Below are 57671 nucleotides of genomic sequence, written 5' to 3'. Positions count from 1 at the left end.
GGCAACCTGATCTGCGAGCGCTTCCCCGAGCTGCGCGGCGTGGTCAGCCTGGCCGCCGCGCCACCGCCGGGCTTCCTCGCCTGGCACGACCTGCAAGCCCGAGCGCACGCCGTCAGCCGTGAAGCCTTGGCCGAGCGCCAGGCACAATTGCGCGGCGACGACCCGATCAACATCCAGTACACCTCGGGCACCACCGGTTTCCCCAAAGGCGCCATCCTCAGCCACAGCAACATCCTCAACAACGGCTACATGGTCGGTGAAAGCCTGGGCCTTACCGAGCATGACCGGCTGGTGGTACCGGTGCCGTTGTACCACTGCTTCGGCATGGTCATGGCCAATCTCGGCTGCATGACCCACGGCACTACCCTCATCTACCCCAACGACGCCTTCGACCCGCTGGCCACCCTGCGTGCGGTGGCGGAAGAAAAGGCCACTGCGTTGTATGGCGTGCCGACCATGTTCATCGCCGAACTGGACCACCCGCAGCGTGGCGAGTTCGACCTGTCGAGCCTGCGCACCGGGATCATGGCCGGTGCCACCTGCCCGATCGAAGTGATGCGCCGGGTTATCGGCGAGATGCACATGGCCGAGGTGCAGATTGCCTACGGCATGACCGAGACCAGCCCGGTGTCGTTACAGACCGGCGCCAGCGACGACCTGGAGCGCCGCGTGACCAGCGTCGGGCGTACCCAGCCGCGGCTGGAGAACAAGGTGATCGATGCTGACGGCAACACCGTGCCGCGTGGCGAGATCGGCGAGCTGTGCACGCGGGGTTACAGCGTGATGCTGGGCTACTGGAACAACCCCAAGGCCACGGCCGAAAGCATCGATGAAGAAGGCTGGATGCACACCGGCGACCTGGCGGTGATGGATGAGCAGGGCTATGTGCGTATTGTCGGGCGCAGCAAGGACATGATCATTCGTGGCGGCGAGAACATCTACCCGCGCGAACTGGAAGAGTTCTTCTTCACCCACCCGGCGGTGGCCGATGTGCAGGTGATTGGCGTGCCGTGCAGCAAGTATGGCGAAGAGATCGTGGCCTGGGTGCGGCTGCACCCGGGGCATACGGCCAGCGCGGAGGAACTGCGCGAGTGGGCGAAGGCGCGGATTGCGCACTTCAAGGTGCCCCGGTACTTCCGCTTTGTCGATGAGTTCCCGATGACGGTGACCGGCAAGGTGCAGAAGTTCCGCATGCGCGAGATCAGTGTCGAGGAGCTGTCTGCCGGGTGATGTGTTGCCTGTACCGACCTCTTCGCGGGTAAACCCGCTCCCACAGGTACTGCACAGGCCTCAAGAGCAGTGGAGAACCTGTGGGAGCGGGCGTGCCCGCGAAGAGGCCAACACAGGCAGTAGATGACCTCAGCCTTGCAACAACTCCGGGCTGTTGAAGTTGCTCAACCTGCGATCATCGTCGGCACATGCCAGCCCCTGCACGGCCTCACGCAGCAAGGCCTTCTGCAAACTCCGCTCACCCGCCGCCCAGGCCTGCTCCAGCACCGGCAATACCCGGCGTGGCAGCACACTGAACATTGGCTGCCAGTACCCACCCTGGCGCACCATGGCCGCACTGTCACTGGCCACCGCCAAGCGCAGCAGGTCCTCGATCAACTCCCGGTCAACCAGCGGCGCATCACAGGCCAGCAGCACCACCCATTCATGCCGCGCCACCTTGAGCCCGGCAATCACCCCCGCCAGCGGCCCGGGGTAGTCAGCCTCGGCATCGCCCACCAACTGGTCGGCATACGCCCGGTAGGCCTCCTGATTACGGTTGCAGGAAATCACCAGATCATCGCTGAGTGGCCGTACCACGCGTTGCACATGCGCCACCAGCGGTTCGCCCTGCCAGTCGAGCAGGCCCTTGTCACGGCCGCCCATGCGCTGGCCGCGGCCACCGGCGAGAATGAGGATGGAGCAGGAGGGCAGGGCATCAGGCATGAAAAAGGGTTCCGGGCAGTCATTGCCGGGAACCCTCCCATTTCACGCGGGGCTTGTCCAGTCAGCTTTCGCGGGTCACGGCCTGCGTGTCGGCATTACCCGCCTGGTATCGCTTGGCAAGGCGCATCACCACCACGAAGAACACCGGCACGAACACCACCGCCAGGGTGGCGCTGAGCATGCCGCCGATCACGCCGGTGCCGATCGCCTGCTGGCTGGCCGAACTGGCGCCGCTGGCGATGGCCAATGGCACTACGCCCAGAATGAACGCCAGCGAGGTCATCACGATCGGCCGCAGGCGCAGGCGCGCGGCCTGCACGGCGGCATCGACGGCATCGACACCCTGGTCGGTCAGGCTCTTGGCGAACTCGATGATCAGGATGGCGTTCTTCGCCGACAGGCCGATCAGGGTGATCAGGCCGACCTTGAAGAACACGTCGTTGGGCATGCCGCGCAGGGTCACCGCCAGCACCGCACCGAGCACGCCGAGCGGCACTACCAGCAGTACTGCCGTGGGGATCGACCAGCTTTCGTACAGCGCTGCCAGGCACAGGAACACCACCAGCAACGACAGCGCCATCAGCATCGGTGCCTGGCTGCCGGACAGCCGTTCCTGCAGCGACAGGCCAGTCCATTCCAGGCCGGCGCCGGCCGGCAGCTGAGCCACCAGGCGCTCGATTTCGGCCATGGCTTCGCCCGAACTGTAGCCGGCTGCCGGCTCGCCGGAAATCGACACCGCCGGGTAGCCGTTGTAGCGGGTCAGCTGTACCGGGCCGCTGACCCACCTGGCCTGGACGAATGCGCCCAGTGGCACCATCTTGCCGCTGTCGTTGCGCACGTGAATCTTCAGCAGGTCTTCGACCTGACTGCGCTGGTCGCCTTCGGCCTGCACCACCACCCGCTGCATACGGCCCTGGTTGGGGAAGTCGTTGACGTAGCTGGAACCTACGGCCACGTCCAGCACCGTGCCGATATCGGCAAACGACACGCCCAGGGCATTGGCCTGGCGGCGGTCGATTTCCAGCTGCACCTGCGGGCTTTCCGCCAGCGAGGCTTCGCGCACGTTGGTCAGCACCTTGCTCTTGGTGGCATTGGCCAGCAGCTCGTCGCGGGCGGCCATCAGCTCGGCATGGCCCATGCCGCCGCGGTCCTGCAGGCGGAACTCGAAGCCGGTCGACTCGCCAAGGCCATCGATCGGCGGCGGCAGCACAGCGTAGGCCACGGCGTCCTTGAGCTGGGTGAAGGCCATGGTTGCGCGGTCGGCGATCGACTGGGCGCTGTCGTCGGCACCGCGTTCGGACCAGTCCTTGAGCGTGGTGAAGGCCAGTGCCGCATTCTGCCCGCTACCGGAGAAGCTGAAACCCAGGATCAAGGTGGTGTTGCCCACGCCCGGTTCCTCGGCGTTGTGCGCCTCGATCTGTGCCGCCACCTGTTCGGTGCGCATGCGGCTGGCACCTGGCGGCAGCTGGATGTCGGTGATGGTGTAGCCCTGGTCTTCGGTGGGCAGGAACGCCGTGGGCAGCTGGCTGAAGCCATAGCCCAGCACCGCCAGCAGCAGCGCGTATACCAGCAGGTAGCGGCCGCTGCGCTTGAGCGCCTGCATCACCCAGCGCTGGTAGCCGTTGCTCATGCCTTCGAAGCGGCGGTTGAACCAGCCGAAGAAGCCCTTGCGTTCATGGTGCTCGCCCTTGGCCACGGGTTTGAGCAGGGTGGCGCATAGCGCCGGGGTCAGGCTGAGCGCCAGGAACGCAGAGAACAGGATCGACACGGCCATTGACAGCGAGAACTGCTGGTAGATCACCCCCACCGAGCCTTGCATGAAGGCCATGGGCAGGAACACCGCCACCAGCACCAGGGTAATACCGACGATCGCGCCGCTGATCTGGCCCATGGCCTTGCGCGTGGCCTGCTTGGGCGGCAGGCCTTCCTCGGCCATGATCCGCTCGACGTTTTCCACCACCACGATGGCATCGTCGACCAGGATGCCGATGGCCAGCACCATGCCGAACAGGGTCAGCACGTTGACCGAGAAGCCCATGGCGAGCATCACGGCGAAGGTCCCCATCAGCGCCACCGGCACCACCAGCGTCGGGATCAGGGTGTAGCGCAGGTTCTGCAGGAACAGGAACATCACCGCGAACACCAGCAGCATGGCTTCGAACAAGGTGTTGATGACCTGCTCGATCGACACTTTGACGAATGGCGAGGTGTCGTAGGGAATGTCGTACTTGACGCCTTCCGGGAAGTAGCGCGCCAGGTCCTGCATCTTCGCCCGCACCAGGGTGGCGGTTTCCATGGCGTTGGCGCCCGGCGACAGCTGCACGCTGAAGGCGGTGGCCGGCTTGCCGTTCAGGCGCGTGCCGTACTGGTATTCCTGGGCACCGATCTCGACCCGGGCGACATCGCCGATGGTCACCGTGGAACCGTCCGGGTTGGCGCGCAGGACAATCGCAGCGAACTCCTCGGGGCTGCTCAGCTGGCCCTTGACCACCACGTTGGCGGTGATTTCCTGGGTGCTACGGCTGGGCAGGTCACCAATGCTGCCGGGGGCCACCTGGGCGTTCTGCGCGGCGATGGCCTCGGCCACGTCGTTGGGCGTAAGGTTGAAGCCGATCAGCTTGCGCGGGTCGATCCAGATGCGCATGGCACGTTCCGAACCGTACAGCTGGGCCTTGCCGACGCCCTTGAGGCGGCGGATCTCGTCCATCACGTTGCGCGCGAGGATATCCGACAGGGCGGTTTCGTCGAGCTTGCCGTCTTCGGAGGTGAGGGTGGCCAGCAGCAGGAAGCCGGTGGAGACCTTTTCCACCTGCAGGCCCTGCTGGGTCACCGGGCGTGGCAGGCGCGACTCGACCACCTTCAGGCGGTTCTGCACGTCAACCTGGGCCAGGTCCGGGTTGGTGCCCGGGGCAAAGGTGGCGGTGATGGTGGCGCTGCCCAGGCTGCTCTGCGACTCGAAGTACAGCAGGTTGTCGGCACCGTTGAGCTCCTGCTCGATCAGGCTGACCACGCTCTCGTCCATGGTCGCCGCCGAAGCGCCCGGGTACACGGCGTAGATCTCCACCTGCGGCGGTGCCACGTTGGGGTACTGGGCCACCGGCAGCTGCGGGATGGCCAGGGCACCGGCCAGCAGGATGAACAGGGCGACCACCCAGGCGAATACCGGGCGGTCGATGAAGAATTGCGGCATGAGTCAGGCCCTCACTGGCCAGTGTGCTGTGCGATGGGCGGTGCCCCTGATGCGTTGTCGACCTGCACCTGGTCACCGGCCTTGACGTGTTGCAGGCCCTCGACCACTACCTGCTCGCCGGGGGCCAGGCCTTCGCTGACGATCCAGCGGTCGCCCTGGGCGCTGCCCAGTACGACCTGGCGGTCGCTGACCCGGGCCTGCGGGTCGACCACCAGCACCTTGGGCACGCCGGCGCTGTCGCGCAGGATGGCGCGCTGCGGCACGCTCAGGCCCTTGGGCTGAACAGCCTGCTCCAGGCGCACGCGCACGTAGCTGCCGGGCAGCAGGTCGAGGTCCGGGTTGGGGAACTCGCTGCGCAGGGTGATCTGGTTGGTGCTGGGGTCGACGCTGATGTCGGAGAACAGCAGCTTGCCCGGCAGCGGGTAGGTGCTGCCGTCGTCCTGGATCAGCGTGGCACGGGCCTGGCCGTCACCGACCTGCTGCAGCTCGCCTGCACGCAAGGCGCGGCGCAGGGCGTTGAGTTCGCGAGTCGACTGGGTGACATCGGCGTGGATCGGGTCCAGTTGCTGGATGGTCGCCAGCGGCGTGGTCTCGTTCTGCCCGACCAGCGCACCTTCGGTGACCTGGGCGCGGCCGATACGGCCGGAAATCGGCGCGGTCACGGTGGCGTAGCCGAGGTTGAGGCGGGCGCGCTCCAGGGCGGCCTTGGCCTCGGCCACTGCGGCATCGGCCTGCAGGTAGCTGGCCTTGGCGTTGTCGTATTCCTGGCGGCTGACGGCCTTGTCGTCGACCAGCTCGCGGTAGCGCTGCTCTTGCAGGCGCGCCTGGTACAGGGTGGCCTCGGCCTTGGCCAGGGTGGCGCGGGCACTGTCATGGTCGGCCTTGAACGGTGCCGGGTCGATCAGGAACAGCACATCGCCCTGCTTGACGTCGCTGCCTTCGCGGTATACCCGCTTGAGCACCACGCCCGCGACCCGCGCGCGCACTTCGGCGGTGCGCGGCGCGAGGATGCGACCGCTCAGCTCACTGCTGATGGCCAGTGGCTGCAGTTGCAGGGTTTCCACCCGCACTTGCGGGGTGGGGGCTTGCTCATCCTGTTCGGCGCTGTCGTCGCAGCCGGCCAGGGACAGGCTCAGAAACGCCAGAAGCGCCAATGGGCGCAGGCGTGGGGGGAGGGTAGTAGACATACGGATCTTCCGATGATGACCGCCTGTATGCTACGGCAGGCGTTCCTTGGGTGGCTGTTAATACCTGTAGGACGAGTGTGAAAAAGTGTGAAGAACAATCCTGTCTACCTGTAGTGTTCTATATCCTGAGTATTCCTGTGCCGGCCTCTTCGCGGGTAAACCCGCTCCCACAGGGACCGCACAGCATCTGGAACCTGTGTGGTCCCTGTGGGAGCGGGTTTACCCGCGAAGAGGCCGGCAAGGCCTACCTCAACCCAGATTCCCAAGCGCCTATGCCGAATATTTTCCTGGTCGAAGACGACAGCGCCCTGTCCGAGCTGATCGCCAGTTACCTGCAACGCAACGACTTCCATGTTCAGGTGATCGCCCGTGGCGATCATGTGCTGGACGAGTATCGTCGGCAAAAGCCTGACCTGGTCATCCTCGACCTGATGCTGCCGGGCATCGATGGCTTGCAGCTGTGCCGCCTGCTGCGCCAGGAGTCGCAGGGCCTGCCGATCCTGATGCTGACCGCCCGCGATGACAGCCACGACCAGGTCCTGGGCCTGGAAATGGGCGCTGACGACTACGTGACCAAGCCCTGCGAGCCGCGTGTGCTGCTGGCCCGCGTGCGCACCCTGCTGCGCCGCAGCAGCGTCAACGAGCCGCGCCTGGACAACGACCTGATCCTGATCGGTGGCCTGCGCATCGACCTGGCCGAGCGCACCGTGAGCTGGCGCGGCGAAGAGGTGGAGCTGTCCAGCGGCGAGTACAACCTGCTGGTGGTACTGGCGCGCAATGCTGGCGAAGTGCTGAACCGCGACCGCATCCTGCAGCAGCTGCGTGGTATCGAGTTCAACGGCACTGACCGCTCGGTGGATGTAGCCATCTCCAAGCTGCGGCGCAAGTTCGACGATAACGCCGGCGAAGCGCGCAAGATCAAGACCGTGTGGGGCAAGGGCTACCTGTTCAGCCGCGTCGAGTGGGAGTGCTGACCGCCCATGCTGAAGATACTGGTGCGGCTGTACCTGGTGATCATCGTCGCCTATGCCGGTGCGCTGTTGTTCATCCCTGACACCATCGTCGGCCTGTTCCAGGACCGCTTCATGGCTTACAACCTGGACCAGGCCAAGGGCGTGCAGTCGTTGATCGTGCGCCAGTTCCGCCAGGCCCCGCGCGAGCAGTGGCCGGCAGTGGAGCAGGAGCTGGCCAGTGATTTCGCGCCGCTGGAACTGCAGCTGCTGCGCATGGACCAGGCCGACTTGAGCGAGGATGAGCAGGCGCGCCTGGAGCACGGCCTGTACGCCGTGCGCATTGCCGAATGGGGTTATTACGAGACGGTGCTGGCGCCGCTGGACAAGGAATGGCTGGTGCGCCTGCACTCACCGCCAGACCCGCTGGACATCAACGTGCTGTCGTGGGGCGTGACCGTACTGATCGGTGCGGCCATGCTCGGCTGCCTGCTGCTGTGGGTATGGCCGCACTGGCGCGACCTGGAGCGCCTCAAGGAAACCGCCCGGCGCCTGGGCCAGGGGCAGATGGCCGAGCGTACGCACATTTCACCGCACTCCAACATCGGTGAGCTGGCCGGGGTGTTCGACACCATGGCCAGTGACCTGGAGCGCCACGTCAACCAGCAGCGCGAGCTGCTCAATGCAGTGTCGCACGAGCTGCGCACGCCGCTGACCCGGCTGGATTTCGGCCTGGTGCTGCTGTTCGACGAAGTGCCGCCGGCCAGCCGCAAACGCCTGCTGGGGCTGGTGGGGCATGTGCGGGAGCTGGATGAGCTGGTGCTGGAGCTGTTGTCCTACAGCCGGCTGTACAACGCCGACCAGGCCCGCGAGCGGGTCGAGGTGTCGTTGCTGGAGCTGGTCGACAGCGTGCTCGGTGGCTTTGCCGAGGAACTCGATGGCCGGGGTATCCAGTGGGAGGTGCGGGCCGAGGGTGATTTGCCGCGTTTTGTGCTGGACCCGCGGCTGACGGCACGGGCGGTGCAGAACCTGGTGCGCAATGCCATGCGTTACTGCGACGAGAGCCTGTTGCTGCGCTTGCGCCTGGAAGAGGATGGTGCCTGCCTGGTGACGGTCGAGGATGACGGGATTGGTATTCCGGTGGAGGAGCGCGAACGGATTTTCCAGCCGTTCTACCGCCTGGACCGTAGCCGCGACCGCAATACCGGCGGGTTTGGCTTGGGGTTGGCGATCAGCCGGCGGGCGATCGAGGGGCAAGGCGGCACCTTGACCGTGGCGCAGTCGGCGCTGGGTGGGGCACAGTTCCGGATTCGCTTGCCTGCCGGGTGATGGGTTGCCTGTGCCGGCCCTTTCGCGGGTAAACCCGCTCCCACAAGGACCGCACAGATTTCAACCACTGTGGCGCACTTGTGGGAGCGGGTTTACCCGCGAAAGGGCCGGGCCTGCTAACCCTGCTCTGCCAGCTGGCTGGACCACAGCACAAAGCGGTCCTTGCCACTGTGCTTGGCCTCGTACAGCGCCTGGTCGGCGCGCACCAGCGCCGTTGTCAGGCTGTCGCCCTGGTCCACCCGGGCCAGGCCGATGCTGATAGTCACCGGGTGCTCGCCAACGTCCTCGCGCACCCGTTGGCACAACGCCGCCACCCGTTGCTCGGCGCCTTGCTGGTCCAGCCCGTGGAAAAAGATCGCGAACTCCTCACCGCCCAGTCGGGCAAACTCGTAACCGGCCATGCTCACTTTGATATGCAGGGCCACGCGCTTGAGCACTTCATCGCCCACGTCATGGCCGAAACGATCATTTACCCGTTTGAAGTTGTCGATGTCGATCATCGCCAGGTACTGCTCGGCCGTTGCCAGGCGCAGCTGTCGGCCCGCCTGGGCCATGAACGAGCGGCGGTTGGGGATTTCGGTCAGGGCGTCGACATAGGCCTGTTCCAGCAGCACCTTGGACAGATAGAAGTTGTGCAGCTTGGCCTTGCGCATCTGCAGGTAGCTGTAGATGACCAGGCCGCTGAGGAACACCGCGTAGCTGAACAGCATGGCGCCTTCGAGCGCGTCCGCTTCGATACGGGTGTGGTAGAACGGGTTAAGCACCAACCAGGTGATGGCCATGGCACAGAAGAACGACCAGCGCCGAACCGGGAGCACCGACACCGCATACAGCACGGTGGAGACCCCGAGTACCAGCCACACCGGGCGCAGGGTCACCGGGATGCCATCGATCACCAGGCGCATGCCCACAGTGATGGTGGCGATGAACAGCAGGTTGAGCACGTCGAAGTGATGGCTGCGACGGGTAAAGCGCAACACCACGGTGAGGCTGATGAGCAGGGTGATGAACAGATAGGACAGCCAGGTGAAACCCTGGCCGCCGAGGAAGCTGACGATCAGGTCGAACACCAGCCAGATCAGGATGCTGACGCAGAACACCAGCAGGCAGAACGGGCGCATGGCTTCGAATTCGTGCTGGCGGAATTCGGCGCGCAGGGCGGCGGGGGCGACCTGTTTGCGAACGTGGGCTTCGATGGTCTTGAACATCGCTGGGCTCCTGAGAGTACTGCTTTACCAGGCCTGGCCCTTTCGCGGGTAAACCCGCTCCCACAGGCCTCCCACAGCACTGGAAATCTGTGCGGTCCCTGTGGGAGCGGGTTTACCCGCGAAGAGGCCGGGCCTGGAGACTCAATTGGTGGGCAGAACACCCCGGGCCCATGGCCGGTAACGCAGGTCGAACACCGCCTCGGCATGGCACCCGCCACCCGTCTTTGGCTGGGCCGGCTCAGCCCTGAACGCCTGCCCTGGCTTGCTCACCTGGCGGAACGCCTCGCGTACCACGCCCACCCGGCACGGCAAGGCCTGTTCGTAACCCTGACTTACCAGCACGGGCAGGCGCCTGGTCCCGGCGCCATCCTGCCACCACACAGTCAAGCCCAGCCCGGCCAGTTGATCCAGCCAGGCGGCATTGACTCGCGGCGACAGTTTGCCGGCGCTGAAGGCACTGATGTGCAATGGCTTGTCCAGCTGCCGGTTGAAGGCCTGCAACTGGCTGTGCAGGGCATCACGGCGTTCGGCCTCGCGAAAATGATGGTCGTCCAGCTCCATGGGCAGGTACCAGCCGTCCACCGGCAACTGCCACCCCTGGCGCAGTTGCTGGTACTGGCTGAGCGAGCGCCCCAGCTGCGCTTTCCAGTAGCTGTTCAGGCCTTCGCCATCCAGCTCGTCGAGGCGCTGGTAGTAGGCCGGGTCCATGTACAGCCCCAGCACCAGTTGCAGCCCCTGGGCACGCGCGCTGCGCAGGCTGTTGGCCAGCCAGCCCTGGGCGCCGCCGAAATCGCTGTCGCCATAGGCGCTCCATTGCACGATCAAGGTCTTGCCGCCCTGGGCCACGGTGGCGTGCCACAGTTGCTGCCACTGGGCGGGGGTGACATTGGCATCGCGGTTGAGGGGTTGGTAGAACAGGCGCTGATCGGCGCTGGCCGGCAGGCACAGAGCAAGCAGGCAGAGGGCCAGGAACGTACGCATCAGAAGGTCATCTCCGCACCGACCAGCACGCCGTTGGCGCGCTCGTATAGATTGCCGCCCAGCGATTGCTGGTACTCGGCACGCACTTTCAGCGAACCGCGGTAGGCGTTGTAGCGATCGTCATCGAACCACCATTGCCAGCGCACACCAACCCCGGCCCTGGTGTCCTGGCGCCAGTCGTTGCTCGGGTCCTGGCTGGAAAACTCGACAAAGCCATAGGGCATGATGGTTTGCGGTGAGCTGCCCGGCAGCTTCCAGGCGTGGCCCTGTTGGTAGCGCGACAGCCAGGCGTGGTCGCCGGCACGGGTCCACCAGGCGGCGTCGAGGTAGAGGAAGCGCTCGTTCCAGTCGTCTTCATCGACGCGCCAGTCGTTGCGCCAGTCGCCCTGGTCGAGAAACGAGGCGGTGGCACGCAACAGCAGGTCGTTGCTCGATTCGGCGTGGTGACGCAAATCGCCCCAGTTGCCACCGACCTTGGCCGGGCTCAGCAGCTGGCCCAGGCTCAGGCCGCGGTAGTGCTCTTCGTCGATCTGTCGCTGGTGGTACAGCTCGGCATACAGGTTGAGGTTGGCCTGGCCGAGTGGCTTGTAGCGCAGGCCGACGCCGGTACCCATGCTTTGCGCATAGTCGGTGCGGCTTTGCCCACCGAACAGCACCCGGCCATACACCGACAGGGTGCTGCCGTTGCGGCTGGGCTCTTCGCCCAGGGCGTGGTCCCACATGGCCAGTTGCACGTTCTGCGATTGCGCGCGGCGCGAAGTGCCGCTGCGCTGGCCATTGTCGAGGAACTTGTCGTTGGTCGAGGTGCCGGCCGGCGACCAGGTGCTGGCCAGGGTGATGGTGTCGCGTCGCGACAGGCTTTCGTGGGCGCGGCGCTGGCGATACTTGCGGGCCTCCAGGCTGCCGTATTCGTCGTCGCCGTCGACCAGGTCCTGCTCCACATCGAGGATGCGGCGCAGTTCCCGGCGCGCCGAAGCGCTGTCTTCGGCTTCGTCATAGCGCAGGGCCAGCGTTTCGCCAAGGCGGTAGTCCTCGGGGAAGTCGTGGGTGGCGCGTTCCAGGTAGGGGATCGACTGGCGGCGCTGGACCTTGTCCGTCGAGCCGGCCAGGCGCATGCCGTAGTCGGCGCGGTAGCGTGGCTGGTCGGGTGCCAGGCGCACGGCTTCGGCCAGCCAGGCGCTGCTCTGGGCACTGTCGCCGGCCAGTAGCGCGGTGCTGGAGGCGGCGTAGTAGTGGTCAGCCCGCGGGTTGTGCGCCAGGGCCTGGCGCTGGAAGCCCAGCGCGGCCTGGTAATCGCCCTGGCGCTGGGCGATGGCGGCACCCAGGGCCCAGTCGTCGGCGCCATTGTGCGCGGCAGCGTCCCAATAGCGCCGGGCCGCTTGCGCGTCGCCAGCGTTCAGCGCGCCACGGGCGGCGGTGAGGCGGGCGTTGTCGGTCCAGGCGCTGTCGGGCAGGCTGCGCCAGATGGGCAGGGCGGCCTCGGAATCCCCGGCTGCCTCGAGGGCGTACGCCAGTGGCAGGCGGTTGCCGCTGTCGCCCAGGCGCTCGGCGGCCTGGTAGTAGACCACCGCTTCGCCGGGCTGGTCGGGCATGGCGCAGCGGCCCAGGGCGCGGTACTGGCCAGGTTCGCTCGGGGTAGCCGGTACGGCCTGGCGCACGGCATCGCACTGGCCAGCCTCGGCCAGGCGGCCGAGCAGCTGGGCACGAGTACCGGCGTCGACCCGAGGGATCAGGCTGAGCATGCGGCGGCTGTCCAGCGGCCCGTCGTTACGCGCATACAGGTTGCCCAGGCGCTGCAGCAGTGACGGCGCAAGGCGGCCCTGGTGACGGTCGTAGGCTTGCTCCAGCAGTTGCCGGGCGCGTTCGCCGTGGCCCTGTTGCGTCAGCAGGAAGGTGGCCTGCTCCAGCGCGGCCAGGTCGCCGCTCTGCCGATAGCGTTGCTCCCATTCGGCGGCGGTGCGTGGTTGAGGGGGCTGTGGCGGGTCGCCGTACAGGCGTTGCCTGAGCACGGCGTAGGCCCTTGGGTCGGTGCTGGCGGTGCAGCCCTTGAACTGCTCGCGCGCCAGCTCCGGGTCGCGGCGCGACAGCCAGTCGACGGTTTCCAGGCAGGGGCGTTGCAGTTGGTTGCTCAGGCGCTGTACCAAGGGGGCGTCGTGGCCTTCGCGGGCCAGCTCCCACAGTTGCTGGCGCTGCTCTGGCTGGTTCAGCTGCGCGGCCGGCAGTGCTTGCAGCCAACGCTGGGCCTGCTGGTTCTGGCCGACAGCGATGGCGCGGTTGGCCATGGCCAGGCGGGCCTGGTTGGCTGCTTCAGGGGAAGGGGCGCTGGGCAGCAGCGCGTTCAGCCCTTTTTCATCCACCTGCTGGATATAGGCATTGGCCAGGCGCTGCCAGTCCTGCGCGGGCAACTGGCCTTGGTCGGCCAGCGGCTGCAGCTGTTCGATGGTTTCCTTCCAGTTGCGCAGTTGTTCGGCGAAGTTGGCCCGGGCCAGGCGCAGCACCTGGCCGTCCCTCTGTGGTGGCAACTGGTTGAGCCAGTCCAGCGCCTTGGCGGCGCCACCGAATTTCGCCAGGCTCAGGCTGTAGGCCTGCCACAGGCGCACCCGATTGGTGCCATCGCTGGTGGCCAGCCATTGTTCCACCTGGCTGGCCGGCGGCGGGTCCTGTTCGATCCAGGTCAGGCGCAGTTCAAGCAGGGCGTTGGCGTATTCGGGGCTGCCGTCCAGCTGTTCGGCCAGGGCTTCGGCCTCCTTGTAGCGGCGCTGGTGAGCCAGGGCCTCCACCAGCAGCGTGCGGGCTTCGTCGTTGTTCGGTACCCGGCCCAGCACGTGGCGGGTCAGGCGTTCGACCTCGGCCCAGTTGTCCTTCTTCGCTTCGCGGTAGCTGCGCTCCATGAACGGGTAGCTGGTGAACCGCTGGAAGTCGGTCATCGGCGCCGAAGCCGAGGCGGGCAGGGCGGCGGAGCATAGCAACAGGCCAGTGAAGGTGAGGGAAAAGCGCGGCTTCATGCCACCTCCCGGGTCAGGTCAAAGGCGGCCTGCTGTTCGCTGGCCTGTTCGGTCAGGGCCTGCTGCAGCACCTGCTCGGTGATGATGCCGCGGGCGATCAGGTGCTCGCCGAGGCTCTGGTGTTCCGGGTCGAAGTCGATCAGCGCCTGGTTGAACAGGGTGACCGGGACCATGCCGCGCACCTGCAGCAGCGCGCCGAGCATTACCTGGTGGTGGCTGACCCGCTCCAGCAGCGCTTCGTCATCCTGGTGGCGTGCGAGGATGGCCAGCATCTCGCGGGTTTCCGGCTTCTGCCAAGGGCTTGGGTAGTGGTAGCGCAGGCCCAGGGTCACCCGGCCCTGGGGCGCCAGGCGGGCGCTGACCGGGCGCTTCAGGTGGCGGCTGATTACCCCCAGCGACACCTGGCTCACCGGGCTTTCGCTGGCCAGCAGCAGCGTGTCGCCGTCTTCGGCCACTGGCAGCACGCCATAGTGCGTCGCCAGCTTGCGCGGCAGTTTGGCGATCAGTTGCGGGTCGAGCTTGAACGGGTTGAGCGGTGCCCAGGGCAGGTCCAGTTGCTCGGCCAGGGTGGCCACCAACTGTTCGCTGTTCAGCCAGCCGCGCAGCAGCAGCTCGCGGCCCAGGCGCCGGCGTACCGGGCTGGTGATCGCCTGTTGCAGCTGTTCGTCGCTGATCAGACCCTTGGCCACCAGGCGCTGGCCCAGCGGCGTGCGAGCGGGGGCGGCGATGGCGGGGAATTCGTGGGTGGTCTTGTCCCAGGCCACACGCCGCGAGTCGCCCATTTCCATCACCTGGCGCAGGGCACGCAGGTTGGCGAAGAAGTTGACGAAGTTGCTCCACATCATCCGCGGCGCCGACAGCAAGCCTTCGCCGATGCCATAGAAGCGGGTGACGAACCAGGCGCGCTGGAACAGGCGGTTGAACAGCATCAGCCCGTTCAGCCACAGCAAAGTGGTCAGCAGCCAGCTGTCGCTGAGGATCGACATGAAGCGCCACGACTCTGGCGCAATCACCGTGACCAGCCACATGGCCAGCAACACCAGCAGCAACAGGTTGACCAGGAAACTCAGCAGGTAGGCGAACAGGCCGCGGCGGTCACGCCAGAGGAAGTAGTTGAGCGCGCCCTTGCGGCTCCAGCCCAGGTTGCTGGTGCCCTGGAAGACGATGCCGACAATCCACCGCGACTTCTGCCGTATGGCATGCTGCCAGTCGCGCGGGAAGTGCTCGCGCACGCAGATCACCTGGGCGAATTCACGGCTCATGCCCGGGCGCCATTCCTGCTTCAGGGTCAGCGCCGGGTCGGTGATGGAATAGCGGGCAAAAATGCACTTCATGCCCTTTTGCTTCAGGCGAAAACCGATGTCGTAGTCTTCGGTGAGGCTCTGCACGTCGAAGGCGATGCCGTCGCCGTCCTCGAGCAGCGCACTGATGGCGCGGCGGCTGAAGCAGGTGCCGACCCCGGCGCTGGGCACCTGGCCGGTCAGTGCCTCGCGCACGATCACGTCCTTGCCGTGGTTTTCGGCGAACTCGTCGACATAGTGGCCGGCGGTGAAACCTTTCCATTCCGGTGCATAGGGGTACACGGGGATCTGGATCATGTCCTTGTTCGGCAACAGGTAGTTGAACAGGCGCAGTTCCATGGGCGAGATCACATCTTCGGCGTCGTGCAGGATGAAGCCGGCGAACTCGATGCCGGCGTCCTGCTGGAAGCGCAGCAGCGCGTCGATGATGTTGTTCAGGCAGTCGGCCTTGCTGGTAGGGCCGGGGCGGGCGCAGACCACCTTGTGCACGTTGGGGTAGTGCAGGCACACCGCGTCGACATCGGCCTGGGTTTGCGGGTCGTTGGGGTAGGTACCGACGAAGATCTGGTAGTTCTCGTAGTCGATGGTCGAGGCAGCCAGGCGCGCCATCTCACCGACCACGCCCACTTCGTTCCAGGCTGGGACCATGATGGCCAGAGGCTTCTCCGGTACCTCGTACAGGCGTTTTTCGTCGGCTTTCTCGTACTTGTCGTAGATGCGAAAACGCCGGATAAGCTTGCGACCCCAGTAGCACAGGTCGATGAACAGGTCATCCAGGCCCAGCAGGAACATCAGCGAGGCCAGGACGATCGCGAGGATCTTCAGGCCGAACAGCACGTAGGTGAGAAAATCGATGAATGCCAGGCTCATGTGGCGGACACCGGCAGGAAGGGGTGGGCCATCGTCTTTATCCTCGTTCGATTCCCTGGACGAAGTTGTACGACTTGTCGCCGTTTGTACTGGATAGATACAAGCAGCCGAACGCAGGCTTGTCCAAATTTCTGGCTTTTTCTTGTGGGCCACTTCTTGTAGCTTTACAGGTCGTTGAACCAGGGAGCTGAACATGCAAGGCAAGGCACGCAAGATTGTCCAGGCCATTCTTTACGAAGCCATCGCCGTCGCCTGCGTGGCGCCCGCGCTGGAGCTGGCGTTCGGTGCCGGCATGGCGCAGTCGACCGTGCTGTCGGTGCTGATGTCGGGCATCGCGATGAGCTGGAACATGGGCTACAACTGGGTGTTCGAGCGCTGGGAAGCGCGCCAGCTCCAGCGCGAGCGCACGTTCCTGCGGCGCCTGCTGCATGCGCTGGGCTTCGAGGGCGGGCTGGTGCTGATCCTGCTGCCGCTGGTGGCGTACTGGCTGGATGTCAGCTTGTGGGCGGCGTTGCTGACCAACCTGGCGTTGTTCGTGTTCTTCTTCGTTTACGCGTTTGTCTTCCAGTGGGGCTTCGACAAGGTGTTCGATGTGCCGCTTTCGGCGCAGCAGGCGAAGTGTTGACTTTGTGCCGCACTACCGGCTAAGTTCCTATCCCATGAATACTTTCCCGCACGTCAACGCCATTATTATTACCGCCATTATCAGCTTGGCGGGCTAGCGCGTACGTGCACCGAACCCGCCCTGGAGGCGGGTTTTTCTCTCTGACTCCTGGGCAACGTGAACACAGCCAAGGAGTCACCGATGACCAGCTTCGTCAGCCCTCGCTCTACCGTCACCCCTCAGCAACTGCTGTCGGAGCAGGTGCGGCGCATTCTTGCCGCCCCGGTGTACGACCTGGCCATCGAAACGCCCCTTCAGGCTGCGCCCGCGTTGTCTGCCAGCCTGGGCAACCAGGTGTTGCTCAAGCGGGAAGACCTGCAGCCTACCTTCTCGTTCAAGATCCGCGGTGCCTACACCCGTTTGTCACGCCTGAGTACCGTGCAGCGCGAGCGCGGGGTGATCACCGCCTCTGCGGGCAACCATGCCCAGGGCGTGGCCCTGGCGGCATCCCACCTGGGCATGAAGGCCACCATCGTCATGCCGACCACCACGCCGTCGCTGAAGGTGGAAGGGGTACGTTCGCGCGGTGGCCATGTAGTGCTGCACGGTGAGAGCTTCCCCCATGCCTTGGCCCACGCGCTGAAACTGGCCGACAGCGAAGGCGCCACCTTCGTGCCACCGTTCGACGACCCGGATGTGATCGCCGGGCAGGGCACCGTGGCCATGGAGATCCTGCGCCAGCGCCCGGGGGCGCTGGATGCCATCTTCGTACCGGTGGGTGGCGGTGGGCTGATTGCTGGCATTGCCGCCTATGTGAAGTACCTGCGCCCTGAGGTGAAGGTGATCGGCGTCGAGCCGGAGGACTCCAACTGCCTGCAGGCTGCCATGGCCGCCGGTGAGCGGGTGATCCTGCCGCAGGTTGGCACCTTCGCCGATGGTGTGGCGGTGGCGCAGATCGGCGCCCATTGCTTCGAGTTGTGCCGGCACTTCGTTGACGAGGTGGTCACCGTGAGCAGCGACGAGCTGTGCGCGGCGATCAAGGACATCTATGACGACACCCGCTCGATCACCGAGCCGTCCGGCGCCCTGGCCGTGGCCGGGATCAAGAAGTACGTGGCGCGCGACGGCGTGCAGGGGCAGACCCTGGTGGCCATCGACTCCGGGGCCAATGTCAACTTCGACCGCCTGCGCCATGTGGCTGAGCGTGCCGAACTGGGCGAGCAGCGCGAGGCGATCATCGCTGTCACCATCCCGGAACAGCCGGGCAGCTTCCGCGCCTTCTGCCAGGCCCTGGGCAAGCGACAGATCACCGAGTTCAACTACCGCTATTACCCTGGCAAGGAGGCGCGCCTGTTCGTGGGTGTGCAGACACACCCGCTGCACGACCCACGCGAGCAGTTGCTGGCCAGCCTGCGCGAGCAGGGCTACAGCGTACTGGACCTGACCGACAACGAACTGGCCAAACTGCATGTACGGCATACTGTGGGCGGCCATGCCGCGCCCGGGGCTGACGAGCGGGTGCTGCGCTTCGAATTCCCCGAGCGGCCCGGGGCGTTGCTGGGCTTTCTGGAGCGGCTTGGCAAGCGTTGGAACATCAGCCTGTTCCATTACCGCAACCATGGTGCGGCAGAGGCCCGGGTTTTCGCCGCGCTGGAAGTGCCGCGGGATGAGTTGACGGGGTTGCCGTTGGCGCTGGATGAGATGGGGTACCGCTACTGGGATGAGACCGACAACCCGGCGTACAAGCTGTTCCTGGGGTGATTTCGGTACACCACGGGATTTATAGCGCCTGTCAGATCGAGCGCCGCGCGGGCGGCGCTCGATCTGACAGGCGCTATAAAGATCAAGGCGAGCCCACGGCCCTCAGCGCTCGCGCATGAAGAAGCCCGCTACGAACTTGCGGAAGGTTTCCAGGCTCTTGAAGTCGGCGTAGCGCTTGAAATTCTCGGTATCCGGTTCGGGCCCGATGGGTTGCTCCAGCAACGACACCGACAATACCCGGTCCTGGTCCGAGGTCATCACCAGTTCATCCATCACCTGGCCACCGATCACCGGGCGGCGCATTTGCACTTTCACACCCTTGCTGGCCATCCAGTCGACCAGCGATACCAGGGCCTTGAGCGGCTCGCGTTCTTCGTCCCGATATACCGGGAACAGGTGGGCGCGGGACAGCACCGGCACGCTGGCCACATGAATCAGCTCGTAGAAATGGCTGCCGGCACTGGTCGGCGAGTACAGCGCCAAGGCCAGTAACGGCCCGGCGGTGCGGTTGCCGCCCCAGTACAGGTGGTGGCCCTGGAAGTCGAAGCCGTCTTCACTGCGGTTGTTGAACAGCTTGCGCCCTTTTATCTGGTCCACGCAGTCCAGCAGCAGGCCGTGGCGGCGATGGTTGCCGAACACCGTGGCTTCGCGCAGGCGGGACTTGAGCATCATCATGTGCTTCATGTCCAGGCGGGTTTCCAGATAGTTGCTGGCGGGGACCCGTTCCAGCAGCGGATAGCGGCTGGCCACGCTGCGCAACTCGGCAAATTGCCCGGTCAGGTCCTTTTTCAGGTGCGTGGCATACAGGTTGAGGCCGCTGGTTTCGATCCAGGTCAGCAGCAGTGACAGCAGGCGCTGTTGTTCACGGCGTTCGCTGCCATCGCCGCCGCCACTGGTGGTGCCGCTGCGGAAGTCGCCGATCAGGCGCAACGGTGTGTCGGGCGGTAGCCAGGCAGCGGGTGGCGCGGGGTCGTTTTCGCGTTCGGCCGCTTCTCGCTCGTCCTTGGTGAACGGGCAGCCGGGCGCGTGCTCGGCAGTACCCGGGTTGTTCTTGAGAAACAGCGTACCGGTGTTGCCGTTGAGGGTGACATTGAGCACCGGCAAGGCATCGCTGCGGCAGTCGCAGGCCAGCCACTGGTTGGCGTTGCGTACCTTCATCAGCAGCTGGTTGGCCTGTAGCAGGCGTGGGCCGGTGAGGCTGCCGGTGGCAAAGCCGACCAGCAGCTCCTCTTCTGCGGGGGTCAGGCTACGGACCTGTGCGGCGGTTTTGTCGATGATTCGCATGAAGCAGCTCCCAGCTACGAGCTCCAAGCTTCAAGCAAAGTCGCGCCGCTTTCAACTTACCGCTCAGTTGCACTGAACATTTTCGCCGCGCGGGCGCGGATCTCGTCGGGGGTCAGGTCCTCCTTGTGGGTGGAAACGAACCAGATGTTGCCGAACGGGTCTTTCAGGGTGCCGCTGCGGTCGCCGTAGAACTGGTCCGTCACCGCACTCAGCTGGGTGGCGCCGGCCGCCAGGGCCTGGGCGTAGACCTTGTCGCAGTCCTCGACATACAGGTGCAGGCCAACGCCTGCGCCGCTGAGCTTCTGGCTGGCGGTGAGACCGCCCTCCATGTCGCAGGGGTCGCCAAGCATCAGCGACGAGTCGCCGATCTTCAGCTCGGCATGGCCCACGCGGCCCCCCGGGGCGTCGAGGCGGAACATCTCGACGGCAGCGAAGGCCTTCTTGTAGAACTCGATGGCCTTGGCGGCGTCGTTGATGGCCAGGTAGGGGGTGATGCTGTGCTGGCCTTCGGGAATGGGTTTGGCTGCCATGTTCGACTCTCCTTGGAAGTGGGCGCCGGTGGGCGCCCTGTTGCTTAGAGTCGTTTGCGCGGATGGAAAATCGACAGCGCTGATAGATCGATTCTCTATAAACGCGGCTGTCAGAAGATGTAGTCGGTGGTCAGGAAGCTCGACTGCCGGTTGCGAATGATCTCGCTGATCAGTTCCTTGTTGGCCTCCTGGAAGCGCGTTGCGACCAACGTGCGGATCGAGAACACACGCAGGGCGTCGTGTACCGACAGGGTGCCTTCGGCGCTGTTCTTGCGGCCGTTGAACGGATAGGTGTCGGGGCCGCGCTGGCATTGCGCGTTGATGTTGATGCGCCCGACCTGGTTGGCGAAGATGTCGACCAGGCTGCCGATGGTTGCCGGGTCATTGCCGAACAGGCTCAGTTGCTGGCCGTAGTCGGAGTCCAGCACATAGTCGATCACTGTCTGCAGGTCGCGGTATGGCACCACTGGCACCAACGGGCCGAACTGCTCTTCGTGGTAGACGCGCATGTCCGGCTTTACCGGGTACAGCACGGCCGGGTAGAAGAACGAGCCACGGCTGTGCCCGCCGCCTTCGTTGAGCACGCGTGCGCCCTTGGCGGTGGCATCGGCGACCAGGCCGTCAAGGTAGTCGACCTTGCCGGGCTCGGGCAGCGGTGTCAGCGCTACGCCAGGCTCCCATGGCATGCCGGGCTTGAGCGCGGCCAGCTTGCGCTGGAACTTGTCGAGGAAGGCATCGACGACGTCCTCGTGGACGAACAGGATTTTCAGTGCCGTGCAGCGCTGGCCATTGAACGACAGCGCACCGGTGACTGCCTCTTCGACGGCGTTGTCGAGGTCCACCTGGGGCAGCACAATGCCCGGGTTCTTGGCATCCAGGCCCAGCGCGGCGCGCAGGCGGTGCGGGCGCGGGTGCAGTTTTTTCAGGTCGCTGGCGGCCTTGTGCGTGCCGATGAAGGCGAACACATCGACCTTGCCGCTGGCCATCAGCGCGCTCACCGTTTCCCGGCCACGGCCATAGATGACGTTGATCACCCCCGGCGGGAAACTGTCACGGAAAGCTTCGAGCAATGGTCGAATCAGCAGCACGCCGAACTTGGCCGGCTTGAACACCACGGTGTTGCCCATGATCAGCGCCGGGATCAGCGTAGTGAAGGTTTCGTTCAGCGGGTAGTTGTATGGCCCCATGCACAGGGCCACACCCAGCGGCGCACGGCGGACCTGGCCCAGCGTGCCCTGTTCCAGCTCGAAGCGGCTGGAGCGGCGGTCAAGGTCCTTGAGGGCATTGATGGTGTCGACGATGTAGTCACAGGTGCGGTCGAATTCCTTTTCCGAATCCTTGAGGTTCTTGCCGATCTCCCACATCAGCAGCTTGACCACGGCCTGGCGCTGTTCACGCATGCGCGCCAGGAAGGTTTCGACGTGCTGGATGCGTTCGGCCACGCGCATGTTTGGCCAGGCGCCGCGGCCTTTGTCGTAGGCTTGCACAGCAGCATCGAGTGCGCTGAGCGCGGTGTCGGCATCGAGCAGTGGGGCACTGCCCAGCACCACTTGGCGTTCTTCATTGCCTTCCTTGAGCCAGACCGGGCTGCGCACCGTGGCCAGGGGCCCGTCCCAGCGCCTGAGTTCACCGTTCACCAGGTAGTCGCGTTGTTCAAGGGGGGCTTCCAGGCGCCAGGTTTCCGGGATGTTCTCGGCGCTTGGGAAGAGTGAATCGAGCAGACGGTCCATGGGTACTGCACCTCACATTGCTGGGCGGGTTTCGAGCCAGGTGAATCGCTTCAGCTGCGAGCATGCACCGGCCGCCGGAAAAACACCAGTCTGGCTTAACATCGGTGCAAGTGCCTGCCTGTTGGACAGGCAGGCATCCGGGTCGATGTCAAAGCGGTAGGTTGAACAGGTCGTAGGGTGGGTGCGTCAACCATTGCTGGCGCAGGACGGGGTCTGCGTCGATCAAGGTCAGGCGCCGCCAGAACTCTGTATGGGCAAACCGCGGGTGGGACAGGAACGGTTCAAGTTCGAGCAAGGGCCTGAGGTCGCGGCGGTACTGCAGCGGTAACCGTTGCCACAGGGCCATTTCGGCCGGGCCGGTTCGTTCGAAGAATTCCAGGTAGTCGCCTGCGCACACCAGCAGGTCCACCTGGTGCACGGCGTTGTAGGCCTCGATCTGCGCAAGCACGGGTGCGCCCAGCCAGTCGCTTTCCAGGCGCAGGGCCTCTGCAACGGGCCGTGGCACGTTGAAACCGTCTGGCAGCCGCAGCAGCTGGTTGTCGCCAATGTCCAGGATGAGGGGCTCGAGCACCTGGTCAAGGCCTTGCGGCAATTCGCTGAGCGCACAGTCGTTCAGGAACAGTGTTTTCAGGTAGGCCAGCCCGCGCAGGTCCGGGGCCTGCAGTAGCGGGTTGCCCGACAGGTCCAGTACTGCAAGCCCGGAGCAGCGGTTCAGCGCTTGCTGGGCCTGGGCATCCCAGGTAATGCGGTTGCCTTCCAGGTCCAGCCAGGTGAGGTGCTCAGGCCTGACCAGGCGGGGCACGGCGTCGAATCGGCAGTCGGTCAGCAGCAGGCGCTTGAGGTTGGGGAAACGCTCATAGAATTCGGCCGGCAACTGGCTGAGCGAACGATTGTTGCTGAGTGACAGGTGCTCCACATGGGTGAAGTCATCCGGCAGGGCCAGGCTGGCCAAGGCCTGGTTGTCCAGTTCCAGGTCGGAAAGGTCCAGGCTGTGCAGGTGGCCACCCCCTTCAAGCGCTACGGTCGACAGCCGCCGCCAGGCGTTGAGGATGGGGCGGATGGCCAGGTGCCGTTGGTGAGGGCGTTGCGGATCGGGCCGGGCCCATTCCTGCAGGTCGCGGTGCAGGGTATCCAGGCGCTGCTGCAGGTCGCGCAGGCGTTGTGTGGGTGAGCGAATGTCGTCGACGTACGGGTTGTCCTCCTCGTTGCCGAGCCAGTTTTCGAACTCCTGGTCGGTGGCGTTCGGGAACAAGCGGCGATAGGCCCCGGCCAGCGAGCCTGCCAGGCGCGGCTGCGGCGGTTCGGGGGCGAGCGGCCGACCGCCGAGCAAGCGGCCCATGGGCTTGCGCAGCAGCGCCCGGTGCCCCCAGAGCCGCTGGGCCAATGTCTCCCTGTGCTTGTCGACCCAACCCAGTACACGCTGGCGTAGCGAGCTGCCATCGGCCGTCGGGATCCCCAGCCTGTCGCGTTGCGAGCGAGACAGTGCCTGCTCTACGGCGCGGCAGAGGTCCGGATCTCGCGGCGCTGGTGCAGGGCGCTCGCCCCGGTCGACCTCATAGCCTTCGGCCGATTTGATCACGCAGCGCAGGGTGGTGGCCTGGTCGCTGCCGACATGCTCCAGCCGAGGGCCATCGGGGCTGGCGCCGTGCAGCTCCAGGCGCAGGTCTGCAGGCCAGTCGGGCATCGCATCCAGTGCGCTGAACAGCAGGCGTTCGCTGTCGCTGCTGGCCCGGGCTGGCTGCAGCAGGCCTTCCAGCGCGCGTACCAGGGGCAGCTCACTGTGCACCTGCTCCAGCGACTGGCGAACCTGTGTGGGCAACTGACCGTGCTGTTGCCACGCGAGCGATTCGGCCTCGCCCAGCGGTGCCAGCAAACGCCTGGCCAGGGCAGGGGAGAGCCGCGGATAGGCGTCGAGCAGCTTCTGCATTGACGGAGTGTTGGCCGCACTGCCGTTGTAGCGTTCCTCGAACTGGCCCGGCGGGGCCTTGTCGGCCAACGCCTCTACCTCAGCCTGTGCCGCCATGCGCTGCAGGGCATCGAGCAACAGCGGCGGCGTTGGCTGGCCTTCCAGGTGCACCCGGCGCAAGCGCGCTGCGTCGATGCCACAGAGTCGGCCGGCCTGCGCCAGCTGTTCTGGCGTGTACGCGGCATAGGCCTCGCCAAGACGGCGCACCAGCTTCGCGAATGGCCACTGGCCGGGCTGTTCATGCTGGCCACGCCAGGCGCCTTGGGCATTGTGCACCAGCGGTGGCTGCCAGGCATCGGGCTTCTCGGGGTGAATGGCCCGCCATTGCTGCAGGTGGTTGTCGAAGCGTTGCTCGAACAATTGGCCGTCCATGCGGATGAAGCGCCGGCCCTCGTACAGGTACTGGCCAAGTGCATTGGGCTGCAGGTTTTCCGGCAGTGTCACGCTACTGCGGTAGGGGGTGAGGTCTTCATTCCATAGCCGGTAGCGTCCGTCGTTGCCGCGTATTTGCTGCAGGTTTTCCATCAACGGGCTGTTGAACAGCTTGGGTATCACCTTGCCCGCGGCCACGAAGCCACCGATCACGGCCAGGTTCAGGCCAACCGCCTCCAGGTGGCGCAGCGCCAGGTGGCGGTCGCCTTCATCCCAGGCCTCGTAGCCCTCGAAGGCCTCGCCGAGCAGCTGGCAGGCAGTGACGGCCAGCATCAGGGTGCCTGCACCTGGAATGAAGAACGCGGCGATATTGAGCGCATCCAGGCCAAGGCTTTCCCATTCCTCCTGGCGCCTGGCCCGCGCGTTGGCATCGGCCGTCGCTGTCGGGACCGCCAGCAGGCTGGCTTCGTGCTTGAGGCGGGCCAGGTGCAGGTCCTGGTAGTGGCCGAAAGGCTCGGCCGTGATGGCCACGCGGGTTGGGCGCAGGTCCGCATGCGCCGCGCGCTGCCAAGGGCGGTCGTAGGCAGTGCTGCCCGTGGCGTCGAGATTTTGTTGCAGCAGGTCGAGAAAGTGCGTGCGCTCGTCCTGCCTGATGTAGGCCGTGAAGGCCTGGCGGGCATCGGGTTCGAGCAGCAAGGTCGCCAGCGTATCGTGTACCGCGTCCAGGTTGTTGCATTGACGCAGGGCCGGGTCATGGCCGGGCAAATACAGCACCAGACCCGCACGGCCGGCATCGATCAGCATGACTTCGTGCAGGTCTGTGCCGAACAGCGCCAGTTGCCAGCACCTCACTGCGCCGCTCTGCAACAGCTGTTCGACCTGATCGCGCGCATTGCCGTCAAGCAGGTGCCGCAGACAGGCAAGGTCGGCTGCCAGGCGCAGGCGGTCTTTTTGCACCCTGATGGCCAATGCCCGGGTAGCGGGTCGTGCGAAGTGTTCTTCCAGGTGGGCCTGGTAAGCGTTACCCAGGTCCAGGTCACGGCACAGTGTGGCGAAAGCGGCGGGCGCGAGGGGCAGCCGTTCCACCTGATAACGCTCAGACTCCAGCGCAACGCGCGCCACGGGGACTTGCATGCCGAGGGGGAAGGCGCCGTGTACCCGCATCGGCGTGACCTGAATGTTGTCGCTCAGGGCAATGGCACTTTCCGGGGAGAACGCCTCGTCGTCAGCGAAGTTCTGCAGGGCAGCCTGTAGCAGGTTGTCACGACGATGGCGGTAGAGATAGCGCAGGACGGTCCAGTGCCAGCTGCGCTCCACCCGCAGCAGTTGGGTATGGCGCAGCGGTGCGTGAAAGCCTTGTTCAGCAAGGCGTGCGCGCAGCAATGGCTCGGCAAATTCAGTGATCTGTTTCAGGCCTTTGAGTGAGCAGGCCAAGGCTGCTTGCGCCTGCATCAGCCGCGCCTGACTGGCGTGCACTGCCTGGCGCAGGCCGGGGGCTGCGTTGGCGAACCAGTCCTGCGCCTGCCACGGGGCGACCTGTGTTTGCTTCAACGCGGCCCACTGGTTGGGTGTCGCCTGGCGTGCCCAGTGCGGCAGTTGCGCCTGGAGCAAAGATTGATGGGGGTTGGATGGCATCTTGATGCTCCTTCTATGCAAAGAAGGCATCAAACGTTATTTCTCTATAGCCAAGTGGTAATGGGATAGCGCGGACGGGATATACCGATAGAAAAGTGCTTGTTGGGTGAGCCTTTCCTGCAGGAAATTTGACGTCATGAAACTTTGCAAAACTTCCCGGCGCATTCATGAAATGCAATCAAAATGCCACTTGCTAAAGTGTTTGTGCGCACCTTAAATTGTTAGTTGACATGGGGTTACTGGATAATTCCTGAATATCAATAGGATACGTGCTTCTTGCTGAATTGTTGTCCTTTTCCGATAGACCTTGGTACACATCGAAGGACCTCGAAGAAGAAATGAAAGCGACCTTGACGGCAGTGGCGCGAAAACTCATCTCGCCCTCAATACGCTACGAAATGAGACAGCTGGCCAGCAAGGGGCTTGAAGTGATGGCGCGTGCCTGTTTCTGGCGGTGGGAAGTTGCCAGGTTTCGGTTGCAGCAGGAAAGCCCGTACGAAATTTTATATATCGGCCGAAAGCAGCAGCGGGAAATGGCCAAGCTGCTGATTGCCGGCAAGGGCCAGGGCAATGCTGCAGTAATTGACAGCGCAAGCGCGACGATTGCGCCCAACCACGTGGTGGTGGTCAGCGAAATGCCGACGTCGGGGGCATTGTCGGTGCCGCATTACCTGAGCGCCGTGGTGCCGCTCGGGCGCTCGCTGGAGGACATCACGGCGCGCTACGACAGCGAGTTGCGGCGCAGCATCCGCAAGAACCGCCCGTTGTACCAGATGCGCCAGGCCCTCTCGGACGACGAGATCGCCATGGCCGACCGCGACCTGCTGCGCCCCTATGCCAGCGCCAGGCAGGGTATCCATGCCGCGCAGTTTCCCACTGAAGAAGTGTTTCGCATTGCCAGGGGCGTCGGCCGGCTCGACTTGATCACCTTGGGCGATGAAGTGATCGGCTGCCACCTTGGCTGTGAAGTGGTACGCGCGGGCAAGCGTTATTGGAGCACGTTGCGTTTCGGCTATTGCGAGGCGGTGTTTACCGATGCACGGAAGTTGCGTGAGGTGAACTCGATCACCACTTTCATGGCCCTTGAGTGGGCGTTGATGCAGGGCTTCGATTATTACGACATCGGTCTTTGCCTGGCGCGCCCGGATGACGGTTTGTTGAAATGGAAGCGCCGTCGCGGTGGCGATATCGATTCGCTGGGTAACCATGCCTGTCTGTTTGTCCGCTTACCCAGAACCGGCACGGCAAAGTTCCTCTGGGACACGCCGATGTTCGCGCTCGAAGGCGACAAACTCACGCTGCATCTGGGGTTGCCCGAGGGCCCGAGTGACGAGGAAGTTGCCAGCCGCTACCAGGAAATGGTGTTTGGTGGCCTGCACAAGATTTATTTCTATGGTGGCAACGGGGCGGGCGAACCGTTCGTGGAAAGCTTGCGTCGCCGTTACGCCAACCTGCAGTCACCGCCCACCATGGAAAGGGTCATGTGCAACTGAACGGATGCCAGGGAGGCGTTGATCTGGCGCCTCGCGTCAGGCTTTTGACCTTGTCACCAAGGGAGGACGCTTCATGGGAAGCGACATCTCGCAGTTCAGTCCAGCGCCCGCAGACAGGCAGCACACCTGGACCTTGGCCGCCTACCGTTATATGGCGCGCAAACGGCTGGGCGGGAACAGCACCATCGACCTCAAGAGCATCGCGGCCAAGAGCTGGGACATTGCCCCTGGTGAAGTCACGGTCTCGCCCCCGGCCTTTTACCTGCCAGGCCAACTGGAGCGGGTGACGGGCTGGGAAGGCAAGCGTTTCTATCCCTACGTGCACCCTGCACGCACCATGGAGGGCGGTATCAGCACGCTGCAAGGGCCAACCCGCGGTTACCTGATCAAGGAGGTGTGGCTGGTCGACGGGGCCTTGTACAAGGGCAACGCCAGCCACTGGCTGTCGCTGAAGCCGGGCCTCCTGCCGACCATCATGGTGGACAATGAAATCGACCGTGCGGCCATCTATTGCACGCAAAATGGCAATACGTGGTTCGGTACCTGGTTGATGGAGGATTGCCCGACCTATGCGCTGGCCTGTAACGAAGGTATACCGGTAACCACCGCGCCCTCGGCCAGATTCCCGCTGTTTACCCAGGCGCCGGCCTATGAAGACTGGCTGGAGATGAACCCGCTGCGCCTGCGCAGTGCGTTTTTCCGCGAGCTGGTGTTGTTCGATGACCTGGCCAACAACCGCAGTCGGCATTCCCGCTACCGGGCCATGGGCGACAAGTTGCTGTCGCATGTGCTGTATGCCCCACACCCTGGGGTGTTTCTGCTGCGTGGTGGCGATGGTGACCTGCGCCTGTTGCGCAATGAGCTGGCGTTGGCCGAGCACTTGCGCGCCACCCGCGGCTTTCGCATCGTCGACCCGCTGAAGACCGATGTACCAAGTATCGTCGCGGCCTGCGCCGGGGCACGGGTGGTCATTGGTGTAGAGGGTAGCCAGCTGGTGCATGGGGTGAATGTATTGCAGGCCGGCGGTTGCCTGCTGACCTTGCAGCCGCCAAACCGGTTTGTCAGCTACTACAAGTACCTGACGGACCGTGACCTCCAGCATTTCGGCTTTGTGGTCGGGATACCCGAAGGCGATGGTTTCACGATCGATATTGGCGAAGTGGAGCGGACGTTGGACCTGTTTCCGCGATAAGCGTGTAGTATCCGGGCGCATGGCAGCTGCGAGCGGGGTGAGGGATGATCGAGGTATCACGGTTCTGGCGCGACCCGGCGCTGCCCTTCGTCGAAGCCCGGCGGGTAGGGGACGGGCGGCAGGTGTGCTACGCCGCGCATTCCCATGAGAGCTTTTCCATCGGGGTGATCACGGGTGGGCACAGCACCTACCTCAACGGTGACCAGCGTATCAAGGTGGAGGCCGGTACCACGGTGCTGATGAACCCAGGTGTGGTGCATGCCTGCAACCCCATCGCCGGGGAGCCGTGGTCCTACCTGATGTTGTTTGTCGATATGCCTTGGTTGCAGGCGCTGGGGTTTGCCTTGCCGGCCCAGACCTGGAGTAGCTCGCCGGCGTTGTACCGGTGCCTGTTGCAGGCCTTTGCCGACCTGTTCGACGCCAGCGTGCCAGACCGGGAAGCCCGCCTGGCGGCGCTGTTTGGCGCACTGCCGGATTTGCTTGACGGTAATGTTGGCGTGAACGACGAGGGCAACCCGCGGCTGGACGCGGCGGCAGCGTTCATACGTGCCCACCGTAGCGATCCGCTGAGCCTGGACGACATCTGCGCGGCCTGCGGCCTGTCGCGCTCGTACCTGATTCGTGCGTTCCGCCAACGCTTCGGGCTGACGCCGCATGGCTACCTGCTCGATCAGCGCGTGCAACTGGCCAGGGCGCAACTGCGCCTGGGCCGGGCAATTGCCGAGGTTGCACATGAGGCCGGGTTTGCCGACCAGGCGCACCTGCAGCGGGCCTTCAAACAGCACCTGGCGGCGACGCCGGGGCATTACCGCAACGCATTCGGTTGAATTGCCCTGTTGGCCGTCATGGCCCGATCGCCGGCAAGCCAGCTCCCACAGGTACTGCACAGGTCTTGAGGGCAGCGCGGCCGGGGGGGCTGGCTTGCCAGCGACAGGCCGGTGTGCAGCCAGCCTTAAATGACCAGGTAAACCGCGCTGCCCACCAGCAAGGCCGCCAAGCCCCGATTCAGCAGGCGCATGTGCCGTGGGTTGCCCAGGTACTGACGAACCACGCTTCCGGCCCACGCCCAGCTGGCCACCGAAATGAAGCAGATCGGCCCGTAGATCCAGGTAAACAGCCACAGCAACTGCTGCTCACCGCCGGTGTAGGCACCCACCCCGGCCACCGCTGCCAGCCATGCCTTGGGGTTGAGCCATTGCATCGCCGCGCCGTGCCAGGCCGAAGGGGCCTGGGTGGGATGTGCGCTGCCGAGCTGCCCGTCGTCGCTGGCCAGCTTCCATGCCATGTACAGCAGGAACGCCACGCCGCCCCAGTGCAACAGCAGGCCCAGCAAAGGCCAGCGCAGCAGCAGTTGATGCAGGCCAAGCCCGACCAGCACCAGCAGCAGGCAGAAGCCCAGCGTGGCACCGGCCACATGCGCAAGGCTGGCACGCAGGCCATGGCGGGCACCGCTGCCCAGCGCGACGATGTTGACCGGGCCGGGGGAGATCGAGGCCGCCAGTGCGAAAGCGGCCATGGACAGGGACAGGCTCATGAGGGTGATCCGTGTGGTTGAGGGGGGCCTCCATGCTCGGGTATCGGCAGCCTGTGGTATTGAAGAAAAGTACCCACTCCGGACCAATGCATTTCCCTGTGGGAGATTGCCCAGCCCTTTGGGCTGCGCTGTCGCACAGATAACTGAATTCGCAAGCGATCCTCGTACTCTGTGGGAGCGGCTTTAGCCGCGAAGAATCCAACGCGGTGCATGGCACCGGCTGCGCCGGTGTTCGCGGCTAAAGCCGCTCCCACAGGGTCCCTGCTAATTCAATGAGTTATGTGCAGTTCTATGAGAGCGTGGCTCCGAGATGTTGTTACAGGTTTTGTAATAGTTTTGCGCTATCAGGGAATGCTGCAGCGCTTGTAGGATCATTCTTCCTATTTGCTATCAAGGTCTATATGAGCACCTTCGCGGAGCCCCCCAGTCCCCGGCCTTTACGGCCTTCCTTCTCCCGTCCACGTGACGCTGCCCTCGTGAGTACCCGCTAATGGAATGGCTAGCCGACCCCACGGCCTGGCTGGGCCTGTTGACGCTGATCGTCCTCGAGCTGGTGCTGGGTATCGACAATCTGGTGTTCATCGCCATTCTTGCCGACAAGCTGCCGCCGCACCAGCGCGACCGCGCGCGGGTCATTGGCCTGAGCCTGGCGTTGATCATGCGCCTGGGCCTGTTGGCCAGTATCTCGTGGATGGTCACCCTGACCGCGCCGTTGTTCGAGGTGTTCGACAAGAGCTTCTCGGGCCGTGACCTGATCATGCTGTTCGGTGGTGTTTTCCTGCTGTTCAAGGCCACCATGGAGCTGCATGAACGCCTGGAAGGCCACGTCGCCCAGGCCAGCGGTGTGGTGCGCCACGCTGCGTTCTGGCCGATTGTCGCGCAGATCGTGGTGCTCGATGCGGTGTTCTCGCTGGACGCGGTGATCACCGCGGTGGGCATGGTCGAGCAGTTGTCGGTGATGATGATCGCGGTAATCTTCTCGATCGGCATCATGATCGTTGCCAGCAAGCCGCTGACCCGCTTCGTCAACGCCCACCCCACGGTGATCATGCTGTGCCTGGGCTTCCTGATGATGATCGGCTTCAGCCTGACCGCCGAAGGCCTGGGCTTCCATATCCCCAAAGGTTACCTGTATGCGGCCATCGGCTTCTCGATCCTGATCGAGCTGTTCAACCAGCTGGCCCGTGCCCGCCGCAAGCGCAGCCTGCAGCAGCACCGACCACTGCGTGAGCGCACCGCGCATGCGGTGCTGCGCCTGCTGGGTGGCCGCCGGGTCGAGGCTGACGAGGTGGGCGAGGAAATCGCCGACCTGGTCGAAGGTGGTGAGGAGCAGGTGTTGTTCGACCGCCGCGAACGGGTAATGATCAGTGGCGTGCTGAACCTGGCCGAGCGGCCGATCCGCACAGTGATGACCGCCCGCGCCGAGGTCGATGTGATCGATCTGGCGCAGCCGGCCGACGCCGTTGCCCAGGCCCTGGCCCATTCGCCGTACTCGCGCCTGCCGTTGATCCGCGATGGCCGCGTGGACGAGCCACTGGGCTTCGTGCACAAGAAGGAACTGCTCAAGGAACTGCTGTCAGGCAGCCAGCCCGACCTGGAGGGCATGGCGCGGGTACCGCTGAACCTGCTGGAGAGCTTCAGTATCCTCAACGCCCTTGAGCAGATGCGAGCCCAGTCGACGCACATCGCCTTCGTCGTCAACGAGTTCGGTGACTTCACCGGCCTGCTGACGATGACCGACATTCTCGAATCGATTGCCGGTGAGCTGCCGGATGCCAGCGAGGTCGAAGGCCCGGGTATCGTCCCGGAAGGTGAAGGTTTTGTGGTCAGCGGTGCGTTGAACCTGAGCCAGGTACAAGCGCGTACCGGCTTCAGCGCCCGCGCCACCGAGGACTACCAGACCCTCGCGGGGCTGGTGATGAGCCTGCTCGACCGCCTGCCAATGGTCGGTGACCGCCTGGCCTGGAATGGCTGGACGCTGACCGTGGAAGCGGTCGAGGAGCGGCGAGTGCGCCAGGTTCGGCTTACACCGAACGGCGGCGTTGACGCAGCAGGTGTTTGAAACCTTCGATCACCAGCACCAGCACCGCGGCCCAGATCGGCAGGTAGGTCAGCCACTGGTCCGGGCCGATGGTTTCGCCCAGCAGCAGCGCCACGCCGACCAGTAGCACCGGTTCGACGTAGCTGAGCAGGCCGAACAGGCTGAACGGCAGCAAGCGGCTGGCCAGCACGTAGGCGATCAGGGCCGATGCACTGATCGCCCCGAGGATCGGGATCAACGCATACAACCCGGGGTGTGCCTGCAGATCGGCAGGAGAAAGCGGGCCTTGGATCACGAAGTACAACGCCCAGGGCAACAGCAGGCACATGTCGCACCACAGGCCACCCAGGTGCTCGGTGCGGCAGCGCTTGCGCAACACGAAGTAGATCGGGTAACCGATCGTCACCACCAGGGTTTCCCAGGCGAAACTGCCATGCTGGTACAGCTCGTGGCCCACGCCCAGCGCAGCGCAGGCCACGGCCACCTTCTGCAGGCGTGACAGGCGCTCGCCATACACCAGCCGCCCGGTCAGGACCATGGCCAGCGGCAGCAGGAAGTAGCCCATCGACACTTCCAGGCTGCGCCCGTGCAGGGGGGCCCAGAGGAACAGCCATAGCTGCACGCCCATCAGCCACGATGTGCCGACCATGCCCAGCAACAGCAGCGGCGTGCGTCTTGCCCGAGCGAGCAGTTCGCCCACCCGTTTCCAGTCTTTCGAGACAAGCATGAACAGGGTCAGGCAGGGCAGCGTCAACAGGGTGCGCCAGCCAAAGATCTCCTCGCCATCGAGCGGCGTGAGCAGAGAGGTATAGAAGTACATCACGGCGAACAGACAGGACGCCATGACCGACGAGAGAATGCCTTTTGACACGAATGCCTCGAATAGGGAATTGAGCGGGTGGATCAGCCGCGCATGATCTCAGGGGGCGCGGCTTGCGGCAACCGCGATGCAGCCGGGCGTGCCGCCAGCGCCTCGAGGAACTGGGCAGCCGGCATGGGCCTGGCGAACAGGTAGCCCTGCTGGAAGTCCACCTCGTGACGGGCCAGGTAATCGCGCTGTGCTTCGGTTTCCACGCCTTCGGCAACGATGCCCAGGCCCAGCTTGGCCGACAGCTCGATGATGGTCTCGAGGATGTGTACCGACAGTGCGTCGGCACCGATCATGGCAACGAAGCTCTGGTCGATCTTCAGGTAGTCGACCTTGAACTGGCGCAGGTAGTTGAGGCTTGACTGACCGGTGCCGAAATCGTCCAGGGCGATCTTCACACCCATGGCGTTGAGCTTCTCGAACAGTTCCAGGGCCACCGGTGTGGCCTCGATCAGCTTGCGCTCGGTCAGCTCCAGGGTGAGCACCACCCGGCCTGGCGGGAAGTGCTGGAGGAACGTGCGGCAGTCGTCCAGCAGGCTGAAGTCGCGGCAGTGGTCGGCAGTGATGTTGATGCCGATATGGAAACCGTCTTCCAGCAGCCCGGCATAGGGTGCAAGGTTCTGCGCGGTGTGCATCATCAGCGCACGGGTCATGGCGACGATCTGGCCACTGTGTTCGGCATAGGGGATGAACAGGTCGGGGCGTACCAGTCCTTCGCGCGGGTGGTTCCAGCGCATCAGTACTTCGGCGCCGGCCCAGCGGTAATCACCCTTGCGCACCACCGGCTGGAAATACGGCAGGAACTCGTCGGCTTCCAGGGCCCGTTGCAGTTCGGCGCGCGGGGAGGTGGCGCGACGAACCTGCCAGCGGCACACCAGGGCGGCCACCGCACCCAGTACCAGCAGCAAGCCGAACAGGGCAGGGTAATGGCTGCGCCACAGCAGCCCCTGCTGGTCGGCGCCATAACCGCCATGCACGCTGAACGGGTAGCGTGTCGAGCCCAGCAGCACATTTGCGCTGGCTGCCGCAGGTGGCACACCTTTGTGCACGATGCCATCCTTGCCCATCCAGGCATCACCCACGCGGATCTGCAGGACTTCATCGGGGCCGATCAGGCGCAGTGCCGTCAGCAGGTGTTCGCCATCCACCGTACTGATCGCGCCGCGGTCGCCGTCGCTGGCCCGATAAACCAGCAGCGGGTGGCCAGGGGTGACCGAGTTGCCGTCCATCAGCCACAGCTTGCCGTCGACGTAGTCGCCGGGGTTGACCGGCTCGTCGAATGCGCCGAACAGCGAGGTGCAATAAAGGGCGTTGTGCCGGAACAGGTTGGTCGAGCGCACGAAGGCGTTGCGCGTGACCTGGGCGCGCAGCATGAGCTGAGCCTCGTCGCACGGGCTGTCGACAAGCGGCAGCAGGGCATTGGCAGCGCTGGACAGGTTGTCGAGAATGCGCTCGACGTGCTCCACCACCTGGCGGGCGGTGGCCTGGCTGCTGGCCTGCATTTCGCGCTCGATCTGCCAGTTCATCACGGCCAGGCCGCACGCCACCGGCAGCACGCCGACGACCCAGGGCAACAGGGTGCGCCAGCCGAGGCCGGCGCGGCGTTTGACGGTAAGGGGCATGCTGACCTGATCTGTAGAAAGGATTACGAGAGGATAGCCGCTTGTCGGAACCCATGAGCAACTAAAACGCGACAAACCATTTTACGCAATGTAGAATCGATTTACGAATACAACAATAAGGTCCTTCGATACCGAAGGATCAAGCCCGCCGAGAATGGGTCCACATGACATACCATGGGTTCAAGCTGATAATAGGTGACTTCCTCGCCCGCAGCGTGCGGGGTATCCCGTGCTCACCACCATTTACGTCCCACATCCCACGCAATCAATAATTTTCGCTGCAGATGAGGACACGAACATGGCTGATATCTTCGACAATCCAATGGGCCTGATGGGCTTCGAATTCATCGAACTGGCTTCGCCGACCCCTGGCGTACTCGAGCCGGTATTCCAGATGCTGGGCTTCACCAAGGTGGCTACCCACCGTTCCAAGGATGTGCACCTGTATCGCCAGGGCGACATCAACCTGATCCTGAACAACGAACCCAAGAGCATCGCCTCGTACTTCGCCGCCGAACACGGCCCGTCGGTATGCGGCATGGCGTTCCGCGTGCGCAACGCCCATGAGGCCTATGCCCGCGCCCTGGAACTGGGCGCCCAGCCGGTGGAAATCGAAACCGGCCCGATGGAGCTGCGCCTGCCGGCGATCAAGGGCATCGGCGGTGCGCCGCTGTACCTGATCGACCGTTTCGAGGAAGGCAGCTCGATCTATGACATCGACTTCAAGTTCATCGAGGGTGTGGACCGCAACCCGGTGGGTGCCGGCCTGAAGATCATCGACCACCTCACCCACAACGTTTATCGCGGGCGCATGTCGTACTGGGCGGGCTTCTACGAGAAGCTGTTCAACTTCCGTGAAATCCGCTACTTCGACATCAAGGGTGAGTACACCGGCCTGACTTCGCGCGCCATGACCGCACCGGATGGCATGATCCGCATCCCGCTGAACGAAGAGTCGTCCAAGGGCTCCGGGCAGATCGAAGAGTTCCTGATGCAGTTCAACGGCGAAGGTATCCAGCACGTCGCCTTCCTGACCGATGACCTGCTCAAGACCTGGGACGCCCTCAAGGGCTTCGGCATGCGCTTCATGACTGCACCGCCGCAAACCTACTACGAGATGCTCGAAGAGCGCCTGCCAGGTCACGGCGAGCCGGTAGACCAGCTGAAAGCGCGCGGCATTCTCCTTGATGGCGCCTCGCAGCCTGACGACAAGCGCCTGCTGCTGCAGATCTTCTCAGAAACACTGCTCGGCCCGGTGTTCTTCGAGTTCATCCAGCGCAAGGGTGATGACGGCTTTGGCGAGGGCAACTTCAAGGCCCTGTTCGAGTCCATCGAGCGCGACCAGGTGCGCCGTGGTGTGCTGAGCACCGACTGATCCCCTTGGAGTACCGCCGCCGTCATGCATGGTTGGCGGCGGTACCACGCCGGTTGACCCGCGCCCTGAACAGGGTCAGATAGACAATCGAGCCTGTCACGATCCCCACCAGCATCAGCGAAGGCATGATTTGCAGCATCGACTGGCGGGCTTCCCGAGCGGTATAGCCTTGGGCGTAGCCACCCTTGACCTGATATCCATATTTGGCCGAATGCGCGCTTGCAGTGAACTCGGACTGAGAGGGACGTTGCCTGTCGCGGCTGTCTCCGTGGCTCCAGATGTACCGGTCGCCAAACGCCAGCAGCAGCGTCAAGCCATCCTGAAAAGCGTCCAGCTCGTTGCGCAGTTGCATGGCATAGGCGGTCACTATGACACCGTTGTCCTTGCCACCCAGGTAAAAGTTGACCAGCAATTTATTGGCCACTGACCCTGGGCCGTAGGCCAGTTCGACCTGGCGGCCGGACAGGGCAAAGGCCGACAACTCAGCCAGTGAATCCGAGGTGGTGCTGCAGTAGGCCTGGTCGTCCTTGAGCAGGGACAGCGAACGCACCATGGAGCGGCTGGCCACCTGGTCCCGCAACGTGCCGATGACGTCATTGCAAGGTTTGCCCGCAAGGGGCAGGGCCTGAAGAGCGGTTTCGTGCATGCGGTCCAGCGCTTGATCAACACTGAAAACTGCCTCCTGGACCGAAATGTTCGCGTTTTCCGCGAGTTTCGTTTCCAGCTGGAATACCATCACCAGCAACCCTGAAACCACGGGCACCAGGCCCAAGGCGATGAGCAGCAGCAGTTCCAGCAAGCTGCGCCCGGCGTGCATGATTTTCGACATAGGCCAATTGCTCTCCGGTCCGAAACTGTTCGTGGTGAACAGTTGAACCCTGAGCCTATGTATTCAATGACCGGCCGGCTGTAGGCCGGGTGCAGTGCGCGTTATGGGAAATCCGAAAGCCCGGCGTAGGCCGCTAGCGGCCCTTGAGTTTCGCGAGCACTTTCTCGGCCAGCAATTCTGTGGAGGCAGGGTTCTGCCCGGTGATCAGCCGACCATCGGCAACCACATACGGCTGCCACGGGTCATCATGCTTGCTGTAGTTACCGCCGCGGGCGCCCAGCTCGTTTTCCGTCAGGAAAGGGACCACCTTGTCCAGTTCCACCAGCTTTTCCTCGGTATTGGAGAAACCGGTCACCTGACGGTCCTTCAGCAACAGGCTGTTATCGCTGAGCTTGATGTTCAGCAGGCCGACAACACCATGGCAGACCGCAGCGACAATGCCCTTGTTCTCGTAGACCCGGCGTGCCAGCTCTTGCAGCGGCTGATTGTCGGCAAAGTCATACATTACCCCGTGCCCGCCGGTGTAGTAGATGACGCTGTATTCTTCGGCTTTCACCTGGCCAGGGCTCAAGGTGTTGCCCAGGCGGCTCATGAAGCGCTTGTCGTCATACCATTGCCAGTCCAGGTCAGGGGCCATTTGCAGGCTGTGCGGGTCAACGGGTACGTAGCCGCCCTGCGGGCTGACATAATCGACCGTGTAGTCGGCCTTTTCGACTTTTTCGACAAAGTGCACGGCTTCCCCCAGCCACAACCCGGTAGCCCGCTTGAGGGTCGGATACTTGGCTGTATTGGTCAGCACCACCAGCATTTTCTTGCTCATGACCACGCTCCCGTCGGCAACCTGAATGGGCCGTTGCTCCCTGGCCCGAGGGAAAACCTAATGAGCATAGCTGTCAGGTGCGAGTACGCCATTATTGCGTGGCGTGTGTTGTGCTAACGTGAACGGCATCCACGGGCGCGCCCGTGCGCTTTCCTGAACCCTGCTGGAGTCATGATAGTGGTCGCAAACGGTACGCCGCGCGAGCCTGCGCCGCAGGTTATCCTGCAAGCGCCTGTGTTGGCGCCGGACATGATGGCCGAGCGGATTGCACGCTTCGACTGGGGGCGCACATCGCTCGGGCCATTGCCGCGCTGGCCGGCATCGTTGCGCATTGCCGTCGACATGATGCACTTGTCACCGTTCCCGTGTGCTGTGGTCTGGGGGCCGGACCTTAGCGTGGTCCACAACGATGCCTACCGGGCGTTGCGGCCGGTTGCCCTGGATGCATTGGGCCTGGCCTTCGATGCGCTGTGGAGCGATGTATGGCCGGCGATGGGGCCTTGGGTATTCAAGGCGCTTGAAGGGCACTCGAGTTTTGTCGAGGACCCACCACTGCGTATTGCCTGCGGCGAAGGCATGGACCCGTTTTGGTGTGCGTTCGGTTATGCGCCGCTTCGTGATGAGCTGGGCAGCGTGGCGGGCTTTCTGCACACGGTGATCGAGACCACCGCGAGCATTGAGGCTTACCACCATTGGCGCGAGCAGGCGCAAGGCTTCGAGCGACAGATCGAACAGCATGTGGCCGAGCGCGAGCAGTTCTGGCAGTTGTCGCGTGATGCGATGATGACGGTTACTCCCGAGCTGAAGGTGCATGCCGCTAACCCCGCCTGGTACCGCATTCTGGGTTGGGCCGAGGAGCAGGTACGGGACGTTCCGGTACTGGAACTGGTGCATCCGGCGGATCGCGCCGAAGTACAGGTGGCCGTGTCCGGGTTCCTGCAGTACAGCAACACCGAGCAGTTGGAGACCCGCCTGCGTCATCGCGATGGCCATTACCACTGGTTTCGCTGGAGCGCGCGCTTCGATGGCACCCTGCTGACTGCGGTTGGCCGGGACATCACCGAGGACCGTGAAGAGGCTGCTCGTCAATCCGAAGCCCTGATGCGCAACAACGAACGCCTGGAGGTGGTTGGCCAGTTGGCCGGCGGCGTGGGCCATGAAATGAACAACTTGCTGTCCGGTATCGGTGGCAGCCTCGAATTGCTGCAACGGCGCCTGCAGGAAGGGCGACTGGAGCGGGTAGAGGCCTATGTCGCGGTGGCACGTGACTCGGTGCAGCGCGCCATGGAGCTGACCCATCGCTTGCTGGCGTTTTCTCGTCATCAGCCTTTGGCTCCCAAACCGCTGGACTTCAACCGGCAATTGCGGCTGAGCGAACCCCTGTTGCTGCGTACGCTGGGCGCCGAAATGCGTTTGCACTGGCAGCTGGATGTTACGCCGTGGGCGGTGAACCTCGATGTTTCCCAGCTTGAAAATGCCTTGATCAATCTTTGCGCCAATGCCCGTGAAGCGTGCCTGGAACGTGGCAATGTCACGCTGCGTACCGTCAACAAGCGGTTGAAGACGTGTTTTCCGGATGAGGACGGCCTGCCGCCAGGCGACTACGTTGCCTTGCAGGTGGAGGATGATGGCCATGGCATGTCGGCGGTAGACATTGCCAGGGCCTTTGAGCCGTTCTTTACCACCAAGCCCATCGGGCGTGGCTCAGGGCTTGGCTTGTCGATGGTGTATGGCTTCGTCGGCCAGTCGGGGGGGTACGCCTGGATCGAGTCGGCGCCAAACCAGGGCACCAAGGTTTCCATGCTTTTTCCAAGGTGGCATGACCCGGTACCCGAGGCGCCCGCGCTGGCGCCGCGCTCGCACCGCATGGCCGGGGGGGAACGCCTGTTGCTGGTCGATGACGAGCTCGGTTTGCGTGCGGTGATGCGCGAGTACCTGACCGAGCGTGGTTTCGAAGTCACTGAGGCGGGCGACGCCAATAGTGCGCTGGAGCGCTTCCGCCATGGCGGCCCGTTCGATCTGGTGATCACCGACATCGGCTTGCCGGGTGGTTTCAGTGGTCGCCAGGTGGCCAAGGCCATGCGCATGCAGCTGCCGCAGCAGAAGATCCTGTTCATCACCGGTTACGCGGATCAGCCGATCGAAGCGCAGTTGCTCGAACAGCCGGGCACGGCATTGATGAACAAGCCGTTCTCGCTGGCAGACCTTGCCGACCAGGCGTTACGCATGCTTGAGGCGTAATACGTTTCAGGGCTTGCCCAGAATGTGGGTCACCTGCGCCTGCAGTTGCTTGAGTTCGAAGGGCTTGCAAATCAGGTGCATGCCCGCCTCCAGGAAGCCCTCGCGGGCCATTGCCGTTTCCGCGTAACCGGTAATGAACAGCACCGGCAAGCGGGGGTGCAGGCTGCGGGCAATCTTGGCCAACTGGCGGCCATTCATGCCGGGCAAGCCGACATCGCTAACCAGCAAATCCACCGGTTGTGTCGAGCGCAGCACCTTCAGGCCCTCGTTGGCGTCGGCGGCACTGTGGCAGGCGAGGCCATCCTCGCGCAGGGCCTGGCACAGCAATTGGCGGACATGCGGGTCGTCCTCGACCACCAGCACGTGATGGCCCCGGCTACCTTCCACGGGCTGTGCGGGTTGCGTGGGTTGCACGGGTTTGCCCGGTGGCTGGGCCTTGCCGGCGTGGCGTGGAAGGTACAGGTCCACCTGGGTACCTTGGCCGATCTGGCTGTGCAAGGTGACATGGCCGTGGGACTGCTTGCTGAAGCCGTACACCATCGACAGGCCCAGGCCGATGCCCTGGCCAATCGCCTTGGTGCTGAAGAACGGCTCGAAGGCATGCTCCAGCGTGCTTTGCGCCATGCCTTGGCCGTCATCGATGATGCGCAGGTGCACATAGTCACCGGCGCACAGGGCGCCACCGGCAAATTGCCCGGTGCCGATGTGCTGGTTAGTGGCCTCGATGCGCAACTGGCCGCCATTGGGCATGGCTTCGCAGGCATTGAGCAGCACGTTGTCGAGGGCTTCCTGCAACTGCTGGGCATCGGCTTCGACAGACCACAGGCCCTTGGTGATGTGCACCTGCAGGGTCACGGCCGGGCTCAGGCAGGCCTTCAGGCGCTTTGCCTGAAGCAGGCCGTGCAGATCGACCTGCTGGCTGTGCAGCGATTGCCGGGAAGAGAAGGCCAGCAGGCGGTGGGTCAGGTGGGTGGCGCGTGACACCGCCTCTCGGCCCATGCGCAGCACGGTGTCCAGGCCATCGCTGCGGCCCTGGCGCAGGCGCCGGTCGATCAGCTCGAAGCTGCCGCCAATGCTGGTGAGCAGGTTGTTGAAGTCATGGGCGACCCCCCCGGCCAGTTGGCCGATGGCTTCCATCTTGCGTGTCTGGTGGCGGGCGAACTCGCTGCGCTCGTGGTCTTCGCCCGCAGGCGCGGTCTGGGCGTCCAGGCGTTGCTGCAGGTCAAGCAACTGGTCGCGCGCCAGGTACTGCCGGCGCCGGTTGCGCAGGGCTGACTGGGCCATGTGCAGCAGTTGGGCGTTTTCGAACGGGGCAACCAGCAGTACCAGGTTGCCCACCGGATGGTTGGTCGAGCCCATGGCCGCTTGCTTGCCCTGGCTGAGCAGCACGATGGGCAGGTCCGACCAGCTCGGTTGCTGGTCGATGAATGCCTGCAGCAATGCGCTTGGGCCCTGGTTGAACACTTGCTCGTCAATGATCGCCAGGCCTGCGCCTTCGGCCAGGCAGGCTTGCAGGTTGGCCAGGTCGATCGCGCACAGGCTGTCGATGCCGGCGCAAGCGAGCAGGCGAGCAGTATCCGCGGCTAAAGGCGGGGGCGCCAGGATCAACACGCGTTCGTCCAGCGCCAACGAACTGGCCAAAACGATTCTCCTGCAAGGTGGTCTGATATCCACTGGACCTTGGGCGCAGTCCCAGGGTTCAACAAATTTCGGGCGTTGCCTAAAGGCCCTGTTGCAGCACGGGATCGTCCGGGTTCTGCCGCTCCAGCTCGGCCAGTAGCACCTGCACGTTCTGCAACTGGCCGGTTTCCTTCCAGTACTGGATCAGCAACACCCGTGCCCGGCGATTGGCCGGCTGGCGGCTTAGCACGGTTTCCAGTTGCTTTTGCGCGGCGTCGAGTTGTTCCAGTTCATGCAGGGTGACTGCCAGTGTATAGCGGTAGTCGGTGTTGTCCGGGTCCAGCTCGACGGCACGGGACAGGGCCAGCAAGGCGTATTCGCGCTGTTCGTGGCGAATCAGCCAGAGCCCCAGTTCGTACTGCAGAAAGGCTGAATCGGGGCTCAGCGCCAAGGCTTTGCCCAGCACCTGGCGCGAAGCGTCGTGATGACCCTGGCGCTCAAGCAGGCGTACCTGGGTAGCCAATGCGTCGAGGTTGCCGGGGGCGACGGCCAGCGCTCGTTGCAGGGCGTTGGCGGCCTGGGTGAAGTCGTTTTCGTGCAGGTACAGGCGCGCCAGGTGCACCTGGGCGTCGGCATCCTCGGGTTGTTGCTCCAGGGCCTGCTGGTATTGCTCCAAGGCAACCTGTAGCGGGCCGAAATACAGGCCTATGTCATCGGGGGCAAGGCCGAGCAGGGCATCTACCGCGGCAAAGCGTACGCTTTGCTCGTCGTCGTCCAGCAGCGGGCCGAGTACCAGGCTGCGCTGCGCTGCCGGCAGCAGGCGACGGATACCGGCAATGGCAGCACGGCGCACCAGCGGGTCGGCATGCTCCAGGTCCTGACGGGCGAGTTTCAATGCCTGCGGCGAGGGGTAGTTGGGCAACTCGGCGTACAGCGCCGCGCGGCGGATGGCGGGCAAGTCGGTGCGTTGCAACTGTTGGTACAGCACCCGGGCGGCACCGGGCTGGCCGTCATGGGCCTGACGCAGGGCCTTGGCGTAGCTGTGTGCAGGCAGGGTTGGCGGTGCTGACGGGGCGTCGCGCCACAGGTAGCCGAACAGGGCCGATACCAGGATCAACAGCAGCAGGGCGATCAGGTAGCGGTTGCGTCTGGGCATCGGACGATCCGTGGCGGCGGGAAGGGCAGAGCTTGGGCTAGCTGGGGGGTAAATGCAACCGAGTGAGGGTTGCGTGGCGCCTGCCTCGGGTTTTGCGGTGGGGCATAAATCGAGCGCCGCCCGCGCGGCGCACGGTCTCACAGGCAATGAAAATATTGTGGCGAACACCCACCCCGAAACACACTTCCAAAAACATAAAAAAGCCCCGCGGACCAAGGCCTGCGGGGCAAACGGTTGGGGGAGGAGCCAACCAAAGGAGTCGTTGAAACGGGGGTATCAGTGCGCGCTGGCGACAGTCTCCGGTTGCCAGCCGCCACCCAGGGCCTTGTAGATCGAGACGATGCCGCGGTACAGCTCGACCTCACCCTGGGCTTGCGCATCTTCAGCGCTCAGCCGCTCACGCTCGGCATCGAGCAGCACCAGGTAGTCCACCGTGCCCTCGCGATAGCGAATCGAGGCCAGTTCCGCCGCCTTGCGGCTGGCGTCGCTCTGGCGCATCAACGACAACAGCCGCTGCTGGGTCTTGTCGTAATCGCTGAAGGCGTTGGCCGATTCTTCCAGGGCCAGCAATACCTGCTGTTCATAGTTGGCCAGCGCCCCTTCGGCATCGGCCTTGGCACCGCGCAGGCGGGCGCGCACGCTGCCCAGGTCGAAGGCGGCCCAGGTGATGCTTGGGCCCAGCGCCCAGGCATTGGCTGCCGAGGAGCCTATCTGCGAGCCGCGGGCGGCAGTAAAGCCAAGGAAGCCGCTGAGGCTGACACGGGGGAACAGGTCGGCGGTGGCCACGCCAACATTGGCGGTGGCGGCTGCCAGCTGGCGTTCGGCGCTGCGGATGTCCGGGCGGCGCCGCAGCAGTTCACCCGGGTCACCCACCGGCAGCGCCTTGGCAATCGCCGGCAGGGCTTTGGGCGACAGGTCGACGCTAAGTGCATCCGGGCGCTGACCGAGCAGGGTGGCGATGCGGTGCCGCGCGCGTGCCTGTTCCGCCTGCAATTGCGGTACGGTGGCTTCAACACCGGCCAGGCGCGCATCGGCACGCACCACGTCGAGATCGTTGCCCACGCCGGCATCGCGCAGGGTTTCGGTGATGGCCCGCGATTCTTGCTGGGTCTTGAGGTTGGCCAGGGCGATCTTCTCGCGTAACTGCGCGCCGCGCAGCTGGCCATAGGCATCGACCAGCTCGGCGATCAGGCTGACCTGCAACTGCTGCAGGTCGGCCGCTGCCACCGCTTCCTGGGCTTCGCTGGCTTCGATCTGGCGCTGGATGCGGCCAAACAGGTCAAGCTCCCAGGCCATGTCCAGGCCCAGGTCGTAGCGCTCGCTGTTCACCCGTTGCGTGGTCTGGCCGGGGATCTGGCCCTTGCCGATGTCGCTGCTGGCGCGGCTGGTGACCACCGGGAACTGATCGTTCTCGGCGTCTTCACGGATCGAACGGGCCGATTTCAGGCGGGCGAAGGCCACGCGCAGGTCCCGGTTGCCGTCCAGCGAAGCCTGCACCAGCTGGTTCAGCACCGGGTCGTCGAACTGCCTCCACCACAGGCTTTCGAAGCGGCTACGGTCGTAGGCCTTGGCCTGTACATCGCTGGCCAGCTGCGCGGGCTCGGTGGCCGGCGCCTGGTAGTCCGGGCCTACCGCGCAGGCCGCCAGGGCCAACGCCAGCAGGCTCGGGGTCAAGGGTTTGAGCAGGTTCATGCATGGTTCTCCAGCACTTGAACGTGTTCGGCCTTGCGGGCCTGGCGACGCTCGACGAAACGGCGAATCAGGAAGAAGAACACCGGGGTCAGGAACAGGCCGAACACGGTCACGCCGATCATCCCCGAGAACACCGCCACACCCATGGCATGGCGCATTTCCGAGCCTGCGCCGGAGCTGAACACCAACGGAACCACACCCATGATGAAGGCGATCGAGGTCATCAGGATCGGCCGCAGGCGCAGGCGGCAGGCTTCCAGTACCGCAGCCAGCGGGTCGAGCCCCTTGGCCTGTTCGTCCTTGGCGAACTCGACGATCAGGATGGCGTTCTTGCACGCCAGGCCTACCAGTACGATCAGGCCGATCTGGGTGAAGATGTTGTTGTCACCACCCGACACGATCACCCCGGTGATGGCCGACAGCAGGGTCATCGGCACGATCAGGATCACCGCCAGCGGCAGGCTCCAGCTTTCGTACTGGGCAGCAAGCACCAGGAAGGCCAGCAGCACGCACAGCGGGAACACGAACAGCGCGGTGTTGCCCGAGAGGATCTGCTGGTAGGTCAGGTCGGTCCACTCGAAGGTCATGCCGTTGGGCAGTTCCTCTTTCAGCAGCTTCTCGATTGCAGCTTCCGCCTGGCCGGAGCTGTAGCCCGGTGCCGCGGCGCCGTTGATCTCGGCGGTGATGAAGCCGTTGTAGTGCATTACCCGGTCCGGCCCGGAGGTGTCGCTGACCTTGAGGAAGGTCGCCAGCGGGATCATCTCGCCAAGGTTGTTGCGCACCTTCAGCTGGCCGATCTGCTCGGCATCGAGGCGGAACTGCTGCTCGGCCTGGACGTTGACCTGGTAGGTGCGGCCAAAGCGGTTGAAGTCGTTGGTGTACAGCGAGCCCAGGTAGACCTGCAGGGTGTCGAAGATGTCGGTGATCGCCACGCCATGGGTCTTGGCCTTTTCCCGGTCGATGGCGGCATCGACCTGCGGCACGTTGACCTGGTAGCTGGTGAACAGGCCCGCCAGCTCCGGCACGTTGTGGCTCTTGGCGATGATGTTCTGGGTTTCCTTGTACAGCGCTTCGTAGCCCAGGTTGCCGCGGTCTTCGATCTGCAGGCGGAAGCCGCCGATGGTGCCCAGGCCTTGTACCGGCGGGGGCGGGAAGATCGCGATGTAGGCGTCCTGGATGTCGGCGAACTGGGCATTCAGTGCAGCTGCGATGGCCGCCGCCGACTGGCTCGGGTCCTTGCGCTCGTCGAACGGCTTGAGCGGGGTGAACACGATGCCGCTGTTGGGGCTGTTGGTGAAACCGTTGATCGACAGGCCAGGGAAGGCTACCGAGTCGGCCACACCAGGCTGCTTCAGGGCGATTTCGCTCATGCGCTTGATCACCGCTTCGGTGCGGTCGAGGCTGGCCGCGTCAGGCAGCTGGGCGAACGCCACTAGGTACTGCTTGTCCTGGGCCGGTACGAAACCGGTCGGGGTGGACGAGAAGCCCAGGTAGGTCAGGCCCATCAGGCCGGCATACACGAACAGGGCGATGCCGCTGGAGCGGATGACCCGGCGCACGCCACCGACGTAACGGTTGGAGGCGCGGTCGAAGAAGCGGTTGAACGGGGCGAACAGCCAGCTGCCCAGCAGTTTTTCCAGGAACCGCGAGAAACGGTCTTTCGGCGCGTGGTGGTCCTTCAACAGTACGGCAGCCAGGGCTGGCGACAGGGTCAGGGAGTTGAACGCCGAGATGACCGTGGAAATGGCGATGGTCAGGGCGAACTGCTTGTAGAACTGCCCGGTCAGGCCGGAAATGAACGCAGCAGGCACGAACACGGCGCACAGCACCAGGGCGGTGGCGATGATCGGCCCGGTTACTTCGCCCATGGCCTTTTGCGTGGCTTCCAGCGGTTTCAGGCCCAGGCCGATGTTGCGCTCGACGTTTTCCACCACGACGATCGCGTCGTCCACCACGATACCGATGGCCAGGACCAGGCCGAACAATGACAGCGCGTTGAGCGAGAAGCCGAACAGGTGCATCACGGCAAAGGTACCGATCAGCGATACCGGTACGGCCATCAGCGGGATGATCGAGGCGCGCCAGGTCTGCAGGAACAGGATGACCACCAGCACCACCAGCACCAGCGCTTCGAACAGGGTGTGCACCACGGCCTCGATGGAGCCACGGACGAACACGGTCGGGTCATAGACGATGCTGTAGTCCATGCCCTCGGGGAAGTCCTTCTTCAGCTCGGCCATTTTCGCCCGTACTTCGTCGGAGATCTCGATGGCGTTGGAGCCTGGGCGCTGGAAGATCGGAATGGCCACTGCCGGCTGGTTGTTCAGCAGCGAACGCAGGGCGTACTGGCTGGAGCCTAGCTCGACCCGAGCGATGTCCTTCAGGCGGGTGATTTCGCCATCGGCACCGGCGCGGATGATGATGTTCTCGAACTCTTCCTCATTGACCAGGCGGCCCTGGGTGTTGATCGACAGCTGGAAGCTGGTCGAGCCCGGGGCGGGCGGGGCGCCCAGCTGGCCAGCCGCCACCTGGCGGTTCTGCTCGCGGATGGCAGCTACCACATCACTGGCGGTGAGGTTGCGCGAAGCGGTCTTGTTCGGGTCCAGCCATACACGCAGCGAGTAGTCGCCCATGCCGAACAACTGCACATCACCCACGCCGCCCAGGCGCGCCAGCTCGTCCTTGATGTTGAGGATGGCGTAGTTGGACAGATAGAGCATGTCGTAGCGGTTGTCCGGCGAGGTCAGGTGCACGACCATGGTCAGGTCGGGCGAGGCCTTGTCGACGGTGATACCGATGCGGGTCACTTCCTCGGGCAGCTTGGGCTGGGTCCGGGTGACGCGGTTCTGTACCTGCACCTGGGCGTTGTCCAGGTCGGTACCCAGGGCGAAGGTGATGGTCAGGGTCAGCTTGCCGTCAGCGGTGGACTGGGAGGACATGTACAACATGTTCTCCACACCGGTGATGGCCTGTTCCAGCGGCGCGGCGACGGTTTCGCCGATGACCTTGGGGTTGGCGCCGGGGAAGTTGGCGCGCACCACCACGGTGGGCGGCACCACTTCGGGGTATTCGCTGATCGGCAGCTGGAACAGCGAGATCGAACCCGCGATCAGCAGCACCAGCGACAGCACCGCGGCGAAGATCGGCCGGGTAATGAAGAATTTCGAGAAGTTCATCGGTGTGGTCCCTTAACCGCGTGGCGCCTGGGCGCTGGCGACTTTCACGTTGTTGCCCGCCACCTTCGGCGCCGGGTTGCTGGCCTCCAGGGCCTGGCGCTGCTGGGCGAGGGCGGCGAGGGTCTGTTCGCTGGCCATCGGTGTCTCTTCCGGGGTGACCGGTGAGCCAGGGCGCACGCGCTGCAGGCCCTTGACCACAATGCGGTCGTCCTTGCCCAGGCCGCTGCGCACGATGCGCAGGCCTTCCAGCTTCGGCCCCAGCTCCACGGCGCGGTAGGCGGCCTTGTTGTCCTTGTCCATGACCAGCACGAACTTCTTGCCAAGGTCGGTGCCTACGGCTTCGTCGTTGATCAGTACGGCCTGGTACTGGGCGCTGCCCACCAGTTTCAGGCGTGCGTACAGGCCCGGGGTGAACTGGCCGTCGCTGTTGTCGAACACCGCACGGCCACGGATGGTGCCGGTGCGCGGGTTGACCTGGTTGTCGACGAAGTTCATCTGGCCCAGGTGCGGGTTGCCGGTTTCGTTGGTCAGGCCCAGGTACACCGGGGTGCTCTGGCCACGCTGGCCTTCGCGGGCCAGCTGGGTGTACTTGAGGTACACGCGCTCGTCGGCGTCGAAGTAGGCGTAGACCTTGTCGGTGGAAACCACGCTGGTCAGCGGGGTGACATCGGCGGTAACGATGTTGCCGGCGGTGAACTGTGCGCGGCTGACACGGCCGCTGATGGGGGCGGTAACGCGGGTGAAGCTGAGGTTCAGGCGTGCCAGGTCGAGCTGGGCCTGGATCGCGTCGACCCCGGCGCGGGCTTCGGCGGCGGCGCTGCTACGCGATTCGGCCAGTTCTGCGGAAATGGCGTTGCTGTCACGCAGGCGTTCGCCACGGCGGGCTTCGTTGGCGCTGCGGATGGCGGTGGCCTTGGCCTGCTGCAGTTGGGCTTCGAGGCGGCGGACCTCTGCCTGGAACGGGCGTGGGTCGATCTGGAACAGCAGGTCGCCTTTCTTGACCTGGGCGCCTTCAGTGAAGGCTACCAGGTCGATCTGGCCGGAGACCCGTGGCCGCACCTCGACGGTTTCCGGGGCTTCGAGGCGGCCGGTGAACTCATCCCATTCGTTGATCGGTTGCTCGATCACCTTGGCCACACTGACCTTCGGCGCGGCGGGAGCCTGCACCGCGTCGGGGGTTCGACCGCAAGCGCTGATCACCACCACTGCCAGGGCAGCGAGGGGGAAGCGCAAGGGTTTGAGTGATTGTTCCATGGAGAACTCCGCCAATGTATTAGTAGTGGGCGGAGTGTGAGTGTGTTGCGCGTGATGCACGAATCGAACGGGCCGAAGGTTATTATCACGATGAATGATATGTGTGGATCAATCATCGATCTTGGGCATGTGTCGGGCCCAGGCCTTGCGCCGTGTAACCTGTGCGCGCGGCAGCCTGGGGCCTGGCGCTTCAGTGAATGCTCGAGGCCAGTTCGAAGATCGGCATGTACATCAGGATCACGATCAGGCCGATCAGCAGGCCGATGAAGGTCATCAGCAGCGGTTCGAACAGCTTGACGAACCATTCCACCCAGCGGCCGATTTCCTGGTCATGGAAGTCTGCGCAGCGCTCCAGCATCTCGCCCAGGTTGCCGGACTGCTCGCCGGCCCGCAGCAGGCGCAGCGATACCGGCGTGACCAGTTGCCCGGCCTCCAGCGCGTCGGACAGCGGCAACCCTTCGCCGACCCGCTGGCTGGCCTGCTCCAGGCCCTGGGCTGCAGCACTGCCGAGCAAACCACGGGCCATGCCCATGGCGGTGAGGATGGGGATGCCACCTTGCAGCAGGATGCCCAGCGAGCGGTAGAAGCGCGCCAGTTCGTACATCATCAGGCGTTGGTGCAGTGCCGGCAGGCGCCGGACCTGGCAGGAAGCCCAGCGCCGCACCCGTGGCTGGCGGCGCAGCAGCCACAGCGCCGTGACCGCGCCAAGGCTGCCCAGCGCCAGCGGCAGCTGCTGGGCATGCAGGAACAGGCCGATCTGCATCAGTAACCGTGACAGCCAGGGCAGTTCGGAGCCCATGCCCTCGAATACCTGGCTGAAACGCGGCACCACGTAGCCAAGCAGGAACAGCACCACGCCACCGCCCACCAGCAATAGCAGCAACGGGTAGACCGAGGCACCCACCAGTTTCTGCCGTACCAGGTCCAGGCGCTGGCGGTAGCTGATGTAGCGGGCGAGGGCGTCGCCGAGCGCGCCGGTACGCTCACTGGACTGCACCAGCGCCACGTACAGCGGTGGGAACACCCGTGGCTGCTGGCCCAGGGCCTGGGACAGCGAGCGGCCTTCGTACAGTTGGCGGACCAGCTCGGCGAGCACTTTGCGCGTTGCGGCTGCGGGTGCCTTTTCCGCCAGGCTCTCCAGCGCATCGATCAGCGGCAGGCCGGCGTTGAGCAGGGTCGAAAGTTCCTGGCTGAACAGTACCAGGTCAAAACTTGCCTCGCGGCGCCAGGCCATGCCGCGCAAGGCGCCGCCGTGGCCACGCAGGCTGAGCACGCGCAGGCCCTGGTCCTCGACCTGGCGGCGGGCCTGGTCGGCGTCCTCGGCGTCGATCTGCAACTGCACCACACCCTGCCTGCCCAGGGCCTTGAGGCTGTAGCGCATGGCCGCTCCCCCTATTGCCAGCTGGTGATTTCGGCGTTTTCCCCATCGCCACCGGGCTGGCCATCCTTGCCCATCGACAGCAGGTCGTACTCGCCGCCATTTTCGCCGGGTTGCCGGTAGATGTACGGGCGGCCCCACGGGTCCTGCGGCACGGCCTTCTGCAAATACGGGCCGGTCCAGCGGGCTTCGCCACTGGGGGCAACCACCAGGGCCTGCAGGCCTTGCTCACTGCTGGGGTAGTGGCCGACTTCCAGGCGGTACAGGTCCAGGGCCTTGCTCAGCCCCTCTATTTGCGCCCGCGCCACCTTGGCCTCGGAGCGACCGAGCTGGCTGAAGTACTTGGGCGCGACGATACCGGCCAGCAGGCCGAGCACTACCAGCACCACCAGGAGTTCAAGCAGGGTGAAACCATGTTGGGGGTTGGTTCTGCGCTGCATGGTGAAGCCCTCCGCTGCATGGGGACAAGCTTTTGCAGGCCCCATGCAACAGCCGTGCACGCCTGCCTCGGGGCCTTGCAGCATGCGGTACGGAAAGCGGCACAGTGCTTGCGTCGTGGTCATTGACCGCGGATTTTCCGGGGCATATTCCCCAACATTGGGGACCACGAAGAGGCGACCGACATGCGTGGACTCATTCTCGGTTTGATCTGGCTGGTGGCAGGTGCTGCCCAGGCCGATGTGTACATTTCCATCGATGCCAAAGGCAGCTACATACTGACCAACGTCCATCGACCCGGGCGCCTCTATGAAACGGTGATCAGCGAGTCGAAGACCTTGGCCGGCCCCGCCAATGCGCAGCTTATAACCGGCCGTCCGTACGCCAAGCTGGTCGCCGCCGCGGCGCGCACCCACGATGTGCCCCCGGCGTTGCTGCATGCGGTGATCAAGGCCGAGTCCGGCTACAACCCCAAAGCCCGTTCACCGGCGGGCGCGGTGGGGTTGATGCAACTGATGCCGGATACCGCCCGCGAGATGGGCGTGGAAAACCGCCTGGACCCGGAAGACAACGTGCAAGGCGGGGCCCGCTACCTCAAGCGCATGCTCAACTTGTTCGACAATGACATCACCTTGGCCGTGGCGGCCTACAATGCCGGTCCTGACGCGGTACTGCGCCGTGGCGGGGTACCGCCGTTCGCCGAGACCCGGCGCTATGTGCCCAATGTGCTGCGGGAGTACCGCAGGTTGCAGGGGGTGGTGGGTGATTAGTCTTTGCAACTTTCCCTGTGGGAGCGCGCCAGCATCTGGGTTTTCTACCTGGCAGGCGCACTCGCAAAAAAAGAGAAGGAAACAATACCCTTCGGCGGATGCCGCCAAGCTAACCCGATGGTTTCCCCAACTGTGGGCTATAACCTTCTGAAGGTGCCCAGTTGTGGAGTCCGCCATGGACATCGCCCCTCGTTCCGACACTATGGAAGTACTTGCCGGTAGCGAGTTGGCCACCCCACGCAAGCCGTTCAACCTGCTGCGCTGGTACGCCTGGGTCAGCCTGGCCATCATCCTCTCGGTGGCGGCCGGGCTGGGTCTGATTTCCAGCCGTTTCATCATCGACGAGAGCATCGAGCGCGATGCTTTGCTCACCGCACAGTTCATCACCTCCATCGCCGATGCCGAAGTGCGCCATGTGTCGATCCCAAATGTGCGCACCATGGGTGAACTGCTCGATCCGCGCACCGACCGCGCCAACCTGCTTGATGTCGACCCGGACGCCCGGCGCAGGGCGCGTGGCGAGTTCCTCGACCACATCGCCCACCTGCCCGACATGCTGCTGGCCAACATCTATGCCCCGGACCGGACGGTGATCTGGTCCAGCAACCCGGCGCTGGTTGGCAAGCTGATCGAAGGCGACGAAGACCTGGAGCAGGCCTTCGAGTACAAGATGCGAGTCTCGGCCAGCTACCACAACTTCGAACAGGCCCGCGCCGAGCAGAAGTTCGTCAGCCCACCTGAGCAGTTGTTCATCGAGAACTACATTCCGCTGTTCGATGCTGATGGTGAGCAGGTCACGGCGATGGTCGAGATCTACAAGGAGCCCCATGACCTGATCGAGCGCATCGAGCATGGCCTGATCCTGATCTGGCTGGCGATCACCGTCGGCGCCGGCCTGGTCTTCGTCGGCCTGTACGGCATCATGCACCGCGCCGCGCGTCTGCTGGCGGTGCAGCAGAAGCGATTGATCAACAACGAAACCTACGAGGCACTGGGTGAGGTGTCCTCGGCGGTGGCCCATAGCCTGCGCAACCCGCTGGCCAGCATCCGTTCCAGTGCCGAACTGGCCCAGGCGTTCGACGATGGCCCGGCGCAGCGCAATGTCAACGACATCATCAGCCAGGTCGACCGCATGTCGCAGTGGATTCGCCAGATGTTGCAGTCATTGCGCCCGCTCAACGATGAGGCAGTGGCGGTGGATTTGCCGCTGGCATTGCAGGAAAGCCTGCAGACCTATGCGGTGCCGCTTGCGCGCAGCGGCGTGAGCCTGGACCTGCAACCGTTACCCGCGGTGCAGGTACTGGGGCACCCGGCGTTACTGCGGCAGATTTTCAGCAGCCTGATCGCCAACGCCCTGGAGTCGATGGAGCAGGGTGGGCGGTTGCGGGTCGAGGTGGTGCGCCATGACCGGCGTAGCCTGACCCTGCGCCTGTCCGACAACGGCAAAGGCATGAACGAGGAGCAGCAGCGCATGGCCTTCCGGCCTTTCTTCACCACCAAGCAGGGAGGGTTGGGTGTAGGCCTGGTGTTGGTGAAGCGCATCATGGAACGTTTCGGCGGCACCGTCCGGCTCAGCAGCAGTGAAGGCCATGGCACCCGGGTTTTGTTGAGTTTCCGATTGTTCAAAACTCATGATTTACATTAATTAATGCATATATCTTATTGATTATAAAGAAATTATGTTTTTTGGGTAAAAACCCCCAAATGTGGGGGTTGTTCCTCCATGTTAATTTATGAATTGTTTGTAAATGATTGAAAAATAACAATAAAAAGGATTTGTCAGATGGCTGGCGGAGTTCTTGCAATGGACCAGGCAGAGCGCAACACACGACAAAATGGCAGCTGCGGCTGCACGGGTGGAGTGCTATCAATTGGCTACTGTTCGTAGCCTTGATGCATTTCTGAACGGACGACCTGCGCGGGAAGCATGCGATGCAGATGCTGGAAAACAAAGTTCCCGACAACGCCAGTACTACAGCCGCCGGTGTGGCCGTGCCCTTGCGCGAATTCAATCTGCTGCGCTGGTTTTCGGTCATCAGCCTGCTGATCATCGCTTCGGTGGCGGGCGGGCTGGGTTATGTGTCGACACGTTTCGTGGTACGCGACAGCGTCGAGCGCGATGCCATGCTCACCGCCCAGTTCATTCAGGCTATGGCCCAGGCCGAAGTGCGCCATTCGCAGCTGCCGCCGGGCACCACCATGGGCGAGTTGCTTGACGCGCGCCTGGACCAGCAGCACTTGCAGTTCACCCCGGCGCTGGCCGAATCGACCCGGGTCGAGTTCCTCGACCATGTCGAGCACCTGCCGGACATCTTGCTGGCCAACGTCTATGCCCGCGACCGCACCATCGTCTGGTCGACCAACCCGGAGCTGATTGGCGAGCGCATCGAGGCTGATGGCGACCTCGACCGCGCCTTCCGCTCGCGCAAGGCGGTGTCGGCCAGCTACCACCAGGCCGAGGATGACCGCGAAGAGCAGAAGTTCCAGCGTGAGCCACGCTATCTGTTCATCGAGAACTACATCCCGCTGTTCGACAGCCAAGGTGAGCAGGTGCTGGCCATGGTGGAAATCTACAAGGAGCCGCAGGACCTGGTCCGGCGCATCCAGCGCGGCTACGTGCTGATCTGGGCCTCGACCCTGGTGGGCGGGGCGCTGATCTACTTCGGCCTGTTCTGGATCGTGCGCCGCGCGGCGCAGTTGCTGCACTTGCAGCAGGACCGGCTGGTGGCCAGTGAAACCTATGTGGCCCTGGGCGAGATGTCCTCGGCGGTGGCGCATAGCTTGCGCAACCCGCTGGCCAACATTCGCTCCAGCGCCGAACTGGCCCAGGAAATCGCCAACCCCGCGGCGCAGAAGAACATCACCGACATCATCAGCCAGGTCGACCGCATGTCGCGCTGGGTGCGGGACCTGCTGGTGTCGTTGCGCCCGACCAGTGACGAGGCCGAGGCCGTAGACCTGGTGACGGCCATAGAGGATACCCACCTGGCCTTCGCCCAGCAGATCGAACGCAACGGCGTGCGTTTCTGCTACGAAGGGCCCGGGTCACAATGGGTGGCCAGCCAGCCGCTACAGCTCACGCAAATTCTCAACACCCTGTTCTCCAATGCCCTGGAAGCCATGCCCGAAGGCGGCATGTTGCGCGCCCAGGTCAATGCGCAGGATGGGCAGCGTGCCGAATTCGTCCTTAGCGATACCGGCAAGGGCATGAGCCAACAGCAGGAACGGATGGTGTTCAAGCCGTTCTACACCACCAAGCAGGGCGGCCTCGGCGTAGGCCTGGCCCTGGTCAAACGCATCATGGAACGTTTTGGCGGCTCGGTCAGCCTGAGCAGCCGCGAAGAGGAAGGAACCCGCGTAAGCCTCACATTCAATATCGCAGCGGGAGGGGACCATGGAGCACAGCATCCTGGTAGTCGAGGATGATGAAATTCTCGCCGACAACATTCGCACCTACCTCAGCCTCAAGGGCTTCGAGGTCACCGTATGCAACAGCGCGGAGCTGGCGCTGGAGCAGATCAAGCGGGCCCAGCCCGATGCGGTGCTGACCGACAACTCGCTGCCGGGCATGAGCGGGCACGACCTGCTGCGCACCTTGGTGGCGCAGGTACCGAACCTGAAAGTGATCATGATGACCGGCTATGGCAATGTCGAAGATGCCGTGCAGGCAATGAAGGAGGGTGCCTTCCATTACCTGAGCAAGCCGGTGGTGCTGGCCGAACTAAAGCTGACCCTGGACAAGGCGCTGGCCGCTGAACGCATGGAGCGCACGTTGTCGTTCTACCAGGAGCGCGAGGCGCAGAAGTCCGGTTTGCAGGCGTTGATCGGCGAATCACCGGCGATGCTCACCCTCAAGCACACCCTGCGCCAGGTGCTGGATGCCGAGCGGCGCATGGCCAGCGACGACTTGCCACCGGTGCTGATCGAAGGCGAGACCGGTACCGGTAAAGAGCTGGTGGCCCGTGCCTTGCACTTCGATGGGTCGCGCAGCAAGGGGCCGTTCATCGAGTTCAACTGCGCCTCGATCCCGGCCAACCTGCTGGAGGCCGAACTGTTCGGCCACGAGAAGGGCGCCTTTACCGATGCCAAGGAGCGCCGGGTGGGCCTGGTGGAAGCTGCCGATGGCGGCACGTTGTTCCTCGACGAGATTGGCGAGATGGACCTGGTGCTGCAGGCCAAGCTGCTCAAGTTGCTGGAAGACCGCAGCATCCGCCGGATCGGCGCGGTGAAGGAGCGCAAGGTCGACCTGCGGGTGATCAGTGCTACCAACTGCAACCTGGAGCAGATGGTGCAGCAGGGCAAGTTCCGCCGCGACCTGTTCTTCCGCCTGCGCATCATTGCCCTGAAGGTGCCGCGCCTGTATTCCCGCGGGCAGGACGTGCTGCTTCTGGCGCGGCATTTCCTGGCCCATCATGGGCGGCGTTATGGCAAACCGAACCTGCGCTTTTGCGCCGAGGCGGAAAAGCTGATGCTCGGTTACAGCTGGCCAGGCAATGTGCGCGAACTGCGCAACATGCTGGAGCAGACCGTGCTGCTGGCACCGAACGAGGTGGTACAGGCGCATCAGCTGAACCTGTGCATGACCCTGATCGACGAGCCGCTGGTGCAGCAGGCGGCGCCTGCGGTGTTCGAAATGCCCCGGCACGAACCGGAGCTCGGCACCAGCCTGCCGGACATGGAGCGCGATCTGGTCTGCAAGACCCTGGACCGCACGGACTGGAACGTGACCAAGTCGGCGCGCATGCTCGGGCTGTCGCGGGACATGCTGCGTTACCGGATCGAGAAGCTGGGGCTGACCAGGCCGGACAAGCGCCAGTGGTGAGCATCGGCTAAAGGGGCGTACAGGGCTGCGCATAACCCATTGAACCAGCAGGGCCCCTGTGGGAGCGGCTTTAGCCGCGAACACCGGCGCAGCCGGTGCCATGCACCGCGTTGGATTCTTCGCGGCTAAAGCCGCTCCCACAGGGGCCGCGAAACATTCAGGATCATTGATCAACGCTGGGTATCGGCTGCTCCCTGCCGCCCGGTACCTTCCGAGCCACTGCCATCCATCCCCGGCAAATCCCGGTTGTCATTCTGTTCAGCTGGCGGGCTGTCCGGGTCGTTGCCCTTTATGCGTGGGTCGGTATCCCGCGGCATGGGCTTTTCGATCGGGTTGAGGGTGCTGTCCGCGCCCGGCTTGGGCGCCGGGTTGTGCGGGTCGTCGGGGTAGGTGGGGCCGGTGCCGGCAGCCAGGGCCAGCGGCGTGGCGAGCAGGGCAATCAGCAGGATGCTTGAGCGGGGCATGGCAGGCTCCTTTGCTTCTGGTAGGGCTGATACTTACCTTCGGCCCTACCCGAAGCTTCAAGGTGCCATTACCCCGATCAACGGTTACACCACCAGCGACAGCAACATGATGAAGATGATGCCGACGATCGACAGGATGGTCTCCATCATGCTCCAGGTCTTGAAGGTTTCCGCCACGGTCATGTTGAAGTACTGCTTCACCAGCCAGAAGCCGGCGTCGTTGACATGGGACAGGATCAAGGAACCTGCGCCGGTGGCCAGCACCAGCAGTTCACGGTTGACCCCCGGCACCAGGTCGATCACCGGTGCGACGATGCCCGCGCCGGTGATGGTGGCGACCGTGGCGGAACCGGTGGCGATGCGGATTACCGCCGCTACCAGCCAGGCCAGCATGATCGGCGAAATCTCCGCTTGCACGGCCATCTGCCCGATCACATTGCCCACGCCAGTGTCCACCAGCATCTGCTTGAAGCCGCCACCGGCACCCACGATCAGCACGATCGCCGCGGTCGGAGCCAGGCTCTGGTCAAGCATCTTCATGATCTGCTGGCGGTTGAAGCCACGGGCCGCGCCGAAGGTGTAGAAGGCCAGCAGCAGGGCGGCGAGCAGGGCGGTGATGGGGTGGCCGATCAGGTCCATCCACTGGCGCACGATGTGCTCGGCGGGCAGCACCACGTCGGCGAAGGTCTTCAGCAGCATCAGCACCACCGGCAGCAGCACGGTGACCAGGGTGATGGTGAAGCTCGGCAGGTTGCCCTGGTCGGACTCCTTGGCGATCTGGTCCATCAGTTCCTGGGACGGGGTACCCGGGATGTAGCGGGAAATGAAGTTACCGAACAGCGGGCCGGCGATGATGGCGGTAGGCAATGCCACGATCAGGCCATAGAAGATGGTCTTGCCGATGTCGGCATGGAAGATGCCGATCGCCAGCAGTGGGCCCGGGTGCGGGGGCACCAGGCCGTGCACCACCGACAGGCCGGCCAGCAGCGGAATGCCGATCTTGATCAGCGACACGCCCGAGCGCCGGGCGACGATGAACACCAGTGGA

At 64.2% G+C, this 57671-nt stretch carries 40 protein-coding genes (2 of these 40 running past the window's edge); 15 read left to right on the top strand and 25 right to left on the bottom strand.

Annotated features, from left to right (window positions below; translation table 11 throughout):
• A protein-coding gene (locus MKK04_RS14565) for a fatty acid CoA ligase family protein (protein WP_241105605.1) crosses the window boundary here: on the top strand, positions 1–1230 show its 3' portion. It extends 444 nt beyond the left edge of the window; only the last 1230 of its 1674 coding nucleotides appear in the window; its start codon lies beyond the left edge, outside the window; it ends in the stop codon at positions 1228–1230.
• Between the two features lie 129 nt (positions 1231–1359).
• Here MKK04_RS14565 and mobA read toward each other — a convergent pair whose 3' ends face one another.
• The 3 genes from mobA to MKK04_RS14550 form a co-directional block, all read right to left on the bottom strand.
• Complete coding sequence (mobA, locus tag MKK04_RS14560) at positions 1360–1935, bottom strand: molybdenum cofactor guanylyltransferase MobA (protein WP_233694499.1); 576 nt, start codon at positions 1933–1935, stop codon at positions 1360–1362.
• Positions 1936–1996: 61 nt separating this feature from the next.
• On the bottom strand, positions 1997–5125 hold the full coding sequence (locus MKK04_RS14555; protein ID WP_233694500.1) for an efflux RND transporter permease subunit: 3129 nt from the start codon (positions 5123–5125) through the stop codon (positions 1997–1999).
• A gap of 11 nt (positions 5126–5136) precedes the next feature.
• Positions 5137–6312, bottom strand: a complete 1176-nt coding sequence (locus tag MKK04_RS14550; RefSeq protein ID WP_207832532.1) for an efflux RND transporter periplasmic adaptor subunit — start codon at positions 6310–6312, stop codon at positions 5137–5139.
• Positions 6313–6584: 272 nt separating this feature from the next.
• Here MKK04_RS14550 and MKK04_RS14545 point away from each other — a divergent pair, with 272 nt between their 5' ends.
• Positions 6585–7286 (top strand): response regulator transcription factor, encoded by a 702-nt coding sequence (locus tag MKK04_RS14545; RefSeq protein ID WP_003259958.1) that lies wholly within the window; start codon positions 6585–6587, stop codon positions 7284–7286.
• A 6-nt stretch (positions 7287–7292) separates the two neighbouring features.
• Positions 7293–8591 carry an ATP-binding protein gene (locus MKK04_RS14540; RefSeq protein ID WP_207832533.1) on the top strand — a complete coding sequence of 433 codons (1299 nt, stop codon included), beginning with the start codon at positions 7293–7295 and terminating at the stop codon, positions 8589–8591.
• A gap of 116 nt (positions 8592–8707) precedes the next feature.
• On the opposite strand, the gene MKK04_RS14535 is transcribed toward MKK04_RS14540, so the two are convergent.
• From MKK04_RS14535 to nfrB, 4 genes are all read right to left on the bottom strand, one after another.
• Positions 8708–9799: a GGDEF domain-containing protein gene (locus MKK04_RS14535; RefSeq protein ID WP_241105604.1), complete on the bottom strand. Its 1092-nt coding sequence runs from the start codon at positions 9797–9799 to the stop codon at positions 8708–8710.
• Between the two features lie 141 nt (positions 9800–9940).
• Positions 9941–10780, bottom strand: a complete 840-nt coding sequence (locus MKK04_RS14530) for a DUF4434 family protein (RefSeq protein ID WP_241105603.1) — start codon at positions 10778–10780, stop codon at positions 9941–9943.
• Positions 10780–13785: a phage receptor gene (locus MKK04_RS14525; protein WP_241105602.1), complete on the bottom strand. Its 3006-nt coding sequence runs from the start codon at positions 13783–13785 to the stop codon at positions 10780–10782. Before MKK04_RS14525 ends, MKK04_RS14530 begins: the two co-directional genes overlap by 1 nt.
• The gene (nfrB, locus tag MKK04_RS14520; RefSeq protein ID WP_241105601.1) at positions 13782–15956 is read right to left on the bottom strand and encodes a cyclic di-3',5'-guanylate-activated glycosyltransferase NfrB; all 2175 of its coding nucleotides are present in this window, start codon (positions 15954–15956) and stop codon (positions 13782–13784) included. The genes MKK04_RS14525 and nfrB overlap by 4 nt, the downstream gene beginning before the upstream one ends.
• A gap of 193 nt (positions 15957–16149) precedes the next feature.
• Here nfrB and MKK04_RS14515 point away from each other — a divergent pair, with 193 nt between their 5' ends.
• Positions 16150–16581, top strand: a complete 432-nt coding sequence (locus tag MKK04_RS14515) for a PACE efflux transporter (RefSeq protein WP_063914242.1) — start codon at positions 16150–16152, stop codon at positions 16579–16581.
• A gap of 180 nt (positions 16582–16761) precedes the next feature.
• Entirely contained in the window at positions 16762–18321 is a 1560-nt protein-coding gene (gene ilvA, locus MKK04_RS14510) for a threonine ammonia-lyase, biosynthetic (protein ID WP_207832548.1), read from the top strand.
• A gap of 102 nt (positions 18322–18423) precedes the next feature.
• Here the strand turns inward: ilvA and MKK04_RS14505 are convergent, their stop codons facing one another.
• The 4 genes from MKK04_RS14505 to MKK04_RS14490 form a co-directional block, all read right to left on the bottom strand.
• On the bottom strand, positions 18424–19605 hold the full coding sequence (locus MKK04_RS14505) for a hypothetical protein (RefSeq protein WP_207832550.1): 1182 nt from the start codon (positions 19603–19605) through the stop codon (positions 18424–18426).
• 56 nt (positions 19606–19661) lie between these two features.
• The gene (locus tag MKK04_RS14500; protein ID WP_233687664.1) at positions 19662–20135 is read right to left on the bottom strand and encodes a VOC family protein; all 474 of its coding nucleotides are present in this window, start codon (positions 20133–20135) and stop codon (positions 19662–19664) included.
• 110 nt (positions 20136–20245) lie between these two features.
• Positions 20246–21865 carry an NADP-dependent glyceraldehyde-3-phosphate dehydrogenase gene (locus tag MKK04_RS14495; RefSeq protein ID WP_207832554.1) on the bottom strand — a complete coding sequence of 540 codons (1620 nt, stop codon included), beginning with the start codon at positions 21863–21865 and terminating at the stop codon, positions 20246–20248.
• Positions 21866–22013: 148 nt separating this feature from the next.
• Positions 22014–25838, bottom strand: coding sequence for a leucine-rich repeat domain-containing protein (locus tag MKK04_RS14490; protein WP_241105600.1), 3825 nt, complete (start codon positions 25836–25838; stop codon positions 22014–22016).
• Between the two features lie 338 nt (positions 25839–26176).
• Here MKK04_RS14490 and MKK04_RS14485 point away from each other — a divergent pair, with 338 nt between their 5' ends.
• The 3 genes from MKK04_RS14485 to MKK04_RS14475 all read left to right on the top strand — a co-directional run bounded on the left by MKK04_RS14485 (position 26177) and on the right by MKK04_RS14475 (position 29350).
• The gene (locus MKK04_RS14485; protein ID WP_207832558.1) at positions 26177–27331 is read left to right on the top strand and encodes a hypothetical protein; all 1155 of its coding nucleotides are present in this window, start codon (positions 26177–26179) and stop codon (positions 27329–27331) included.
• A gap of 73 nt (positions 27332–27404) precedes the next feature.
• Positions 27405–28523 (top strand): glycosyltransferase family 61 protein, encoded by a 1119-nt coding sequence (locus MKK04_RS14480; protein WP_207832561.1) that lies wholly within the window; start codon positions 27405–27407, stop codon positions 28521–28523.
• A 44-nt stretch (positions 28524–28567) separates the two neighbouring features.
• The gene (locus MKK04_RS14475) at positions 28568–29350 is read left to right on the top strand and encodes a helix-turn-helix transcriptional regulator (RefSeq protein WP_063914234.1); all 783 of its coding nucleotides are present in this window, start codon (positions 28568–28570) and stop codon (positions 29348–29350) included.
• A gap of 125 nt (positions 29351–29475) precedes the next feature.
• Here MKK04_RS14475 and MKK04_RS14470 read toward each other — a convergent pair whose 3' ends face one another.
• On the bottom strand, positions 29476–30057 hold the full coding sequence (locus MKK04_RS14470) for a LysE family translocator (protein WP_063914233.1): 582 nt from the start codon (positions 30055–30057) through the stop codon (positions 29476–29478).
• Positions 30058–30547: 490 nt separating this feature from the next.
• Here MKK04_RS14470 and MKK04_RS14465 point away from each other — a divergent pair, with 490 nt between their 5' ends.
• Positions 30548–32119 carry a TerC family protein gene (locus MKK04_RS14465; RefSeq protein WP_233687666.1) on the top strand — a complete coding sequence of 524 codons (1572 nt, stop codon included), beginning with the start codon at positions 30548–30550 and terminating at the stop codon, positions 32117–32119.
• On the opposite strand, the gene rarD is transcribed toward MKK04_RS14465, so the two are convergent.
• Together rarD and MKK04_RS14455 are read right to left on the bottom strand one after the other, a co-directional pair.
• Positions 32082–32969 carry an EamA family transporter RarD gene (gene rarD, locus MKK04_RS14460; RefSeq protein ID WP_207832565.1) on the bottom strand — a complete coding sequence of 296 codons (888 nt, stop codon included), beginning with the start codon at positions 32967–32969 and terminating at the stop codon, positions 32082–32084. The genes MKK04_RS14465 and rarD overlap by 38 nt on opposite strands.
• Positions 32970–33001: 32 nt before the next feature.
• Positions 33002–34588 (bottom strand): EAL domain-containing protein, encoded by a 1587-nt coding sequence (locus tag MKK04_RS14455; protein WP_207832567.1) that lies wholly within the window; start codon positions 34586–34588, stop codon positions 33002–33004.
• 298 nt (positions 34589–34886) lie between these two features.
• On the opposite strand from MKK04_RS14455, the gene hppD reads away from it, so the two are divergent.
• A complete protein-coding gene (gene hppD / locus MKK04_RS14450) occupies positions 34887–35963 on the top strand; it encodes a 4-hydroxyphenylpyruvate dioxygenase (RefSeq protein ID WP_025339331.1) in 1077 nt (358 codons plus the stop codon).
• Positions 35964–35985: 22 nt separating this feature from the next.
• Here the strand turns inward: hppD and MKK04_RS14445 are convergent, their stop codons facing one another.
• Entirely contained in the window at positions 35986–36792 is an 807-nt protein-coding gene (locus MKK04_RS14445; RefSeq protein WP_207832569.1) for a CSS-motif domain-containing protein, read from the bottom strand.
• Between the two features lie 133 nt (positions 36793–36925).
• Positions 36926–37612, bottom strand: a complete 687-nt coding sequence (locus MKK04_RS14440; protein WP_241105599.1) for a type 1 glutamine amidotransferase domain-containing protein — start codon at positions 37610–37612, stop codon at positions 36926–36928.
• Between the two features lie 171 nt (positions 37613–37783).
• On the opposite strand from MKK04_RS14440, the gene MKK04_RS14435 reads away from it, so the two are divergent.
• Positions 37784–39853 (top strand): hybrid sensor histidine kinase/response regulator, encoded by a 2070-nt coding sequence (locus MKK04_RS14435; RefSeq protein WP_207832571.1) that lies wholly within the window; start codon positions 37784–37786, stop codon positions 39851–39853.
• Positions 39854–39859: 6 nt separating this feature from the next.
• Here the strand turns inward: MKK04_RS14435 and MKK04_RS14430 are convergent, their stop codons facing one another.
• The 7 genes from MKK04_RS14430 to gspG all read right to left on the bottom strand — a co-directional run bounded on the left by MKK04_RS14430 (position 39860) and on the right by gspG (position 50569).
• A complete protein-coding gene (locus MKK04_RS14430; protein ID WP_241105598.1) occupies positions 39860–41494 on the bottom strand; it encodes a response regulator in 1635 nt (544 codons plus the stop codon).
• A 79-nt stretch (positions 41495–41573) separates the two neighbouring features.
• Positions 41574–42629, bottom strand: coding sequence for a tetratricopeptide repeat protein (locus tag MKK04_RS14425; RefSeq protein ID WP_207832573.1), 1056 nt, complete (start codon positions 42627–42629; stop codon positions 41574–41576).
• Between the two features lie 276 nt (positions 42630–42905).
• Positions 42906–44321: an efflux transporter outer membrane subunit gene (locus tag MKK04_RS14420; protein WP_241105597.1), complete on the bottom strand. Its 1416-nt coding sequence runs from the start codon at positions 44319–44321 to the stop codon at positions 42906–42908.
• The gene (locus MKK04_RS14415; RefSeq protein ID WP_207832575.1) at positions 44318–47497 is read right to left on the bottom strand and encodes an efflux RND transporter permease subunit; all 3180 of its coding nucleotides are present in this window, start codon (positions 47495–47497) and stop codon (positions 44318–44320) included. The genes MKK04_RS14420 and MKK04_RS14415 overlap by 4 nt, the downstream gene beginning before the upstream one ends.
• A 12-nt stretch (positions 47498–47509) precedes the next feature.
• A complete protein-coding gene (gene mexE, locus MKK04_RS14410; RefSeq protein ID WP_046614310.1) occupies positions 47510–48751 on the bottom strand; it encodes a multidrug efflux RND transporter periplasmic adaptor subunit MexE in 1242 nt (413 codons plus the stop codon).
• Between the two features lie 190 nt (positions 48752–48941).
• Positions 48942–50132, bottom strand: a complete 1191-nt coding sequence (locus MKK04_RS14405; protein WP_233687669.1) for a type II secretion system F family protein — start codon at positions 50130–50132, stop codon at positions 48942–48944.
• Between the two features lie 11 nt (positions 50133–50143).
• Complete coding sequence (gspG, locus tag MKK04_RS14400) at positions 50144–50569, bottom strand: type II secretion system major pseudopilin GspG (RefSeq protein ID WP_207832579.1); 426 nt, start codon at positions 50567–50569, stop codon at positions 50144–50146.
• A 183-nt stretch (positions 50570–50752) separates the two neighbouring features.
• Here gspG and MKK04_RS14395 point away from each other — a divergent pair, with 183 nt between their 5' ends.
• The 4 genes from MKK04_RS14395 (at position 50753) to MKK04_RS14380 (ending at position 56159) form a co-directional block, all read left to right on the top strand.
• Entirely contained in the window at positions 50753–51337 is a 585-nt protein-coding gene (locus MKK04_RS14395) for a lytic transglycosylase domain-containing protein (RefSeq protein WP_241105596.1), read from the top strand.
• 175 nt (positions 51338–51512) lie between these two features.
• On the top strand, positions 51513–52982 hold the full coding sequence (locus tag MKK04_RS14390; RefSeq protein WP_207832582.1) for a sensor histidine kinase: 1470 nt from the start codon (positions 51513–51515) through the stop codon (positions 52980–52982).
• A 287-nt stretch (positions 52983–53269) separates the two neighbouring features.
• Positions 53270–54763, top strand: coding sequence for a sensor histidine kinase (locus MKK04_RS14385; protein WP_233687671.1), 1494 nt, complete (start codon positions 53270–53272; stop codon positions 54761–54763).
• Positions 54732–56159 carry a sigma-54-dependent transcriptional regulator gene (locus MKK04_RS14380; RefSeq protein ID WP_207832584.1) on the top strand — a complete coding sequence of 476 codons (1428 nt, stop codon included), beginning with the start codon at positions 54732–54734 and terminating at the stop codon, positions 56157–56159. Before MKK04_RS14385 ends, MKK04_RS14380 begins: the two co-directional genes overlap by 32 nt.
• Before the next feature lie 170 nt (positions 56160–56329).
• Here MKK04_RS14380 and MKK04_RS14375 read toward each other — a convergent pair whose 3' ends face one another.
• Together MKK04_RS14375 and MKK04_RS14370 are read right to left on the bottom strand one after the other, a co-directional pair.
• Positions 56330–56623, bottom strand: a complete 294-nt coding sequence (locus tag MKK04_RS14375; RefSeq protein ID WP_207832585.1) for a hypothetical protein — start codon at positions 56621–56623, stop codon at positions 56330–56332.
• Positions 56624–56707: 84 nt separating this feature from the next.
• Positions 56708–57671: the 3' portion of a GntP family permease gene (locus tag MKK04_RS14370; RefSeq protein ID WP_063914215.1), read on the bottom strand. The gene runs 389 nt beyond the window's last position; only the last 964 of its 1353 coding nucleotides appear in the window; the start codon falls outside the window, past its right edge; the stop codon is at positions 56708–56710.

The organism is Pseudomonas sp. LS.1a (genome assembly GCF_022533585.1).
Taxonomy (GTDB): domain Bacteria; phylum Pseudomonadota; class Gammaproteobacteria; order Pseudomonadales; family Pseudomonadaceae; genus Aquipseudomonas.
The sequence above is the reverse complement of the archived record's forward strand: the minus strand, read 5'-3'. Positions and strand labels throughout refer to the sequence as shown.

Coding starts and splice junctions, on each gene's coding strand:
- mobA (WP_233694499.1), bottom strand. CDS start 1,935: ATGCCTGATGCCCTGCCCTCCTGCTCCATCCTCATTCTCGCCGGTGGC.
- MKK04_RS14555 (WP_233694500.1), bottom strand. CDS start 5,125: ATGCCGCAATTCTTCATCGACCGCCCGGTATTCGCCTGGGTGGTCGCC.
- MKK04_RS14550 (WP_207832532.1), bottom strand. CDS start 6,312: ATGTCTACTACCCTCCCCCCACGCCTGCGCCCATTGGCGCTTCTGGCG.
- MKK04_RS14545 (WP_003259958.1), top strand. CDS start 6,585: ATGCCGAATATTTTCCTGGTCGAAGACGACAGCGCCCTGTCCGAGCTG.
- MKK04_RS14540 (WP_207832533.1), top strand. CDS start 7,293: ATGCTGAAGATACTGGTGCGGCTGTACCTGGTGATCATCGTCGCCTAT.
- MKK04_RS14535 (WP_241105604.1), bottom strand. CDS start 9,799: ATGTTCAAGACCATCGAAGCCCACGTTCGCAAACAGGTCGCCCCCGCC.
- MKK04_RS14530 (WP_241105603.1), bottom strand. CDS start 10,780: ATGCGTACGTTCCTGGCCCTCTGCCTGCTTGCTCTGTGCCTGCCGGCC.
- MKK04_RS14525 (WP_241105602.1), bottom strand. CDS start 13,785: ATGAAGCCGCGCTTTTCCCTCACCTTCACTGGCCTGTTGCTATGCTCC.
- nfrB (WP_241105601.1), bottom strand. CDS start 15,956: ATGAGCCTGGCATTCATCGATTTTCTCACCTACGTGCTGTTCGGCCTG.
- MKK04_RS14515 (WP_063914242.1), top strand. CDS start 16,150: ATGCAAGGCAAGGCACGCAAGATTGTCCAGGCCATTCTTTACGAAGCC.
- ilvA (WP_207832548.1), top strand. CDS start 16,762: ATGACCAGCTTCGTCAGCCCTCGCTCTACCGTCACCCCTCAGCAACTG.
- MKK04_RS14505 (WP_207832550.1), bottom strand. CDS start 19,605: ATGCGAATCATCGACAAAACCGCCGCACAGGTCCGTAGCCTGACCCCC.
- MKK04_RS14500 (WP_233687664.1), bottom strand. CDS start 20,135: ATGGCAGCCAAACCCATTCCCGAAGGCCAGCACAGCATCACCCCCTAC.
- MKK04_RS14495 (WP_207832554.1), bottom strand. CDS start 21,865: ATGGACCGTCTGCTCGATTCACTCTTCCCAAGCGCCGAGAACATCCCG.
- MKK04_RS14490 (WP_241105600.1), bottom strand. CDS start 25,838: ATGCCATCCAACCCCCATCAATCTTTGCTCCAGGCGCAACTGCCGCAC.
- MKK04_RS14485 (WP_207832558.1), top strand. CDS start 26,177: ATGAAAGCGACCTTGACGGCAGTGGCGCGAAAACTCATCTCGCCCTCA.
- MKK04_RS14480 (WP_207832561.1), top strand. CDS start 27,405: ATGGGAAGCGACATCTCGCAGTTCAGTCCAGCGCCCGCAGACAGGCAG.
- MKK04_RS14475 (WP_063914234.1), top strand. CDS start 28,568: ATGATCGAGGTATCACGGTTCTGGCGCGACCCGGCGCTGCCCTTCGTC.
- MKK04_RS14470 (WP_063914233.1), bottom strand. CDS start 30,057: ATGAGCCTGTCCCTGTCCATGGCCGCTTTCGCACTGGCGGCCTCGATC.
- MKK04_RS14465 (WP_233687666.1), top strand. CDS start 30,548: ATGGAATGGCTAGCCGACCCCACGGCCTGGCTGGGCCTGTTGACGCTG.
- MKK04_RS14455 (WP_207832567.1), bottom strand. CDS start 34,588: ATGCCCCTTACCGTCAAACGCCGCGCCGGCCTCGGCTGGCGCACCCTG.
- hppD (WP_025339331.1), top strand. CDS start 34,887: ATGGCTGATATCTTCGACAATCCAATGGGCCTGATGGGCTTCGAATTC.
- MKK04_RS14445 (WP_207832569.1), bottom strand. CDS start 36,792: ATGTCGAAAATCATGCACGCCGGGCGCAGCTTGCTGGAACTGCTGCTG.
- MKK04_RS14440 (WP_241105599.1), bottom strand. CDS start 37,612: ATGAGCAAGAAAATGCTGGTGGTGCTGACCAATACAGCCAAGTATCCG.
- MKK04_RS14435 (WP_207832571.1), top strand. CDS start 37,784: ATGATAGTGGTCGCAAACGGTACGCCGCGCGAGCCTGCGCCGCAGGTT.
- MKK04_RS14425 (WP_207832573.1), bottom strand. CDS start 42,629: ATGCCCAGACGCAACCGCTACCTGATCGCCCTGCTGCTGTTGATCCTG.
- MKK04_RS14420 (WP_241105597.1), bottom strand. CDS start 44,321: ATGAACCTGCTCAAACCCTTGACCCCGAGCCTGCTGGCGTTGGCCCTG.
- MKK04_RS14415 (WP_207832575.1), bottom strand. CDS start 47,497: ATGAACTTCTCGAAATTCTTCATTACCCGGCCGATCTTCGCCGCGGTG.
- mexE (WP_046614310.1), bottom strand. CDS start 48,751: ATGGAACAATCACTCAAACCCTTGCGCTTCCCCCTCGCTGCCCTGGCA.
- MKK04_RS14405 (WP_233687669.1), bottom strand. CDS start 50,132: ATGCGCTACAGCCTCAAGGCCCTGGGCAGGCAGGGTGTGGTGCAGTTG.
- gspG (WP_207832579.1), bottom strand. CDS start 50,569: ATGCAGCGCAGAACCAACCCCCAACATGGTTTCACCCTGCTTGAACTC.
- MKK04_RS14395 (WP_241105596.1), top strand. CDS start 50,753: ATGCGTGGACTCATTCTCGGTTTGATCTGGCTGGTGGCAGGTGCTGCC.
- MKK04_RS14390 (WP_207832582.1), top strand. CDS start 51,513: ATGGACATCGCCCCTCGTTCCGACACTATGGAAGTACTTGCCGGTAGC.
- MKK04_RS14385 (WP_233687671.1), top strand. CDS start 53,270: ATGCAGATGCTGGAAAACAAAGTTCCCGACAACGCCAGTACTACAGCC.
- MKK04_RS14380 (WP_207832584.1), top strand. CDS start 54,732: ATGGAGCACAGCATCCTGGTAGTCGAGGATGATGAAATTCTCGCCGAC.
- MKK04_RS14375 (WP_207832585.1), bottom strand. CDS start 56,623: ATGCCCCGCTCAAGCATCCTGCTGATTGCCCTGCTCGCCACGCCGCTG.